Here is a 57671-nt window from a genome sequence, read left to right on the forward strand (position 1 = left end):
ACTTAAGATTTTCAGAATTAAGGTCATTATCAACTAGTTTTCCTTTAAAACTCTTAACTAACATGGACTGTCGGAGGTTATCCGCTTTTAATAAAGAACTTGTAACACTTTCGTACAGTTTATCACAAATTGATATTTTCTGTTCTATATATTTGACAATATCCTTTTGAGTGCTAATATTGGGAAGAGGTATAGGTAATTCTCTAATTTGAGAATAATTGAGTCCTTGCCTTGTGGCTCCAGTCTGAACAGACATTATAATGTCTTGAGCTTTAGGTGAATTAAGATATAAAGATAGATATTTATAGTATACCTTTTGGGGATCTGGACGGAGAATACATACGTGTTGATTTACATTTGCTTCTTTAAAACTTTCCGGAACAAATGCACATCTTCCTATTGAAGCCCCTGTAATATTTAGTAAAACATCAAATGGTTTAACATGCGTACGTTTCATTTTTTCATGTGTTGACAAAGTTATATATGCAGCATCATTGATGTCTAATTTATTTCTATGTACATTTTGGCTTCTTATAAAGATAATACCACTATCTTTATAAACTTTCTTCCCTCCCTTAGGAGTAATCCCACTTCCAATAAAAACTAGTATTTCCTCTAGCTTCTTAACAAATGAAGAATTTGTCCCTAGAAATGCATTTTGTAATACCAATTGCTTGTAAGCGTCTATCTGATCTATTGTAGCCCTTAGCTGTTGTTGACTCTTTTCAAGAGAACTAAATAATTCTTCTAACTTTAGAGTGATTCTGTTTTGTTCATTTAATGAAGGTAACTCTATTATTTGTTCGTAAACATTATCTCTGTTTAATCCGGGGATTGTTGTTGATTTATCAAGCTTTGAAAGGTTTAAAAATTTCAGAATAAAAAAAATGAACTTAAAATTTAAGGACGGTGCTGGCTTAATGTAATAGGTTGTGTCAATTGGCCAACAGTTTTCATTTGAAATGTGCACTGAGCCTACAGAACCTTTTCTCCCGATAATTATCACAGGTCCTTTAACTAAAAAATCATTGTGGTAACCAATTATTCCATTTGAACCAAAAATGGGGTATTTACCATCCTGACGACTATTCTTAGGAAGACTTTTTCCATACTCAAGTATTAAAATATCTCCTAAAGAAACATTTATCCAACCTTCTGGCAAATTATATTTTTCTTGTTGTTCTTTCATTTTAAATCTTTTCCAAAAGATTTGCTTCTAATTATTAACACTCTTATACCAATAGAAAAAAGCTTCCGGATTGGTTTTTTTTAATTTGTTTAACTTATTGTAGGTTGGATCTTCAATCAACCAATCTTTGATTTCCAGCGGATTTTTAAAACGTTCAATTCCCTGATTTTCTTTATTCAACAATGAAGTCAGATAGGCAACTTTAGCTGACGCTGTTATGGCTTCTTCTATTGAAAATCGATCGATAATGAAATTCGTAAAATTCTTAATGCCTAATTGCAAGTGTTTAAACTCATCAGATTTCATATCCCTTTCTGCCAATGTATAACAAGCCAGCCAAGTGTCTTTTAGGACATCGCTAGCATTCATATTTAATTTTCGATAGCCGATTTCTTCCTGCACCACTCTCGAAAAACTTTCTTTGACTACGTTAAGGTCAGTTATTTGGTCGAACAAAAAGCCAATATCATACAACTGTTTAATGATTTCGACAGGACGATTTTTTGAATACAATATGCCTGTGGTTTTCGGAGCGAAAGCCGTGAGCTTATCTCCCAAAATAGCCTCAAACGTTGGCAATACAACTATCGTATCTTTTCCCGACGTGGCTAACCAATTATGATTTATTGGATATTCTTTTGTTTCAGGGTATGGATTGGACGTGTATAATAAATCCAATAGTATCGGTTCTTCATGACCATCTACCTCACTTTTGTAAAATATCTTGAAATGTCCGATAGGTGCATCAGGGGTATGTTTTCGATCGTTGTCATCTTCCCAACGGATAAACATTTCTAATTGGCTAATCGTCTCTAAAATCTTCTTGATTTTATCTCCCGGTTCTTCTGTAATGATGTCAATATCTATCGAGAACCGTTTAGGTGTTTCCGTTGCTAAAAGTAGAGCCGTTCCGCCTTTAAACACAAAGTTCAGATTATTCAATTGCAGTTGCTCCAAAAGTGTTAAAGCGTATATTACCTTTTCAATCAGCTTTAGGTCAATGCGCTTTCCCAACTTATTTCGTAAGTCGGTAATCCATTCAATTGTATATGATTTTGGATCTATCATGTTTTATATTATTGGCACAAATAAAATTATTTTGCCAAACTTATATTTATTAGTTCGTCAATTTCAGCTTCTCTATTTCTTCGGACGGCATATCTACGCATCTTTAACTCATTTAAAGTGTATTTCTGCATTACACTCCGCATAATAAATTCCTTTTCATTTTGTTGTGCCGAGAAAAGTGCTATATCAATCAACATATCCACCAATAACTTTTCCAATGCAGGAATACTAATTTTATCTTTTTCTATCAAAGGAGACTCCGAAACCATATTCTTCACAATAAGAACTTCATCTTGATTATGAATATAACGGTCAAATATTTCCTCATCAGGATTAAAAAAAACGTTTTTATTGATTTCTGTCAGAAAAGTAAATATAGATTCAGACGCATCTTTTTCTACTTCTATAACAACATAATGTTTAAATGGCTGGTGACGCATAAAATCATTCAACCACACCGTATCCCAAATGCAAAAGGTGATGTAAGGAAATTCACGTTTTACCTTATTAAATACTCTCTTTAAATTGTTTGAAATATTGGGTTGAAAAGGGATGTGGCTATCCATCTCATAAATACCTCTGGAAGGAGCATTGATAATTCCCTCTTTTTTTAGTTTAGACAGATACATATTGATCGTGTTATCAGACCAGGATGGAAAATCCTTTTTTATTGATCCCACAAGCTTTTGCTTGGAAAGTCTTTCACTTTCTTCAAAATAACGACTAATATGTTTTTCTAACGTTTCTGCCAAAATTCTTATTTATAGTAAATGTAGTATTAATTTATATAAGTTTGGCATAAAAAATAATTTTTGTCAAACTTATATCTAATTAGAGGTAATGAGATAAAGTATAGACAATTTTAGACATGACGATGTAAATTATGTGTTAGTGTTAGTTTCTGGTGCTTGCAAAATGCCTCTGACAGGATTTGTTTTCCTTTCTAACTGTAATAAACAGAGTGTTAAGTTGCACAGCAAGTCATATATCCTTACATTGTAAGGATAAGACATCTAATTATGAAAGCGATAGGGTATATGCGTTTAAGTTCGAAGGATCAGTCGAGATACTCCTTAGATGTGCAGGAAGCTGCCATAAATGCCTATTGCGCTAAATACGAACTGGAACTAATAGCTCTTTTCAAAGACAATGGTCAGCGAAGTTCTACTTTCAGCCGGTTGGATTTTCAGGCACTCGAAATATTCATAAAACGGTATAAAGGACTGGTGCAATATATGGTCGTTATGGAACACGATCGTTTTAGTAGAGATCTTTCCGAAGCTCTTTTAAAGATAAAGAAATTTGAGAGCCAGTATGGTGTTAAAGTTGTTTCTGTGGACGAACCTCTTGATATTGATCCGACAGATCCAACGGTATTCATTAGCCGTGCATTCCGGTATGCCACTGCAAATGCAGAACTTTTAAATATCCGTGCCAGAACCATCCGGGGGATAAAGAGAGCACATCTGGAAGGACGATTTGTGAATAAAGCGCCTTATGGTTATAGCAATAGCAGAGATCTTCTCGGTAAAGGTATTCTTGTTGTAAATCATCAGGAAGCAGAAATCGTTCAACAAATTTTCCGGTACTACTTATCCGGTATATCGCTGAGAGAAATCACAACTATAATGAATCGGGAAGGCTTTCCGCTTAAAGGTCATAATGCAGTGACGCGAATACTGGATAACGCTTTATATGCAGGTCTGATGAAAGTGATCGATGAAGACGGAAAGGTAAAGTATGTAAAAGCCCTTCACGAGCGTATCGTAAGCGAAGCCGATTATTGGCTTGTGCAAGAAATCAGAAATCGTAAAAAGCCATCAAAATTAAAGCTGGATAAAGATTATCTTTTAAAAGGGCTATTGAAATGTAGTTGTGGAAAATATATGACGGCAGGGTGGAGCAAAGGGAAGAGTAAGTACTATTTGTATTACAAGTGCATCAATCATGTGTCAGTTAATATTCCAGGAAAAAGAATTCACGAGCAGTTTAGATTGGTATTGGAGCATCTAAAGCTAACAAAAGAGCAATTGATTCTTCTTCATAAGAAAGCAGCTGTAAGAATTGATAAACTGTTGAAAGATGAAAAACAACAGATAAGAGGCAGGCAAAAAATGCTTCAGGAATTGGATGCTAAAATGGAATCACTTGAAGAACATTTGATTGAAGGAACACTTAATAAGATTACATTCAAGAAATGGTCTGAACAATATAATGCTGAACATAGCCGGATAAAAGATATTATTCAAGCTACTGAGGAATATATTGCCAATCAGCTACAGTTTATGAAAAAATACATGAGTGGTATACATACCGTTCAGGATATAATAGCGTGTCAAAACGATGAACCACTAGCGAGGCAGATGATTTTGAAATTTGTTTTCAGATATGGCTTGCAATATGAAGACGACCGACTAAGAACTTATAAAATCTGTCCGGCACTTTCTCATAATTGTATGGAATTGACGAATAGGGGATTGTTAAGGGTGGATGAGGTGGAAACCGCAACGAAAGCGAATCATGAGCACCTCTTAAATTTTATAACGGAGCAGTTAGTTTGTTTATCTTCAGATTATTAGTGTAAATTCTGTATCATTAGGGAGGAGTTCAATTCCCGTCACAAAAGAAATATTCATGTACAGAAATAGAAAGTTAAAAATCATTAACTAATTGATAATCAATATTTTGTATTTTTGATACCTGAATGAGTTTTGAACACCTTAAAATGCAGTAAATCAGTATTTTATGTTTTGTGGATAAAAATGATCATTTTTGGGAAGTTTTTTAGTTCTTTAATTTTTGAACTCTGTAACTGATTGGTAATCAAATAAAAAACCCGCCTTTTGGGCGGGTTTGAACATTCCGTTCAATGCTTTTTTGTGAAGCATTTTCATTTCGTACTCAAGGCGGGACTTGAACCCGCACGAACATTACTGTTCACTGGATTTTAAGTCCAGCGTGTCTACCAATTCCACCACTCGAGCATTAATAAGGTAGTTGAGCGAAAAACGGGGTTCGAACCCGCGACCTCAACCTTGGCAAGGTTGCGCTCTACCAACTGAGCTATTTTCGCATTTTATTTTCTTTAAGAACTTCGCTATACTTGTTCTGTATTGCGGATGCAAATTTAGTACATAAATCTAATTATACAAGTCTTTTCCTGAAAAAAAATAAAATATTTTTTTAATGTATTGATAACCTTTAGGTTAATGTCGTAATTATTTTTTCGTCAGCATCCGTTTGATCTCATTCAGCTTCATCAGCGCCTCAACCGGTGTTAACGTATTAATATCCGTATTTAAGATTTCATCCTTGATTTCCTCCAGTAACGGATCGTCCAGACTAAAAATACTCAGCTGCATTTCGTCTTTTTCCGATTTAACTCCGGCCAATGCTTCACTCGAATGATCCTTTTCCAGCTTCTTCAGTAGCTTCTGTGCTTTCTGAATCACCGTTTGCGGCATACCGGCCATTTTGGCTACGTGAATACCAAAACTATGCGCGCTACCGCCTTTTACAAGCTTACGGATAAAAAGTACGTTGTCCTTTAATTCCTTTACCGAAACGTTGTAATTCTGAATACCGTCAAAAATCACTTCCATTTCATTTAATTCGTGGTAATGTGTGGCAAACAATGTTTTCGGTTTTGCCGGATGTTCATGTAAATATTCCGCAATCGCCCAGGCAATCGAAATACCGTCATACGTACTGGTTCCGCGCCCGATTTCGTCCAGTAAAACCAAACTTCTATTGGAAATATTGTTCAAAATAGAAGCTGTTTCGTTCATCTCAACCATAAAAGTCGATTCCCCCATCGAAATATTATCGGAAGCGCCCACACGGGTAAAGATTTTATCCACAATTCCCATTCGGACACTTTCTGCCGGAACAAAACTTCCCATCTGAGCCAATAAGACAATTAATGCCGTTTGACGTAAAATAGCCGATTTACCCGACATATTCGGCCCGGTAATCATAATGATCTGCTCACTTACGTTGTCCAAAAAGACATCATTTGCTATATAGGGTACACCTATCGGAAGTTGTTTTTCAATAACCGGGTGACGCCCGTTTTTAATGTCTAATTCAAAAGATTCATCAATAACCGGTTGGATATAATTGTTCTCAATGGCAAGTTGCGCAAAAGAAACAAGGCAATCCAGTTGTGCAATCAGATTGGCGTTTAATTGTACCGCTTTGATATAGGTAGAAACCCATAAAACCAATTGCTCGAACAATTCCAGTTCCAATTTGTAAATCTTCTCCTCGGCGCCTAAAATCTTACCTTCATATTCTTTTAGCTCCTCGGTAATATAACGTTCGGCACTTACCAAAGTCTGTTTACGGATCCATTCGGACGGCACTTTGTCTTTATGTGTATTTCGTACTTCGATATAATAACCGAAAACATTATTAAAAGAGACTTTTAACGACGGAATTCCCGTTTTTTCGCTTTCGCGGACTTCCAATGCTTCGAGATATTCTTTTCCTGAAAAAGCAATCTTTCGCAATTCATCAAGCTCTTCGTGAATTCCGGTTGCAATAGCATTTCCTTTGTTGATGGCTACCGGTGCTTCGGGATTAAGTGTAAATTTGATTTTTTCGCGTAATACATCACAGGAATGTAACTTCTCACCAATGTTTTTTACGGAAATATTGGAACTTTCCTGAGCCAATGTTTTGATCGGAATAATGGCATCAAGGGAATTACACAGGTAAATCAACTCACGCGGACTCACTTTTCCGGTGGCTACTTTTGAGATCAGACGTTCCAGATCGGATATTTGTTTGATCTGATATTGCACGTGCTGTAATTCTTCCTGATTGTCCTTAAAATAAGCCACAACCTGATGACGCTCTTTAACGCGATCAGCATCCTTTAACGGAAGTGCCAGCCAACGTTTTAATAAACGGCTTCCCATTGGAGAAAGCGTTCTGTCAATTACATCAAGTAATGTTACCGCATTCGGATTGGTGCTGTGGTACAATTCCAGATTGCGGATTGTAAAACGATCCATCCAAACATAAGCATCTTCTGCAATACGATGGATAGACGTGATGTGTTGTATTTTGTTATGCTGTGTTTCGGATAAATAATATAAAATCGCACCGGAGGCAATTAATCCTTCCGGAAGCTCTTCAATACCAAAACCTTTTAACGAATTGGTTTGAAAATGATTGGTTAGTGTTTCAAAAGCATAATCTTCCTTAAAAATCCAGTCTTCCAGAAAAAAAGAATTGAAATGTTCTCCGAAAGTGTCTTTAAACTGACCTTTATTGTTTTTCTGAACTAAGATTTCACTCGGACTGAAATTCTGGAGTAACTTATCAATATATTCCGCATTTCCCTGCGAGGTTAAGAATTCACCGGTGGAAACATCCAAAAAGGAGACGCCTAGTGCTTTTTTACCGAAGTGTATTGATGCCAGGAAATTGTTGGATTTGGAATGTAATACTTCGTCATTTAAAGCAACACCGGGTGTAACCAGTTCCGTAACACCACGCTTTACAATGGTTTTGGTCATTTTCGGATCTTCCAACTGATCGCAAATGGCTACACGAAGACCTGCTTTTACTAGTTTAGGCAAGTAAGTGTTTAGAGAATGATGAGGAAAACCGGCCAATGCTGTTTCAGAATCCGATCCGGCTCCGCGTTTGGTTAAGGTAATGCCCAGAATTTGGGAAGCCCGAACTGCATCATCACCAAAAGTTTCGTAAAAATCGCCCACACGGAACAATAAACAGGCATCCGGATATTTGCGCTTGATTTCATTGTATTGCTTCATTAAAGGGGTTTCCTTCGGTGTTTTTTCTTTTGTTGACAAGGCTTTTCGATTTTATGTTTTGTAAAAAGCGAAAGTAAGGATTTTTTAGAAAACGTAAAGAGGACAATCAGAACTTAATGTTTCCTCACAAGCCTGTTGACTATCCGATTTTATGATTAATTTTGCCGTTCAGATTTATAATGTAAAATGAGAAAACTAGCGAACAGCGAACTGGAAAGAAAAAATATATCGGAATTTAAAGAGGCTGATAAGACACCGGTAATTATCATATTGGATGATATCAGAAGTCTGCACAATATCGGATCGGTTTTTAGAACGGCGGATGCTTTCCTGATCGAAAAGATTTACTTGTGTGGTATTACGGCAACGCCTCCTAATAAAGAAATTCATAAAACGGCTTTGGGTGCGACCGATACGGTTGTATGGGAATATGCTAAAGATGTAGTGGAAGTGATTGGAAAATTGAAGGAAGACAATGTTTCGGTTTTTGCGATCGAACAGGTGGAACATTCGGTTTTATTGCAGGATTTTACTCCTGTTAAAGATACCCGATATGCGTTGGTTTTCGGAAATGAAGTAAAAGGCGTATCGCAACAGGCCATCAATTTATGCGAAGGAACAATTGAAATTCCGCAATTGGGAACCAAACATTCGCTGAATATCTCAGTAAGTGCCGGAATTGTAATCTGGGATATGTTCCGTAAAATGCAGTTGGAAGCCTAAGCTTTCATTTTGTCTGAAATCTGATCCAGAATACGCAGATAATCTTCCTGATTTTCTACAAAATCATAATCGGATACATCAATAATTAATACGTTGAGGTTGCTTTGCGATTTAATATAATCCAGGTAACCTCTGTTTATTTTGTCCAGGTATTCGGCCGGAATTTCCTGTTCATACGAACGACCTCTTTTCCGGATATTTTCTAAAAGACGCGGCGTGTTTTGGTACAGATAGACATAAAGTCCCGGTTTGGGCATTTCTTTGTAAATGATGTCAAACATCGTTTTATACAGTCGGAACTCATCTTCGCCTAATGTTACTTTGGCAAAAATTAAGGATTTGAAGATATGGTAATCGGCTACAATAAAATCTTTGAATAAGTCAAATTGAGACAAGTCATCGGACAATTGTAAATAACGATCGGCAAGGAAGGACATTTCTAACGGAAAAGCATAACGGGCCTGATCTTTGTAAAACTTCGGAAGAAAAGGATTATCGGCAAAACCTTCTAATATTAGTTTAGCATTAAAATCTTCTGAAATTTGAGTCGCCAAAGTGGTTTTTCCGGCACCGATGTTACCCTCAATAGCGATATAATTAAAATGATGCAGCTCGAAATTTTCAAGAGGCGACGGAATCGGACCAACGACGGTACATTTACTGTCGTCGGAAGTGGAAGCAATTAATTCTGCAATGCTTTTCTTTAAAATCGGATGTATCCAATCCAGTCGCAAATCATGTAGCGGTTGTAAAACAAATAAACGATGCTGCATTTGCGGATGCGGAACCTGTAAATCGGTCGTGGAAATCACCGTTTCATTAAAGGTAATAATGTCAATATCGATCGTTCGCGCCTGATATCCTTCCTGTGAAGTTCGAATCCTGCCTAAGTTTTTTTCGATCAACAGTATCTTTTCGAGAACGATTTCGGCACTGCGATAAGTGTGGAGTAATAAAGCGCAATTATAAAAAGCATCACTCTCAAAACCCCATGAAGGCGTTTCGTATAGTTGGGATACACGAATAACGGTTCCTATGTTTTTATGAATCAGGTTGATGGCATTTTGAATGTTCTCGAAACGATTTCCCTGGTTACTTCCTAATGATATTACTACTTGATTTTGACTGCGCATATGGCAAAATAACTAAAAGAATTTTAGAATTGAAGTATATTTGTGGGAAGTGTTGATAAATTGTTTTGTAACAATTATCCAAAAAAGCCTACTTATTATATAAAAGCAAAAGAAATGAGATTTATAGGAAACGTACTGGCCACTATTGTGGGATTATTTGTGTTTTTTATGTTGCTGTTTTTCGGAATTGTCCTGATCGGGATGGTTTTCGGAGGCGATAGTGACAAAGTAAAAATAAAAGACAACTCGGTTATCGAACTGGATTTGTCGAAAGTAAAACAAGACTACGGCGGGAAATTCAATTTTACCGATTTTAATTATTTCGAAGCCAAAAACGATGGAGTGGTAGATGTGTTGAATGCAATTGAAGCGGCTAAAAGTGATGATAAAATCAAAGGAATTTCGATTGTAAATAATACCTCTATGATCGGAATTGCACAACGTAAAGCCGTTCGTGACAAACTGGAAGAGTTTAAAAAATCAGGGAAATTTGTTGTAGCGTATTCGAATGCGTATTCACAGGGAGAATACTATATGGATTCGGTTGCCGATACGTTATATGTAAACCCGGTTGGAGAACTAGACTTTAAAGGACTTGCTACGGAAATATTGTTCTTTAAAGATTTTCAGGACAAAACCGGAGTAAAAATGGAAGTGATCCGCCACGGAAAATACAAAAGTGCTGTAGAACCGTTTTTAGAAAATGAAATGAGTCCGGCTAACCGCGAACAGATGACAGTATTGCTAAACTCAATCTGGTCTACTGTAGTGGATGATATTTCAAAAAGCCGTAAAATTCCGGTGGATAGCCTGAATGCAATTGCAAATAATCTGGGAGCACGAACTCCGGAAATGGCTAAAGCTAAAAAACTGATCGACAAAATCGGATATGAAGATGAATATCATAACGGTATTCGTAAAGCGTTGAAAGTTGAGAAAGACGAAGAATATAATAAAGTAAGTATTCTGGATTATGCTCGCGATGTTGCAAATACCAATGCGGATTATACAACTAAAGACAGAATTGCAATTATCTATGCACAAGGCGAGATCTTGTCGGGTGAAGGTGATGTAACTTATATAGGTGAAGGTTCAATGCGTCGTTCACTAGAAGATGCCCGTAATGATGAAAACGTAAAAGCGATCGTTTTAAGAATTGACAGTCCGGGTGGTAGTGCGTTGACTTCTGAATTGATTTGGAGAGAGATTGAATTGACTAAAAAGAAAAAACCGGTGATTGTGTCGATGGGTAATCTGGCGGCATCGGGTGGTTATTATATCGCTTGTAATGCCAATACGATTTTTGCAGAGCCGAATACGATAACAGGATCAATCGGAGTTTTCGGAACATTGCCGAACTTTAGTCCGTTAGCTAAAAAAATCGGAATTAATGCCGAGCAGGTAAGAACACATCAAAATGCTTCCGGTTATAGTGTTTTTGAACCGTTGGATGAAAATTATAAAAATGTGGTACTGGAAGGCGTAGAGCATATCTATAATACGTTTGTAAGTCGTGTGGCTACCGGAAGAAAAATGACATTTGCCCAGGTTGATAGTATTGCGCAAGGTCGTGTTTGGGCCGGTAAAGATGCTGTGAAAATCGGTCTAGTTGATAAGTTGGGTGGTTTGGATGCAGCGATTAAACATGCGGCTTCAGTAGCTAAAATAAAGGAATACAAAACGGAAACGTATCCGGAGTATAACAAAACATTTGAAGATATGTTGCGCGGTCTTACCGGTGGTGTATCAATGTTCCAAAGTCGTGAAGCGTTGATCAAGGAGCAAATCGGAGAAGAAGGTTATCAGGTAATCGAACAAATCCGCAGAGCAAAACAACAAAGAGGCGTTCAGGCTTTAATGCCGTTCCAGCTTAACATTCAATAGTTGCCCGAATTGTAGAGAAATGCTACAAATCAAAACGTTGAAGGTTTTGGAAAGCAAATAAAAAACGGTCGTTTATCGGCTTTAAACAACAAACCAACTTATTTTCTGTTATCAGAGAATAAGTTGGTTTAATTTTTGTAGTAAATTCGTAAGATAAATATTTCGAGTTATGTTAAAGAAAATCCTAAAAGGTTTCGGTATTTTTTTACTGTTATCGATAATCACGCTGGCTGCTGTTCCGTTTTTATTTAAGGATAAAATTAAGGAACTGGTTGCGAAAGCCATTAATGAAAATGTAGATGCAAAGGTAGCTTTTGAAGATGTCGATCTGAGTCTGTTTAAAAGCTTTCCGAACGCGAATGTTACGATCGATAAGATCAGTATCATCAATAAAGCACCGTTTGAAGGGGATACACTTTTTTATTCCGGTGAAGTAAATCTGAAAATGTCAATTAAAGAGCTGTTTAAAAAAGACGGCGAAGCTATGAAAATTGACGGATTTTACTCAAAAGACGGAATTGTTAATATCATTTTTAATAAAGACGGAATCGGGAATTTTGATATCGCACTAAAAGATCAGGCGGAAGATAAACCATCCGATAGCAAACCGTTTGCATTAAATCTGAAGAAATACGAAATCGAAAACTTACGCTTTACGTATTTTGATGAGAAGTCGAAAATCAAAATGGTAGTCGATAGCCTGAACCATGAAGGAACAGGGAATTTTGCAGCTCAAAAGCTGGATTTGGTTACAAAGTCTTCTGCAAAATTGTCGTTAGACATGGATAAGATGAACTATATGAAAAATGTATCGTTGAATCTGGATGCGGTTTTGGGAATCGATTTAGATAAACAACAGTATACGTTTAAGGAGAATAAGGCGCTTATTAACCAGTTGCCGTTGGAATTTGACGGATTCATCCAAATGGTAGAAAAAGGACAGGTTTTTGACCTGAAATTTAAAACACCGACATCTTCATTTAAAAACTTTTTAGGGTTAGTTCCGGAAGCCTATGCGGGTAACTTGAATACGGTAAAAACAACCGGAGATTTTAAAGTCGACGGAACAGTGAAAGGAGTGTTAACAGATACTACAATACCGAAGTTTAATATTGAGATTGCGTCAAACAACGCGTCGTTCCAATATCCGGACTTGCCGAAATCGGTACAGGATATTGTGATTGATACGCATATTGTAAACGAAACCGGATTGATGAACGATACATATGTGAATCTTGATAAATTGTCGTTCCGAATTGATAAGGATGTTTTTAATGCAAAAGCGAATATTAAAAATATTGCTCAAAATGCTTTGGTGAATGCGGAGTTAAAAGGAATTGTCAATCTGGCGAATGTAACAAAAGCCTATCCGGTTAAACTGGAGCAACCATTATCGGGAATCCTAAAAGCAGATGTTGTTACGAAGTTTGATATGAAATCAGTAGAAACCAGTCAGTATCAAAATATCCAGAATGCGGGTAATATTAGTCTGACCGGATTTAACTACGCCGGACCGGAATTAGCAAAACCGATTCAAATCAAACAAGCTACGGTTGCGTTTAATCCGAATCAGATTCGCTTAAATCAATTGGATGCGGTAACCGGAAAATCAGATATTAAAGTAACCGGAACACTGGATAATTTCTATGGATTTGTGTTTAAAAAACAAGTGCTAAAAGGAAATTTCGATATGAATTCGAATCAGTTGCTGGTGTCAGATTTTATGACGCCGACGAAACCGGAAGCAACTCAGGCTAAAGCAGCTGCGCCTAAAGAAGCGGTAAAAATCCCTGCCTTTTTGGATTGTAGTATCACGGCAAAAGCAAATACAGTGGTGTATGATAACCTGACGTTAAAAGCGGTTTCAGGTAAGATGATTATTAAAGATGAAGCCGTAAAACTGGAGAATGTAAAAACCAATATGTTTGACGGACAAATTGGAGTAGATGGTATGGTGTCGACGAAAGGAGCAGTGCCGAAGTTTGATATGAATCTGGGCTTAAATGCGGTTGATATTTCGAAGTCGTTTACACAATTGGATATGTTGAAATCGATTGCGCCGATTGCAGGTGTGATCAACGGAAAATTAAATTCAACAATCAAATTGTCGGGTAACCTTGATGCTAAAGAAATGACACCGGATTTAAAAACGATTTCGGGAGATTTGTTAGGACAGTTATTGTCGACGTCAATTAATGCGAAAAACTCGAATTTGTTGAATGCATTGGATGGAAATTTGAAATTTATTGATTTGGATAAATTAAATCTGAATAACCTGAAAGCACATTTGTCTTTTGATAACGGAAAAGTGAATGTGAAGCCGTTTGATATCAAATATCAGGATATTAAAGTGACGGTTGGCGGACAACATGGATTTGATCAGTCAATGAATTATAATCTGAAATTTGATGTGCCGGCGAAATACTTAGGGGCGGATGTGAGTAAATTGTTGGCTAAATTATCGCCTTCGGATGTTAATAAACTGGAAAGTGTGCCGATTAATGCAGTATTGACCGGAAATTTTAAAAATCCTAAAGTTACTACAGATTTGAATCAGGCAGTTACCAATATCTCGAATCAGTTGATTCAACAGCAAAAAGATAAGCTGATTAATCAGGGAACGGGCGCTTTGGAAAACTTGTTGGGTGGCGGTAAAAAGAATACCGGAACCGGGACAACAACGACGACCGATACAACAAAAACAAAACCGAAAGACGATATTAAAAATGCAGCAACAAATGCTATAAAAGGACTCTTCGGGAAAAAGAAAAAAGAGGAATAAAAAAAAGACCTGACTTGTGTCAGGTCTTTTTTTATAATGTTATTTTAACAACATAGCCTTCAAAGGTTCGGACATTGAAAACGGTTCCGTCTTCAAAAATCAGATATTGTCCTTTGACTCCGGTTAATCGACCGTTGAAAACCGGTGTTTTGTCCAGACTTAGGCTGTTTACTTTTTTAGGATACTGTAAAACGGGATAATCCAGATGGTATAATTTTTCCGGATTTTCGGCAAAATAGGGTTTTACTTCATTAGGTAAAAGAGGTTCCAGTTTGTTGCGTTCGGCTAGAATATCGATTGACGGAACTTCATTCTGTAGCATTTTACGCCAGTTTGTTTTATCTGAAAAATGATCTTTCAGAGCAACTTCCGTAATTCCGGCGAGGTAGCGATTCGGAACTTCTACGATCGGAACGGCTTCAATGGCGCCCTGATCAATCCATCGTGTCGGAACCTGAGTTTTACGGGTAACGCCTACTTTTACTTCACTTGATAAAGCCAGGTATACAATATGAGGCTGTAACTGGACTTTTTTCTCGTATTCCAAATCACGGTCTTCAATGTCCAGATGGGCAGTGCTGAGTTCCGGTTTCATAATCCAATCACCCGCCGATGCACTCGACATAAAACAGTCATAACAAAAGCCTTGTCTGAAAATCTTTTTTTTCTTACCGCAGTTCAGACACTGATAGCCCTGAAAAGCAATTTCCATTTCTTTATTTAGTAATTGGTTGATATTCAAAAAGCTGTTTTCAAAAACAAGGTAATATTGAATCGGACTTCCGATTTCCGTTTGCATTTTCGTCAGTACGCCATCGTATTGCATTTTCTAAATTTCGGATTTAAGAGTTAGGATTTGCAGTGAAACCGAGTGTTTCCTACTGTTTTTTTACTATTTTTGGTAATGATGTAAAAGTACAAACTTTGGTTTGAATAATTCCAAAACAAATCTTTTTAACCGGAATATTATAGAATATGGCCTTAACAATAATTAATTCAATTGCTTCCTGGATACTGAAAAAACGAATTCATCAAATGGAATTGTTCCTGAAATATCCGAATGAAGTTCAGGAGGAGCTGTTGTTTAGTTTATTGCGAACAGCAGAACCGACTATTGTAGGGCATAAATATGGTTTCTCATCAATAAGAAGTTATAAAACATTTACCGAGCGCGTTCCGGTGTCGACTTATGAGGAGTTGGAGCCGTTAATAGAAAGAACACGTAAAGGTGAACAAAATGTATTTTGGAATACACCTATAAAATGGTTTGCCAAATCCAGCGGAACTACAAACGCGAAAAGTAAATTTATTCCGGTAAGTAATGAAGCGCTGGAAGATTGTCATTATAAGGCAAGTAAAGACCTGCTTTGTTTGTATTTAAATAATAATGAAAACTCACAATTGTTTACCGGGAAAAGTCTTCGTTTGGGCGGAAGTAAACAGCTGTATGAAGATAATAATACCTTTTTCGGAGATTTATCAGCAATCCTGATTGATAATATGCCGTTTTGGGCGGAATTCAGTAGTACGCCGAGTAATAAAGTGTCGCTGATGAGTGAATGGGAATCGAAAATTCAGGCGATTATTCATGAAACGGTTATGGAAAATGTGACCAGTTTTGCAGGGGTACCTTCCTGGATGTTGGTATTGCTAAACCGGGTTCTGGAAGAAACGGGGAAAAATAATCTTATAGAGCTTTGGCCTAACGTTGAGGTGTATTTTCACGGAGGTGTTAGTTTTGAGCCGTACCGCGAACAATATAAACGATTATTGCCGAAAGAAGATTTTCGTTATTATGAAATTTACAATGCATCGGAAGGCTTCTTTGCGATTCAGGATTTGAATAATTCCAATGATCTGTTGCTGATGCTGGATTATGGAATCTTTTATGAGTTTATCCCGATGGATACATTCGGAACTCCGGATCAAAAGGTAATTCGTTTGTCGGAAGTGCAGTTGAATAAAAACTACGCTGTCGTGATTACAACGAATTCCGGATTGTGGCGTTACCTTATTGGAGATACGGTGCGTTTTACTTCTTTAAATCCGTATCGCATTAAAGTGACCGGAAGAACCAAGCACCATATCAATGTATTCGGAGAGGAATTAATGGTTGAAAATACGGATAGAGCTATTTCGAAAGCTTGTCAGGAGACCAATTCTGAAGTAATTGATTATACTGTGGCGCCGGTTTTTATGAAGGGACGTGAAAAAGGAGCGCATGAGTGGATGATTGAGTTTCGTAGAAAACCGGACAATATCGAATTGTTTCGTCAGAAGTTAGATGAAGCATTACAAGGGTTAAATTCGGATTATGAAGCGAAACGTTACAATAATATGACACTCAATCCGTTAGTGTTGAATGTGGCACGTCCTAATCTTTTCTATGATTGGTTAAAAGAACAAGATAAATTGGGCGGACAACATAAAATTCCGAGATTGTCAAATAGCAGAGAATACCTGGACAGACTCAAAGCCTTACAATACATTCAAATGGATTAATTATGGTAAAAAGATTTATTGCTTTTATGATGGTGGGAGCAATTTTTGCTTCCTGCGGACCGAAGCGCTTAGGGTGCGGACCGCGACGATGTGAAACGGATGTCAAAAAGATAGAGCACAAACCGGATAAAATAATTCAAAAAGCTAACAAAACGGCATAAAAAAACCTCGCAATTGCGAGGTTTTAAAATTCTTAGAAGGTTCTAATTATTTTTTTGCAGCGTCAGCAGCAGGAGCAGCAGCAGCGTCAGTAGCTGGAGCAGCCTCAGTAGCTGGAGCAGCTTCAGTAGCAGCAGCAGCTGTATCAACAGTAGCAGCAGCAGCGTCTACAGCCTCTTCAGCAGGAGCAGCAACTTCTTCAGTTACAGGCTCTTCAGTTTTAGTTTCTTTACAAGAAACGAAAGAAACACTCATCATAGCTACTAATGCTAAGCTTAAAACAACTTTTTTCATCTTACTAAATTATAAAGGTTAATTATTAATTCGGAGCAAAGATATAAAATTTTTGATACGTAATAATATTTACCAAAATATTTTTTACTCCCGATTCACGTTTTTTTTTTGAAAAAAAGGTAGTCCACTTGCAAAAGGCCTGATTTTCCTGGGTTTTTGAGTGTAACTACCTGATTTTTAATATTTTGTTTTAGGTGCTGTAATGGTTTATTTTTTCTTGTTTTGAACGATTTTCATCTCGTCAACAAGGTGTTTTGCACCCGCATATTTGTCAATAATGAACAAAACATAGCGAATATCGACCATAATATTGCGGCAAATCGCAGGATCGTAGTGAATATCACTCATAGTTCCTTCCCAAACACGGTCAAAATTTAACCCGATAAGGTTTCCTTCAGCATCTAAAGCAGGGCTTCCGGAATTACCTCCTGTGGTGTGGTTGGTACCGATAAAACATACCGGCATACGACCTTTTTCTGCATACGGACCAAAATCTTTAGTGTTGTATAATGAAATTAACTTCGCAGGAACGTCAAATTCGTAATCACCCGGAATGTATTTTTCCATTACACCCTCAAGATAAGTCATCGGTTCGTAGATCACTGCATCACTCGGATTGTATCCTTTTACTTTACCGTAAGTAACACGTAGCGTACTGTTAGCATCCGGGAATAATCGACTGTTCGGGAATAATTCCAGAATAGCTTTCATATAGGTACGTTGTAAAGCGATGTTTTTAAGGTTTAATTCATCGTATTTCGGAGCTACGTTTTTGTTGTAACTGTCGGCCATAGTTTTTACCAACTGATATCCTTTATCCTGGTTGATTTTTTCGAGTACCGTTTTTGCGTCTCCGTTTAATAAATCTTTTATTCCGTTATAGCTGGTTAATTTCGATTTACCGTATATTTCCTCGGTAAGTTTTTTAGTGTCTGCATTCACTAAACTAGCCGGTAAAAACTGTTTTGGAGATTTGGTAGCGTATAAAGCAATTAATTGTTCGAAAACTTTTTCATCAACACCAGCGTTGAAATCTTTATATAAGTCTTCAAAACCGGTAACCATATTGTTTTTACGATCGTTGAAGGCTTGCTCACCTTTAGCATTGTAAAGCTGTTCCAATTGGTATAAACGGTATCCTACACTTAATAATTCGGTATTTCGAAGAACAACCTCCATATAGTAGTCACGACTTAATGCATAAGGCGCAATTTCATCGTATGTCTTTTTGAAATCGGCTAATAAAGTACCGTATTCCGATTGTTTTCCGGATTTAGAAACTTTATCCTGAAATTCCTGCTCAAACTTTTGTTTGATTGCTATAGCGTTGGATTTTTTTAAACCTTTAGTCTCACCGATCCATTTTTTCCAGTAGTTGGCAATGCTTGCATATTTAGAAGCATACTGTATTTTGATCGCATTGTCTTTACGCATAAAACCATCCTGAACTTTTAAGGCAGCATCACGTACTTCGATTTTAGCCGGATTAAGATCGTTTACAATTTGTGCTACTGCATACGACGGAAGGTATTCCTGAGTACGTCCCGGATAACCCATTACCATTGTGAAATCGTTTTCTTTAACTCCTTTTATAGAAACCGGGAAGAAATGCTTCGGTTTGTAAGGTACATTGTCTTTTGAATAAGCTGCCGGACGATTGTTTTTGTCGGCATAAATACGGAATAAAGAGAAATCACCGGTATGACGTGGCCAAACCCAGTTATCAGTATCCGATCCGAATTTTCCGATTGATGATGGCGGAGCACCAACCAAACGAACATCTTTATAGGTTTCCGTTACAAATAATATATATTGATTTCCGTCATAGAACGTACGGATTTTGTTTTCCTGGTAAGATTCTTTCGGTAATGTTCTGCTTAAAATACCGATGTTTTCCTGAATTTTTTTCTGTTTGTCGGCCTCACTCGTAAGGGCGGCAACACCTTCTAATACTTTATTGGTTACATCTTCTATTTTAACAATAAAAGTAACCTCAAGATCTTTGTTCGGTAATTCATCCTCTTGTTTCATTGCCCAAAACCCATTTGTCAGGTAGTCATGATCAATAGTAGAGTGGGATTGGATTTCACCGTATCCGCAATGGTGGTTGGTTAATAATAAACCTTTTGAAGAGATCACTTCTGATGTACAGCCACCGTTAAAATGAGGAACGGCATCTTTTAAACTTGATTTGTTGACATCATAAATATCGGCTGCCGATATTTTCATCCCTAAGTTTTTCATCTCTTTTTCGTTCATTCCTTTTAAAAGAGAAGGAATCCACATTCCGCCCTGTTGTGCGTAAACGGGTAAAACGAACAATACGACAAGTAGTCTTAAAAGCTTCATCTGTTTGTTTTTTTATTTGTGTTTGGTTATTGGATTATGCAACAATGTATTTCATTATTTTACGGTTATGTAACGTAAAATTCTGGGCAAGATACAATTTTTGAGCCTTTTCGTTATGGTTTTCGACTTCCAGATAAAGCACTTTTAACTTTAATTTAAGAGCTTCTTCTTTAATAAACTGAATCGCCTGTTTTCCGATTCCTTTACCACGTGCTTTTTCAGAGAGGTATAATTCATCCAAAAAAGCATAACGTCCTTTGTATTCGAAACTGAATATAAAAGTGACAATAACATAGCCTATCAGTATAGCGTCGGAATAAATAAGCCAGGCCTTTCCCAGATTATCATTACGTAAAAATTCTTCGAAAAGATTTTTAGACGTTTCAATATCAATCGGGTAATTGTCAATTGCATAAAAATCCTGCATCATCGTAACGATATCAGGAATATGCTGTTGTTCTAAGGGTTTAAACTGGGTACTCATTTTTTATATGGTTTACAATGCTGTTGGTCGCATTTTGATTCATTTGTACAAACGTGCTACAGATGTGGCCTTTTTCATATCGGATATCATCGTTTTGAATCAGATTGGAAAAAGCTTCATTAAGTTCTTTCTGATTGGAAATCGAGATACAGCCTTCCATGTTGACTAGTGCTATAGCTTCTGCAAAATGGGAGAAATTCGGACCGATAACAATCGGGATGCCAAATGTAGCCGGTTCCAGAATATTGTGTACACCGGGTTTTCCAAAACCACCGCCCACATAAGCGATGTCGGCATAACTGTAAATTTTGGTTAGAATGCCTATCGTATCGATAATAAAAACGGTATAGGAACTTAAGTCGGTAGCCTGTTCTTTTTCGGAATATAAAACCACTTTGCGGGTAATGCTTTTCTTTAATTCCTGAATCTGATCGGGTTTTATGTTGTGTGGCGCAATGATAAATTTGACATTGTCAGTACATTGATTGATATAGTTCACCAGTAGGCTTTCATCTTTTGGCCATGAACTGCCGATTACGATTGTGGTGGTTTCGTTTTTGAAATTTTCAATATAATCCAAAGTGTTGTCCCGTTCCAAAATCGCAGCCACTCTGTCAAAACGGGTATCACCGGTTATTTTTACATTCGTAAAGCCAATGCTGTGCAATAGTTGTTTGGATTTTTCATTTTGTACAAAAAAGTAACGGAAACTTTTCAAAGCATTCCGGTAAAAAGAACCGTACCATTTAAAAAAGGACTGCTTTTCGCGGAAGATGCCGGAAACAAGATACGTAGGGATCTGTTGTTGATGTAGTAAATCCAGATAATTAGGCCAGTATTCGTATTTGATAAAAAAGGCCAGATCCGGATGTACGCTTGCTATAAAACGTTTAGCGTTTTTACGGGTGTCCAACGGTAAATAAACGGTTACATCGGCTATCGGATTGTTCTTTCGAACTTCATATCCGGAGGGAGAAAAAAAAGTCAATACGATTTTATGGGTCGGATAGTGTGCTTTGATTTTTTCCATCACCGGTAAGCCTTGCTCGTATTCGCCTAATGACGCCGAGTGGAACCAAATTGTTTTATCGGTAGGGTGTATAGCCGATTCCAATGTTGAGAAAACGGTTTTTCGACCTTCGGTAAAAAGCTTGATTTTCGGACTTATCAATGCAATTAACCGGATCAGGAAACCGGCTATGCGAACCAGTAAATCATATAAAAAAAACATAGGCGAAAATTTGTGACGCTAAATTACGTTTCTTTACGTTAATTTGATTGGTGTAAACTCATTAAATGAGTATTTTTGCTTGTTTTAATTCACTTTACAAGGGATATCCCTGACGGTCACAAAGCAATTCAGAAAATATATGAAAAAAATACAAATGGTTGATCTTAAGGGTCAATACGAACAAATAAAAGAGGTGGTGAACCAATCAATCCAGGAAGTGCTGGATACAACGGCATTTATAAACGGTCCGCAGGTTCATCAGTTTCAAAAAGCATTGGAAGCGTATCTGGATGTTAAACACGTTATTCCGTGTGCCAATGGTACCGATGCTTTACAAATTGCCATGATGGGGTTGGGTTTACAACCGGGTGATGAAGTAATTACAGCTGATTTTACTTTTGCCGCTACGGTAGAAGTTATCGCCTTACTACAGTTAACACCGGTTTTGGTGGATGTCGATGCTGCTACTTTTAATATTTCGGTTGAAGCGATTAAAAAAGCAATCACACCAAAAACAAAAGCAATCGTTCCGGTACATATGTTCGGACAAGCAGCCAATATGGAGGAAATTATGGCTTTGGCTACTGAACATAATTTATATGTAATTGAAGACAATGCACAGGCTATCGGAGCGGATTACCTATATGCTGACGGTACAAAAAAGAAAGTTGGAACTATCGGGCATGTGGCGTCAACTTCTTTCTTCCCGTCTAAAAACTTAGGCTGTTATGGTGATGGTGGTGCTATCTTTACAAATGATGATGAACTGGCCTATAAATTACGCGGAATTGTAAACCACGGAATGTATGTGCGATATCACCATGATGTAGTAGGAGTGAATTCCCGTTTGGATAGTATTCAGGCCGCAGTTTTAAATACGAAGTTGCCGAAATTGGACGAATATAACGACGCCCGACAGTTGGCGGCTGAAAAGTATGATGCTGCTTTTGCCGGACATGCAAATATTATTACACCTTTGGTTAAAGGAGAAAAAGGAAGTCATGTATTTCATCAATATACACTGCGAATTTTAAATGCCGACAGAAATGCGTTGATGCAACATCTGATCGATAAAGGAATTCCGTGTGCAATTTATTACCCGATTCCGTTACACAGTCAGAAAGCATATGCCGATAGCCGTTATAATGAAGCGGATTTTCCGGTAACAAATGAATTGGTAAATGAAGTGATTTCGTTACCGATGCATACAGAACTGGATGATGAGCAGATTAAATTTATTACTGACAGCGTATTGGAGTTTTTAAAATAAACCATTTCGCGTATATTCGTACTTTATTCGATAATAAATGAAAGTAGTAGTTACCGGAGGTTTAGGTTTTATAGGATCACATACGGTAGTGGAATTGCACCGCCGGGGTTTTGAAGTTATAATTGTCGATAACTTGTCGAATTCATCTGTGGATGTTTTAACGGGAATCGAAAAAATAACCGGAAGCAAACCGATATTCGAGCAAATTGATTTACGCGATAAAGCGGTTGTTAGTGCTTTTTTTAAACGCTATGACGATATTGCAGGCGTAATTCATTTTGCGGCATCGAAAGCGGTTGGTGAAAGTGTGGAAAATCCATTGCTGTATTACGAAAACAATATTGCTTCATTGGTGTATTTATTACAGGAGTTGCAGAAGAAAAAAGAAGCCCGTTTTATTTTTAGTTCATCGTGTACGGTTTATGGTCAGGCAGAAAAAATGCCGATCACGGAATGTGCATCTGTACAACCGGCCATGTCGCCCTACGGAAATACCAAACGGGTAGGAGAGGAAATTATCACTGATGTAGCGAAAGTATCGGGAATCAATGCGATTTTATTGCGCTATTTTAATCCGATAGGAGCACATGAAACAGCTGAAATAGGAGAATTACCGGTTGGCGTTCCGCAGAATCTGGTTCCTTTTATTACGCAAACGGCAATCGGTATCCGACCGGAATTATCGGTTTATGGGAATGATTACCCAACGATCGACGGAACTTGTATACGGGATTATATCCATGTGGTTGATCTGGCAAAAGCACACGTAGTCGCTTTGCAAAGATTACTGGATAATAAAAACGAAAGTAAAGTAGAGATTTTTAATGTCGGAACCGGAAAAGGAAGTACGGTGTTAGAAGTGATTCGTACTTTTGAAAAAGTTAGCGGTAAGCCGCTTCCTTATAAGATTGTCGGTAGACGTGAAGGTGATATTATCGAAGCCTATGCCAATACGGATAAAGCGAATACCGTTTTAGGATGGAAAGCAGAATCAACATTAGAAGAGGCGCTGACATCTGCCTGGAAATGGGAACAGAAAGTCCGAAACATATAAAATAAAAAAATCCCGGTTTGTAGCCGGGATTTTTAATTTATCGAATCGGTTGATTTAAAATTAAATCAAGGTATAAATTCACTTTGTCTTTTAACTCTTTACGAGGTGTGATAAAATCAAGGAAACCGTGCTCTAAAACGAATTCTGAAGTCTGGAATCCTTCCGGAAGATCTTTTCCGGTTGTATCTTTAACAACACGTGGTCCGGCAAAACCGATTAAAGCGCCCGGCTCAGCAATATTGATATCACCTAACATAGCGTAAGATGCAGTAGTTCCTCCTGTTGTAGGATCTGTACATAATGAAATGTAAGGGATTTTAGCATCAGCCAATTGCGCTAGTTTAGCAGAAGTTTTAGCTAACTGCATTAATGAATAAGCCGCTTCCATCATACGAGCACCACCTGATTTGGAGATCATGATAAAAGGAACTTTGTGCTTGATAGAATAATCGATAGCACGAGCAATTTTCTCACCTACAACTGCTCCCATTGATCCTCCGATAAAAGCAAAATCCATAGAAGCAACAACAAGGTCTTTTCCTTTTGATTTTCCTACGGCTGTTCTAACAGCATCTTTTAATTTGGTTTTATCGATAGCATCTTTTAAACGATCACTATATTTTTTTGTATCTACGAATTTAAGCGGATCCTTAGAAGTCATATTCGTATCCAGTTCTTTGAATTCGTTGTTGTCGAACAAGATTTCAAAGTACTCTTTACTACCAATTCTAACGTGATATCCGTCTTCCGGGCTAACCCAAAGATTTTTTGCTAATTCTTCAGAATCAATGATCTTTCCTGTAGGCGATTTGTACCAAAGTCCTTTCGGTACATCTTTTTTATCTTCAGTTGCGGTTTGAATCCCTTTTGCTGTTCTTTTAAACCAAGCCATAGTTTTTAATTTGAATTAATCCGAATGTTAATACGATTATAGTGTATTAACGTTATTCAGGTCTTTAAACGCCTGTTCCAGACGTGTGTTAAACGTAATTTCTCCTTCGCGAACCCATTTTCTCGGGTCATAGTGTTTTTTATTCGGAACATCGGCTCCTTCCGGATTTCCGATCTGTGTTCTTAAATAGTCAATTTTTGAAATCATATAGTCACGAACTCCTTCAGTAAAAGCAAACTGAAGATCAGTGTCGATATTCATTTTGATTACACCGTATGAGATTGCTTCTCTGATCTCTTCTAATGTGGATCCTGAACCGCCGTGGAATACAAAATCAACAGGGTTGTTTCCGGTGTTGAATTTGTTTTGAACATACTCCTGAGAGTTTTTCAAAATCTTCGGAGTCAGTTTTACATTTCCCGGTTTGTAAACACCGTGAACGTTTCCGAAAGCGGCAGCAATAGTAAAACGAGGACTGATTTTCATTAATTCCTCATAAGCATAAGCTACTTCTTCCGGTTGTGTGTATAGTTTAGAACTGTCTACATCCGAATTGTCTACACCGTCTTCTTCTCCTCCGGTAATACCCAATTCGATTTCCAGTGTCATTCCCATTTTACTCATACGCTCCAAATATTTTTTGGAGATTTCCAGATTCTCCTCGATCGGCTCTTCTGAAAGGTCGATCATATGCGAACTGAATAACGGTTTTCCGGTTTGTTTAAAATGTTCTTCGCTGGCATCCAATAAACCGTCAATCCACGGTAACAGGTTTTTAGCACAATGGTCTGTGTGTAAAATTACTGTAGCACCATAGGCTTCTGCCAGGGTATGAATATGTTTTGCTCCGGCAATAGCACCTAATATAGCCGATTTTTGTCCTTCGTTGGAAAGTCCTTTTCCTGCATTAAAAGAAGCGCCACCATTGGAAAACTGGATAATAACAGGAGCATTTAACTTAGCTGCTGTTTCCATTACACCGTTAATAGTACTGGACCCGGTTACATTCACTGCGGGTAAGGCAAAGCCTTTTTCTTTTGCATAATTGAAAATTTCCTGAACTTGATCGCCGGTTGCTACACCTGGTTTTATATTATGAGCCATTGTGTTGTTGTTTTGATTTATTTCGACAAAAATAATAATTTCTAAAATTAGAAAGGATAATTAATTCCAATATTTAAGACAGCACGGTTCGGTACAATGTCACGGAACCATCTTTCTTTCATCTCTTTGGCCGGATTATAGGTCTTGAAACCGACATCCAGACGGATTACAAAGAAGTTTAAATCATATCGGAAACCGATTCCGGTACCCAATGCAATATCCTGTAACGATTTAAAACCTTCAAAAACGCTTTCTTCATCGGTTACGTTATCAAATACGTTCCAGATATTTCCGGCATCGGCAAAAAAAGCACCGTTTAGTTTGTTGAAAATGTTAAAACGATATTCAGCACTTAAAGCAATTTTAAAGTTGGCTTCGTTAAAGTCATTTAAACCACCGCTTCGTCCGGGACCTAAACTATAGGATTGCCACGCACGGTTGTCGTTTGATCCTCCGCCAAAGTAACTTCGCGAAAACGGAATCGAATTGGAATTGCCATACGGAATCGCCAGTCCGGTAAAGGCACGCGCAGCGATAACTTGTTTGCCGCCTAAATCCCAGTTTTTGATAAAATCAACTTCACCTTTCAGATATTGTGAGTATTCTACATTAAAGAATTTTTTACGGCCGTAAATGTCCTCTTCCTGTTTCTCCAGTTTTGAAATCAGACTCAACATATTTCCTGCCGATTCCAACTTTGTTTTAAAAGTATAAAAATCGTTATCGTTAATATTGGTACGACTTGATTTTGTATAAGTAACATTTGTTGCCAGAATCAGGTTATTCTCCGTAAGTCGGATTCTTCTTTCCTCAATACTGCGAATCGCAAAGTAGTCACCGTCATTTTGAGTAAGACTGGTTTGACCGCCTAATACTTCATTAGTGAAATTAGTCGTTCCGTCCGGAATGGTCAGATTTCCTTCAGCATCCATATTACCCGGATTGGTGTTGTAAACATGAGCAAGGCTATTCAGACGATCGTATGAGGAATGATATACGCTGAAATAATTGCCCGGATTTACGTTGCGGACATATTGCAGGTTCACCAGATCCAAACGGATATTGGTGTTTCGCTTCGGATTCCAGTTATAATTGAGGATTCCGGTAAAGCTTTCTTTGTCCAGACCGATATTTTGCTGGCGCGAAAGACCGATACTCATTTGGGTGGTCGGAAGCGTATTTTTCGGAATGATTTTATCGGTATTTAACGGGAAAAAGATTCTCGGAAAAGATAGCTTAACATCGGCTCCGTATTCGGAAATGTTAAAAAATACGTTATTCGGATTAGCTAAATCACGAGACGAGCCGATATTCCCTCTTAAAGCGATTTCTAAAATTTCGGCACCTCTGAAAAGGTTACGTATCGAAACGGCTGCACTCCCCAGAATACCAAAATCCTGAATGTTGGAGTGCATAAAATCGGCAGTAGCATTAAAGGTGAATTTTTTACGTGGCGATAAAATGATATTGGCTATCAGGGATGTCCCGGTTGAATCATTTTTGTCTTCTTCATATTCAATATTCGGATAATTAAAGACACGTAAATTACTCAGTGAACGGGAAGTTAACTGACGTCTGAAATCACTGAACTTACTGCCTTTGGTGATGAAAACAGCATCGGTTAAGGCTTTCGGTTTGTATTTTAGCTTGTCTGAACTGTAAATGTTAAAGTTGTTATAGCTTACACTGTCAGCTACTTTTTGTTTGCTTTTGTTATGTGTGTTTCCGGTAAAGATGTTAACCTCACTGATTGTGTATAATTTAAAAGGAACTTTTACCAGCGAATCCCCTTTTTTAATTGTTCGGTCATCAATCAGAATGTCTACATGGGCTTTGTGATTGGTTGCAACGGTATCCACATCATATTCGATATTGGTTTCCTGGAAATAATAAGCACCGTTGTTTCGGAAATGAGTTGCAATCCGCTTGCGTTCATCAATAAAATCCTGTGAATTGTATTGTTTATTTTTAACGATAAGCGATTGGTTTTTGGTTCGCTGAAATAACGAATCCAACGCTTCGGTTTTGATCGAAGTGCTTATACTGTCAATAATATACGGGGTGCCGAGTTTGATGTCGTAGCTTACTTTTCCGCGTTTGTCTGCTAAAGTGTCAATTTTATAGGTAATCTTGTTATTGAAATAACCGGCGTTAAAATAGTAAGATAATAATCGGTTTCTGGATTTTTGTACTTTGGTAGAATCGATAATAACAGGCGGTTCACCGGTTTTTTTCAGAAAGGTACTGGCACCGGAAACAAAAAAAGATTGTCCTAAACGTTGCACTTGCTTTTCCGATAACAGGTCGGCCAGAAATTTATGGCGTTTCGGATTTTTTTCGAGCCATAATTGATAGTCGGCTTCCGGACTTTTTCGAGCCAGATTATACATCTGAAGACGAAGACGGTATCCTAAAATGGAACTGTTCGGTTTCTGGTAAAGCTGATTTAAAATGGTCTCGCTTTTTTCTTTTTTGCCGTCGACCATTACCGTATTCTCAATTAAAAGGTGTTGCCCTTCAGGTACTCTTTTAACAAGAGAACAGGAATATAAAATTGCACCTAATAGAAGAAATAGTGCTATTTTTGATAAATTATTTTTCAAACCGATTACAATAGTAAGTCAAAAATACATTTTTTTATGGTTAGTAAGAACCAAATCAAATTAATAACGAGTTTACAGCAAAAAAAATATAGAAAACAGCATAAATTGTTCTTTGCTGAAGGTATAAAGGTAATTCAAGAATTGTTGAATTCCAATTTTGAACTGTACCATTTGTTTACGGTTGAACCTGTTTTTGATACGCTTCCGTCTGGTAAAGTAACCGCAATTACCGAACAGGAACTCAAAAAAATAAGTGCACTTACTACGCCGAACACTTGTTTGGCTTTGTTTTATATTCCCGAAGAAAAGCCGATAACGGAAGAAGGACTTATTCTGGCACTGGATGATATTCGCGATCCGGGAAATCTGGGAACGATTTTACGATTGAGCGACTGGTTTGGAATTACCCATATTGTTTGTACAAACGAAACCGTTGATATCTATAACCCGAAAGTGGTTCAGGCTACAATGGGATCGATTACAAGAGTTAATGTGGTTTATACGGATTTGATTGCTTTTCTGGATCAAACAAAACTCCCGGTTTTCGGAACGTTTATGGACGGAGCCAATCTGTATGAGCAAAAACTCCCTGAAAACGGAATTATCGTTATGGGAAATGAAGCCAATGGTATTTCGGAAGCGATAGAAAAGAAGACTACGGAACGACTTTCGATACCGCGTTTCGGTAATTTACAACAAACGGAAAGTTTGAATGTGGCTACTGCTACCGCAATTATTCTTAGCGAATTTAAAAGAGGAACTTTTAGTGGAAAGTAAAGTTGATAAAGATACCACGTGTTTTCATCGACTCTACATTTCCGGTCCACGGACTGTTCGGGTTGTTGTCACGAATTAATTCGTCATTTAAACCGAATACGCCACGTATGGACGGCGAAAATTTAAAATACTCCAGATAAAAGTCGATACCTAATCCCAATTCGTAATTAGTCGACCACCGTGTCATACGAAATCGATAGGCGTAGTTGTCATCTGTAGCATCATGGTTACTTCCTAAATTCAATGATTTAGAAAATCCGCCTACTACATAAGGACGTACATTTCCGAAACGTTGCGAAGAGAATTTTAAAAGTAACGGAAAATGAATGTAAGTCGATTTTACCTCTCTTAATTGTTCTACAGGACGGGTCAGACTCGGATCGTGGAAGGTCAGATCACGCTGCGTATAGTATAATCCGGGTTCAAAACGAAGATCCAAATGTTCCATAATACGAAGATTTCCAACCAAACCTACGTTAAATCCGGTTGAACCTTTTACTTCAATATCAACGCCGGGTTTGATATAGTCAAACTTAAAATCATAACTGCTAAAACCTAAAAAATAACCCCAGTGCACACGTTGTTTATCAAAATTCTCCAGGTTGATCACCGGATTTTTACTAAACATGGATTGTGCAAAGCTGTTTAATGACAGGAATAGTAAGGAAATAAGGATGACTTTTCTCATATTACTTTTTTGAAGCTGAATAAATCGTTGCGGCTCCGAATGTCTGAGGAGCGTGTTTCACATCTATAAACCCAACTTTTCGTAAAATATTGTTTAACGCTTCACCATGAGGGAAAACAGATGCGGATTCCGACAGGTAGGAATAGGCTACTTTGTCTTTAGAAAACAACTTCCCGATCAACGGTAAGATATTTTTAGTGTAGAAATAATAACCTTGTTTAAAAGGGAATCGGGTTGGAACCGAGGTTTCTAAGATAACAAAAACACCGTTTGGTTTTAGTACGCGCAAGATTTCAGATAATCCTTTTTCAAGAGTCTCAAAATTACGAACACCGAAAGCGACGGTTATAGCATCAAAATAATTATTCTCATACGGAATGTTTTCTGAATCGCCTAATACCATTTGGATCTTATCGGTAAGATTTAAATGAGTGATTTTCTTTTTTCCGATTTCCAGCATTCCGGAAGAAATATCCAATCCGATAATTTGAGTAGCGCTGGTTTTAGTCATTAATATAGCTAAATCACCGGTTCCGGTTGCAATGTCCAATACGGTTTGCGGTTTTTTATCGGAAACTATTTTTAAAACTTTATTACGCCATTTAATATCAATACCAAAAGAAATAACACGATTCAGGTTGTCGTATTTTCCGGAAATCGTATCAAACATTTGGGTTACTTGTTCTTTTTTTCCTAGTTCGGAATCTTTATAAGGCGTGACGTTTTTTGACATTCTTTAAGAAATTTAGAGCAAAGATAATAGAAAAGCACCGTATATGAAAAGAAAGGGTTTTGTTATTGGCAATATTTGGTTAGAAGAGGGTCACCAAATTTGGTGAGATAAAAAATACAAAGATTTGGCGATTGTCTGACGTTGTATTTATTGGGAAATTTACACTATACAAATTAATAGGCTATGTTATCAAAACTATTTTTTTCGGAATTGAAATGGATGCTATTGGTACTGGTTGTTACATTGGTTCTGGTAGAAAGCATCAACAGCGGATTAAATTTTAATCCTGCTGAATATGGGGTACCGCAAACGTTCTTTGGGTTAAATTTGTTTTTGGAAATTTTAGTTTTTTTTGTCTTTAGTACTTTTGTGGTATTTGGTATTAAAGGCTTTTTTGAGATGTATTCTCAACGATTTGCTAATGTCATTATTTTTATCTCCGGATTGTTACTGACAGTAGCAATTTTTATTTTATGTTATCAGGTGCTTTCACTTGAATAATTCCCAAAAAATACGATAACAATAGCTTTTATAAAACATCCTGAAGTAATATCAGGATGTTTTTTTATACGTCAAAAAACTAAAATCAAAAGCATGTTTTTCATCTTTTGGATGAAATTCCTCGAATGTTAGTTGCCATTGATCCGGGTTGATTTCCGGAAAAAAAGCATCTGCATGCGGACTGGTTTGCACGCGTGTCAATTCGATAGTATCGGCAATTGGTAAAGATTGTTTGTAGATTTCTCCGCCGCCAATGATAAAGATAGACTCATTCTGCGGACTTATTTTAATGGCTTCTTCAAGTGAACCGGCAATCAGAACGCCGTCCGGAACGGAATAGTCTTTCTGACGGGTGATAACCACGTGCGTCCGGTTAGGAAGAAGTTTGGGTAAGCTTTCAAATGTTTTCCGTCCCATTATGATATAATGACCGGTGGTGAGCTGGCGGAAACGTTTAAAATCATCCGGTAAATGCCAGATCATTTGATTGTCTTTTCCTAATGCATTGTTTTCTGCCGCAGCAGCGATAATGGTAATCATGTTATTGTGTAGCGTTGTTCTGTTTGTCAATGTCTTTTTGTAGTTGTTCCAATTTACGCTCCTGTTGTAACATCAGTTTGTCTATCTGAGCACGTTCCCATTTTTTATTCATAAAACTGTCGGTAATAAACACACGAATAAAATGCAATACAAACAAGAAAAACCATACGGTAATAACCCATAAATACCAGTTCATTTCAGGTTTGATATTCAGTAGTTTATTCGCAACAATACAGAAGATGCTTCCCAGGAAAAACAAGACAAAATGAAAATAGAGGCGCTTTTTTTGTTTTAAGCGCTGTCTTGCATATTCATATAATTCGTGTTGGTTTATTTCCATATGAATAGTTTTTATGGAAATAAAGATAAGTAATTTCTTTTAAAATTATATAGAAACAACTCCTTTAATATGCGGATGCGGATCGTAATCGACTAAAGTAAAGTCCTCAAATTTGAAATCAAAAATGTTTTTAATTTCAGGATTCAAGATCATTTTAGGGAGTTTATGCGGTTCGCGGGTAAGTTGTAATTGTACCTGCTCGATATGGTTGTTGTAAATATGTACATCACCGAAAGTGTGAATAAAATCACCGGGTTGCAGATCGCAAACCTGTGCGATCATCATAGTAAACAGCGCATAGGATGCAATGTTAAACGGAACACCTAAAAAGACGTCAGCGCTACGTTGGTATAGCTGACAAGATAATTTTCCGTCGGATACATAAAACTGGAAAAAAGCATGGCAGGGTGGAAGAGCTGCTTTTCCGTCGGCAACATTGTCGGCAAATGACTTGGAAGTGTCTGGAAGTACACTTGGATTCCAGGCCGAAACCAACATCCTTCTGCTGTTTGGATTATTTTTTAAAGTATCAATCAGTTCTGTAATTTGATCAATTTCTTCATTGTTCCAGTTGCGCCACTGATGACCGTAAATTGGACCTAAATTTCCGTTTTCATCCGCCCATTCGTCCCAAATTTTTACGCCGTTTTCGTTTAAGTAGGCAATATTGGTATCACCATTTAAAAACCAAAGTAACTCATGAATAATCGATTTCAGATGTAGTTTTTTAGTAGTAACCAATGGGAACCCTTCACTTAAGTCAAAACGCATCTGATAACCGAAAACACTTTTGGTTCCGGTTCCGGTACGATCACCTTTCTGACTTCCGTTGTCTAAAACGTGCTTTACTAAATCTAAATATTGTTTCATGATGGGAGGCGGGATTGTAAATTAAGATTCTTTTTTTGAAATTTCGTCACGTATTTTAGCCGCTTTTTCATAGTCTTCATTCTGAACGGCACTTTCTAATAAATCGTATAACTCAGCAAGACTGTATTGTGAATAGGTTTCACCGGTAACATCTTCGTTATCGGTCAGACCAAACGTTTCAGGACTGCTTAAAGGATCGTCACCTTCTTCTTTTTTAGTGTCTTCCAGCGGACTTACTTTTAAGTAAATACCGGCTTTGTCCAGTATGTTTTTATAAGTAAATATCGGAGCGTTAAAACGGAGTGCCAATGCAATAGCATCGGAAGTACGAGCGTCAATAATTTCTTCAATTCGATCTCTTTCACAGATAATACTGGAAAAAAATACGCCGTCTACGAGTTTGTGAATAATAACCTGTTTGACAACGATGTCAAATCGGTCGGCAAAATTTTTAAATAAATCGTGGGTTAATGGACGCGGAGGTTTGATCTCTTTTTCAAGAGCGATGGCAATCGATTGCGCTTCAAAAGCTCCTATTACGATCGGTAATTTGCGTTCGCCGTCTACTTCATTTAAAATCAAGGCGTAAGCGCCGTTTTGCGTTTGACTGTATGAAATTCCTTTTATCGTTAATTTTACTAAACTCATCTGGAGGTTGCTACATTATTGCTTTTGGAACTGTTACGTTCTTTTAACTTCGCCTGTTTACAGTATTGGCGTAAATTTGAAAATTACGCATACGGTAAAAAGGTTTGCAAAGTAAACCTAAAATTTCCGCTTTTAAAAATAAAAAAAAAACGGGCTTACTAACAAAGATACTAAATCTTTAGATTAGAAAGCCCGTTTGATTCGGTTGTTTGAAAATTAAGAATTATGTGCTTTAAATTCTTTTAATTTTTCAACTAATTTCGGTACTACATCGAAAGCATCACCAACTACTCCGTAATCTGCAACTTTAAAGAAAGGTGCGTCAGCGTCAGGGTTGATTACTACTTTTACTTTAGAAGAGTTGATTCCGGCAATATGCTGAATCGCTCCTGAAATACCTACTGCAATATATAAGTTGGCAGCTACCGGTTTTCCGGTTTGTCCTACGTGCTCACTGTGAGGTCTCCATCCTAAATCAGATACTGGTTTTGAACAAGCTGTAGCAGCACCTAAAACACTTGCTAAATCTTCGATCATACCCCAGTTTTCAGGACCTTTTAATCCACGTCCGGCAGAAACTACAATTTCAGCATCGGCAATGGTTACTTTTCCGCTTACTTTCTCTACGTTTTCAACTTTGATTGAGAAATCAGCATCATTTAATGACGGTGCAAAATCTTCTTCTGTTAATGAAGAAGCAGATTCGGCTAATCCGAATGAGTTTTTCGCTAATCCGATTACTTTTACATCGGTAGTGATTTCAGTGATATTGAAAGCTTTGTTAGAAAAAGCATTTCGTTTTACTGTGAACGGAGAAGTGCTTTCCGGTAATGCTACTACGTTAGAAGCATATCCCGCATTTAAGCCTACTGCTACAAGCGGAGCCAGGTATAAACTGTCGGTTGTAGAAGATAGAACGATAATTTTGGTTCCTTCTTTCTGAGCCGCTTGTTTGATAACGTCAGCGTATGCTTTAGCGTTAAAAGCAGCTAATTTATCGTTGTTTACTTTTAAAACTTTGTCTACTCCGTATTTTGAAAGCGGGCTAACATCACCTGCGTTAACAGTAACGGCAGTAACGGTTGTTCCCATTTTTTCAGCCACTTTCTTAGCATAAGAAGCTAACTCGAAAGCTACTTTTTTAAATTTTCCTTCTGCTGATTCAGCGTATATTAAAATTGACATGATCTTCTTTGTTTAAAGTTTAAAGGTGAAAAATTAGATAACTTTTGCTTCGTTATGTAAAAGGTTGATTAGTTCATCCAGATTGTCCGGGCTTACTAATTTAACCGCCGATTTCGGAGCCGGTTTTTCAAATTTAACCGCTTTTGTATTGTTATCAGATGCAACTGGTTCCAAAACAGTTAAAGCTTTGGTTCTTGCTGTCATGATTCCTCTCATGTTCGGGATTCTTAAATCTTTCTCCTCAACGATACCTTTTTGTCCGCCCACTACTAATGGAAGGCTTGCACTTAAAGTTTCTTTTCCGCCGTCAATTTCTCTTACCGCTTTGACACTGGTTCCGTTTACTTCAAGACCGATACAAGAGTTGATAAAATCAAATCCGGCTAAAGCAGCCAGCATTCCCGGTACCATTCCACCGTTATAGTCTAATGATTCTTTTCCGGCAATAACTAAATCGTAGTTCCCGTTTTTAACCACTTCAGCCAATTGCTTAGCTACGAAAAAACCGTCTGTTGGCGCTGCGTTTACACGAATTGCCTCGTCAGCTCCGATTGCTAATGCCTTACGTAATGTCGCTTCTGCATCAGGTCCGCCAACGTTAACCACTGTTACGTTTGCTCCTTGTTGTTCTTTAAACCATATCGCTCTGGTTAAACCAAACTCGTCATTAGGATTAATTACGAATTGTACACCGTTTGTGTCAAATTCTGAATCGCCATTAACAAAGTTAATTTTTGAAGTAGTATCAGGCACATGACTGATGCAAACTAATATTTTCATTTTAATTAAAGTTAAAGTTGATTAATTTTTGAGCAACGAAAGTAATGATTTTATTTCAATAAATTACTATGCGTGCATAATAAATATCTTTTTTACAATGATTTAAAGGATAAATTCCTAATAATTTAAAAAACATTTGAAATGAAAAACTTTTTTGCGAAATCAAAACTTTTTCGTCTTTAGTAGAAAGAATGTTATAATTGCTAGTTTGTAGCGGCTAAGTAATTTAAAATTTTTACTTTTGCGAATTGAATAAATAAGGAAAACCAAATTACATGAGAACGATACAGTTTAGAGAAGCGGTTTGTGAAGCGATGAGCGAAGAAATGCGTCGCGACGAATCGGTATATTTAATGGGAGAAGAAGTAGCCGAATATAACGGTGCTTATAAGGCTTCCAAAGGAATGCTGGATGAATTCGGTCCGAAAAGAGTTATTGATACTCCTATCGCAGAATTAGGTTTTGCCGGTATCGCAGTTGGTTCTGCCATGAACGGTAACCGTCCTATCGTAGAATTTATGACGTTTAACTTTTCATTGGTTGGAATCGATCAGATCATCAACAACGCAGCAAAAATGCGTCAGATGTCTGCCGGACAATTCTCAATGCCTATCGTATTCCGTGGTCCTACAGCTTCTGCCGGACAGTTAGCGGCAACACACTCTCAGGCTTTTGAAAACTGGTTTGCAAATACACCGGGACTTAAAGTTGTAGTACCGTCAAATCCATATGATGCAAAAGGATTATTAAAATCAGCTATCCGTGATAACGATCCGGTTATCTTTATGGAATCCGAACAAATGTACGGTGATAAAGGGGAAGTGCCGGAAGGGGAATATACTATTCCGTTAGGTGTTGCTGAAATTAAACGTGAAGGAACCGATGTAACTATTGTTTCATTCGGAAAAATTATAAAAGAAGCGTATATCGCTGCTGATGAATTAGCGAAAGAAGGTATCTCTTGTGAGGTGATCGACTTAAGAACGGTTCGTCCGATGGATTATGATGCAATCCTGAAATCGGTTAAAAAAACCAACCGTCTTGTAGTATTGGAAGAAGCTTGGCCGTTTGGTAGTGTAGCTTCAGAAATTACTTATATGGTTCAGGAAAAAGCATTCGATTATCTGGATGCTCCTATTCAACGAATTACTACTGCAGATACTCCTGCGCCGTATTCTCCGGTGCTTTTAAAAGAATGGTTGCCTAATGCAGGCGATGTTGTAAAAGCAGTGAAGAAAGTTACTTATAAATAAGAAAATATACTCTATATTTGAAGCTTCATCGATTAAACAGATGAAGCTTTTTTTTTGCTTATGAGGAAATTATATTACACCCTATATTTAATACTTATTTTTTCAGTTGGTATCAAGGCGCAGACAAAAGTAACCGGTACGGTTTACGATGAAATGAATGAGCCAATGCCGTTTGCAAGCGTTTTCTTTAAAGGAACGACAATAGGTGTAACAACAAATGAAAACGGAAAATTTACACTGACATCAGAAACAAATCAGAAAGTGTTGGTGGCATCTTTTGTCGGATATAATAATCAGGAAATTCAATTGAAACAGGAGGTAACTGAAAATTTAAAAATAAGACTGACTATCGGACAAGAACTACAGGAAGTGCTTATTGTTAGTAAGCCTAAAAAACACTTGTCTAAAAAAGAAAATCCGGCATATCGTATTCTTCAGGGAATCTGGGCTAATAAAAAGAAAAACGGACTTAAACTGGCTAAAGCTTACGATTATGAACGCTACTCTTCCGTAAGTCTTGGACTAAGTAATCTGGATAGTGTTTTCCTGAGAAAAATTGTCGGTAATGCCTATGATTCTGTTGCTGCGATTGTAAAAGAAGAAAGACGTCAGAATAAATTTATTGTACCGGTATACATGAAAGAAACTAACGAACATGTATATGGGAATAATCTGCTGAATAAGGAAAGAATCGATATGGAAGCCGAACGAAATACCGGGTTAAATCAACGCGGATTTATTTTCGATCGGATCAGTAATACCTTTACCACAATCGATGTGTATGATGATGATATTCAAATTTTGAATAAAGCTTTTGTCAGCCCGATTTCAACAAGAGGTTACGGGGTATATGAATACTTATTAAAAGATAGTATCGTTGAAGGCGGTAAAAAAACATACCATATTTATTTCTTCCCTCGGGAATCGGCCGATTTGGTTTTTGAAGGTAGTTTTAAAGTAACGGATAAAACGTTTGCGCTGACCGAAATTTCGATGCGTACCAATAAGAATATCAACTTAAGTTTGGTGCGTAATCTGTATTTTGAAAAATACTTCGAAACATTAAATGATACCATGTATCTGCCGACACGGGATTACTACGAAGGTGATTTTACACTGTTTACAAAGAATGATGATGAAAAAGGTTTCTATGTAAAAAAGAACCTCGTGTATAGTGATTATGTATTGAATCAGCCCAAAGAGGATGCTTTCTACGATGGCAAGATTGTACAGATCAGAGGCGATCAGTTTGAAAAAGAAGATCAGTACTGGAAATCATTGCGGGCTTCCGAAAATAAAACAGAAGAAACCCGAAAGGTAATTCAGGATCTGAAATCGAATAAAAAGGTTAGGAGCGTTACCGATATTATTACCGTATTGTCAACCGGTTATGTCGGAGTATTTGATGGTATTCAGGCCGGATTTTTATGGCAGCTCATCTCCAATAATAATGTGGAAGGACTTCGACTCAGAGCCGGTTTCCGAACGTATAAAACAGATAACGACCGTTTCAGGGCAATGGTTTACGGTGCTTACGGAACAAAAGACCAGAAGTTTAAATATGGAGCAGAAGCAAAATATTTATTGAGCTTTAAACCGCGTATCGTTGTCGGTGCATCGCATTTGGATGATAACCTGCAATTGGGCGGAAAACTGATCGAAACGGATGAGTTGTTACCGAAGAACCTGAATACAAACGTAATCATCGGACGTGGTGAAAACTATTTCCTGTCACGCGTGAGAAGAACTTCGGTTAATTTTGATTTTGCATTTAATAATAATGTACACTTAAATGTTTCTTCCGTTCGCCAACATATCAAAGCGGCGGATCCGACGCATTTCTCAATTGATTATGCTTCCCCGGATACCGGATTGGTTCAAAGTGAATTGGTAGATTATACAAGTAATATATCGTTAATCCTTACGCCGGGACGTTATGTTTACGGTTTTGGTGTTGACCAAAAACTGGGAACAACCTTATATCCTACAATTATATTAAAATACATTCGAGGGAATAAAGGGGTATTTGGAGGTGATTTCGATTACAACAAGATTCAGATGTCGGTTAATAAACCGCTATTCCTGAGTAATTTCGGAATACTAAAAACCAATATCGAATTCGGAAAAGTATTTGACGCCGTTCCGTTACCGTTATTAAATCCGATCAGTGCCGATCAAACCTTCTCGGTTGTGCCGAATTCATTCTCATTATTGAACTATTACGATTTTGTAACCGATACCTATTTGTCAGCACATTTCGAACATCATTTCAACGGATTGATTATGAATCGTATTCCGCTGATCAAAAAACTAAAATGGAGAAGTTTGATTTTCTACCGATTTGCTTACGGTAGTATTTCGCAGAAAAATATTGATATGAACCGATCATTTCTTGCTTATCAGGCTCCGTCAGACAAAGTGTATAGCGAATATGGTTTCGGATTTGAAAATATCGGATACGGAAACTTCAGACCCTTCCGTGTTGATTTTATCTGGAGAACCGATTTTACAGCAATCAACGGAAAACAATCTCCCGGCTTCGGTGTTCGTTTCGGATTTATCCCGGAATTCTAATCGTCTAAAGCGATATTTTAAGGCAAAGCTTTTCAAAAGCAGTTCATTAAATGGAATTAAACTTGTGAAAAATCAATTTTATTATACCTTTGCAGTCGCTTAATTTAGAACAAAAAGTATAAAAATGAGTACACTTAATATTGAATCATTCGATGCGTTTATCGAAATCCCAAGAGGAAGCAGAAATAAATACGAATACGACTTTGAACAAAAGAGAATCCGTTTTGACAGAATGTTATATTCTGCCATGTTTTACCCGGCAGATTACGGATTTATTCCTGAAACTTTAGCTTTGGACGGAGATCCGCTTGATGTTTTGGTATTATTCACGGAGCCATCTGTTCCGGGATGTTTGGTTGAGGTAAAACCAATCGCTGTTTTTAAAATGGCGGATGATAAAGGACCGGATGAGAAAATCGTTTGTGTACCGGTATCGGATCCGATCATGAACAAATTAAACGATATCACGGATATTAATGTTCATACTGTACAGGAAATTGAACATTTCTTCCAGGTATATAAAGATCTTGAAAATAAAAAAGTGGATGTGCAAGGTTGGGGTGATGTGAAAGAAGCACACGCTATGATCGAAGAATGCGCAAAACGATTCCAGGAATTGGATCAGGCTAAAAAAGATAGCTATTCCATTAAATTATAATTCAAAAGCCCTATTCTAAATAGGGCTTTTTTTATGGAATTTATGTAACTTTATCACAGTAAAACACAAGCAGATTGTCATATTCAGGCTTGTGTTTTATTGTTTAAGGACTATAGATTATAAACGTTATTCGAACAGGTATGGCAAACAGAAGAAACTTTATTAAGACAACAGCTATCGCCTCGGTTGCCGTAGCGTTGAATGCTTTTGGAAAAAAAGAAGAACCGGATACTGCTTTTGCGACAACGGGAAAAGTAAAAAAACCGATTGTATTGTCAACCTGGAGTTTTGGTATACCGGCCAATGCAGCTGCCTGGGAAATTCTGAAAAATAAAGGAAGAGCGCTTGATGCGGTTGAAGCCGGAGTACGGATTCCTGAAGCCGATCCGAAAGAAAGAAGTGTCGGTTATGGCGGACGTCCGGATCGGGACGGACGCGTGACGCTGGATGCCTGTATTATGGACGAATTTTCTAATATCGGTTCGGTTGCCTGTCTGGAACATATCAAACATCCGATTACCGTAGCAAGAGCTGTAATGGAAAAAACACCGCATGTGATGTTAGTTGGAGAAGGTGCATTGCAGTTTGCACTATTACAGGGGCATAAAAAGGAAAATCTGTTGACGGAAACTTCAGAAAAAGAATGGCGGGAATGGCTGCAAAACAGCGATTATAAACCGGTTGTAAATATCGAAAATCATGATACGATCGGAATGATTGCGTTGGATATGCAAGGCAATCTTTCCGGAGCTTGTACAACAAGTGGAATGGCGTATAAAATGCATGGACGGGTTGGCGATTCTCCGATTATCGGAGCCGGATTGTATGTGGATAATGAAATCGGTGCTGCTACTGCGACCGGACATGGGGAAGAAGTTATCCGTATCGCCGGTTGTCATTTGGTAGTGGAATTGATGCGTCAGGGAAGATCACCGCAAAAAGCCTGTGAGGAAGCGGTGGATAGAATTGTAAAGCTGACAAAAAACAGAAATAAAAATTTAAAAGATATTCAGGTCGGATTTATTGCGCTTAATAAAAAAGGAGAACATGGTGCTTATTGTGTTCAGAGTGGTTTTAGCTATGCGAAATACGATGAAACCGGAAATGTTTTACTGGATGCTAATTACTTTTTAAAATAAGATGAAACAACTGGAAATAGCCTGCTTTAATCTGGAATCGGCAATAATTGCAGAACAAGGCGGAGCGAATAGAATTGAACTGTGTAAAGAGCAACACTTAGGAGGAACTACACCTGATATTGAAACGGTTCGGGAAGCACGCGATCGGTTAACAATTGATTTATATGTAATGATTCGTCCGCGTGGCGGCGATTTTTGTTATAACGAAAAAGAGCTGGAGCAGATGAAAGCGGATATTATAGAAATGAAGTCGCTTGGTGTAACCGGTTTTGTTTTCGGAATCCTGAATCAAAAAGATGAAGTTGATAAAAGCATAAATACCGAACTGGTTCGTTTGGCCGCTCCGTTACCATGTACTTTTCATAGAGCTTTTGATGAAATTGCAGATTTGGAAAAGGGAATTGATGACTTAGTGGCTTGCGGCTTTACGACTATCCTGACATCCGGTGGTTATGCAAATGTAGACGAAGGTGAACGAACACTAATGGAACTGGTTGCCTATGCCGGAAAACGAATTATAATTATGCCCGGAGGCGGCTTGCGATCTGCTAATAGCTATAGGATTGCAACGCGAACGAATGCCGCATTTTATCATTCTTCAGCGATAACGGATGCTACAGGAATTGCATCACTTGAAGAGGTTAAAGCATTAAGAAAAAACCTGTCCGATTTTTAAAACGGACAGGTTTGTTTTTTAAAATAAACCGTTAATCTCGGCGTCTATTCGGTTGATAATGTTTCCTAAATCTTCCGGATTGTCTACGAAATTGATATTGTCTACATCAATGATCAATAATTTGCCTTTCGTGTAGGTCTGAATCCAGGCTTCATAACGTTCGTTCAGTCGGCTTAAATAATCAATAGAGATTGTATTTTCATATTCCCGTCCTCTTTTGTGAATCTGAGAAACCAGATTCGGAATTGAGCTGCGTAAGTAAATCAATAAATCCGGAGGAGCAACTAAACCTTCCATTAATTCAAAAAGGGAAGTATAATTACTGAAGTCACGATTCGTCATTAAACCCATTGCATGTAAATTGGGGGCAAAAATATGGGCATCTTCATATATGGTTCTGTCCTGTATAATCTTTTTTCCGCTTTGGCGAATTTGAAGCACTTGTCGGAAACGACTATTCAGGAAGTAAATTTGCAGGTTAAAAGACCAACGATCCATCTGATGGTAAAAATCATCTAAGTAAGGATTGTCCACTACATCTTCAAAATGCGGTTCCCACTTAAAATGTTTTGCCAAAAGGCGGGTTAATGTTGTTTTTCCGGCACCAATGTTTCCTGCTACAGCTATATGCATTATGGTAAATTAATTTTATAATTTCTGATTTCGTTATTGGTAAAAGTAGCTAAAATTTGCTCTTTATAATAAAAACTTTTGATGCTTTTTTCGGGGAGTTGGATATTTATCGTAACGGCATTTTCTAAGTCATAAAGAAACAAGCGGTTGTCTTTTTGAAAAAGAATTCGGGTAGGCGAAATAAATTGCAGATTGTCAAATGCGGGTAACTGCCCCAGATAGCTTATTTTTCCGAAAATACTGGAAACATAGCAATTATTACGGATGTCAACCCAGTAAAAATAATTGTAATCCGATTGATACTGCTGTATGGCATCTTTGATCGGGGTTGAAATCGGACTAAAAGTGTTTTTAAATATGTCGTATAAACCCAGTTTTTGTGAATTCAGATCAAACAGCCACAAGCGATTCTGAGAAGCAAGACTAACAGCCTGCGGAAATAACTCCGGATTGGTTTCAGAAAAATTGATCTTCTGTGTTTCGTTTAATTGATTGTCTAATAATACGACAGCATTAAATACTTTATAATAAAGAACGATTTGTAACGGATTTTGGAGGTCAACCTGACGAATGGCTCCGAAAGCAAGATTGCGATATTGGAATTGCTGATTGCGGTTTGTTTTCCGAAATTCATTTTCTTTGATGGTATAAGTACTGCCAAACGGATCATTGCCGATAAAGAAGTCGCCTTCCATTTGTTCCGACGAAAGAAAAACCGGACTGATGTCTTTGGTTTGGGAACAGATGTGAAGACTGACCAACAAACAGAGGGAAAAAACAATTTTTTGCATCATGCTGCAAATTACAAATAAACCTTTTATAAAGTAAAGAGTCCTATGTAAAATTGATCTTGCTTTGTAACAAAAAGCAGATTTAAAAGTCTTATTCAAAAAAGCCAAACAAAAACAACAAGATGAAAAAAACAATACTAACAGGGATAGCATTTTTAGGTTTTGCTATCACCGCTATGGCCCAGGGTTTTCAAGGAATGGCCGTCTATGAATCCAAAACCACAGCTCCTGAGTTTAAGATGGAAGGGAATGGAATTACACCTGAAATGCAGAAAATGATTCAGGAACGTATGAGAAAAATGCTGGAAAAAACATTTGTGCTGAATTTCGATAAATCGACTTCCATTTATAAAGAGGAAGAAAAGCTGGATGCGCCCGGACAACAGGGACCTGGCGGAAGAATGATGAATTCGATGATGGGAGCCGGAGGAACGTTTTTTAAAAATATAAAAGATAAAACCTATACCGTAGATAAAGAATTTATGGGTAAAGAGTTTTTGATCAACGATTCTTTAGCGAAACTGGAATGGAAACTGGAAGGTGAAACTAAAAAAATCGGGGATTACAATTGTTTTAAAGCCACAGCAATAAAACCGGTAAGCCAATCGGATTTCCGTAATTTCAGAAGAAAAAAAGAGGGCGCTAAAAAAGAAGAGGCTAAAAAAGAGAAAACAACCAATTTTATGGATGATTTCGAAATGCCGAAAGAAATTACAATAACAGCGTGGTATACACCGGATATTCCGGTAAGTCAGGGACCGGAAAGTTATTGGGGATTACCGGGGCTAATCCTGGAAGTTAACGATGGTCGTACGGTGATTGTATGTTCTAAAGTGGTAATGAATTCGAAAGACAAAGTAGAGATAAAAGCTTCTAAAAACGGTAAAGTCGTTAAACAAAAAGAATACGATGAAATCGTGGTGAAAAAAATGGAAGAAATGCGTGAAATGAACGGCGGACAAGGTCCGGGTCGTATGCAAATGCGAATGGGCCGTTAATCACTAACCAATAAGTTTATAGCCTCTGCCTCTTACATTGATGATTTGAATGGAAGGGTCGGAGGCTAATTTTTTACGCAGTTTTGAAATAAAAACATCCATACTCCGACCGTTAAAAAAATCATCTTTACCCCATATGTGGAGTAATGCAGCCGATTTGTCAAGAATTTCATTTCGGTTTTCCAACAGCAGTTTTAAGACCAATGCTTCCCGATGAGTCAAAGAATAAACCGTCTCCTTATGGGATAAGATTTGTTTGTTGAAATTAAAATCGTAAGAACCGATACGATTTTGATCTTCCGTAGTATGTTGAGCTATACGTCCCAATAGAGCATGAATCCGAACGATCAACTCTTCCATGCTAAACGGCTTTTTTATGTAGTCGTTTCCGCCGTGATTAAATCCGTCTACCACATCCTGAACCTGCGATTTTGCACTTAAAAAAAGCAACGGTATCGTTTTATCTGTTTTTCGGATTTCCTGAGCCAGTGTAAAACCATCTTTTTTAGGCATCATAATGTCCAAAACAACAGCATCGGGCCTTTCGTTTATAAACGCTCGGTATGCATCTTCACCATTTATGCAATGCGTTACTTTAAAATCACGGGTTTCCAGACTTTCCTTGATAATCAGACCCAGTGTTTCTTCGTCTTCAGCCAGTAATAAATTGATTTTACTCATGTGGAATTGTGATTTTAAATGTGGTTATTTCATCCGAAATCAGTTCAAGTGTTCCGCCGTGTTTTAGAATAATATTACGGGCATAATACAATCCGATTCCGAAACCTTTTTGATCATGTCGGTTGTTACTGGGAATCCGGTAAAACTTATCGAAAATTTTCGCGCGTTGGGATTTGTCTATCCCGGAGCCGTTGTCACTAACGGTAATGCTGGTTTTTCCGCTTTCTTCCGTAAGTGTTAATATGATTTGATCACCACCGTATTTAATAGCATTGTCAATCAGATTGGTGATCACATTTTCAAAATGAAAAACATCAACATAAATTAGAATTTCCGGATTCGTCGTCTTTAGAGAAATACTCTTTTCGGTTTTGATCTGTATCTTTTCAAGTATGTTTTGAGTTAATTCATTTAAGTTGACCGATTCCCGTCGCAATTGTAATTGATCACTTTCTAAAAAGGAAGTTTCCAAAATTTTCTCTACAATCTGATGTAGTTTCGCTAAATGCTGATTGGATATTGCCAGGTATTTCTTTGTTTTCTCCGGCTCATTCTCGGTGTTGAATTTTTCTATTCCTTCAAGTGCACTGGTTACAACGGCAATCGGCGTTTTGAGCTCGTGTGATACATTACTGATAAAATCATTTTTAATAATAGCGAGCTGTTTTTGTTGGCGGATAATATACAGCAGATAGAAAAGAGAAAAAACAATACACAATGATAAAATCAAGGATAAGAGTATACCGGCAAGACCTTCTTTTAGGGTTTTAAAAAAAATATCAGGGAAAAATAATTCCAGTTTACCGTCCTGTGGTAAATAAGTTGATTTAGAAGCTGTAGTAAAACTATATTTTTTATCTCCGGGATTTTGATATTCCGATACCGTCCGATGATTTCGTGTGTATAATAATGCGTAATCCATATCAAGTTGCTTACGGCTAAACTCACGATCGAGATAGTTCGCAATTTTGGGTAAGTCAATACTGTCCTGACGTACGGCAATAATGATTTTTTGGGCTAATACCTGTATGTTTTTGATCTCCGAAACGGATGGGTTGGGTTCGTCGGAGGAATATTTAATAAGGACTTTTTTGTGTTTCGGTTTGGAGGAATCAGCCTGGACCTTTGTCCGGTATACGCGTATGTTTTTTACATCACCGGGAACAGGTAAATCAGATGGATCAGGCAAATTTATCGTATCGCGATAAGTAATATTCGATTTGGCTTTTTCACTGTAATAACTGTCAATACCATTATCTAAAGCGATCTGAATTGTATTGATCAAATTTTGTTTATTCGTCCGGTAGCTGGTAATATTCCAATAGATTTGAATCCCTACAGTGATAAGAATTGTAAAGGTGATCCAGTAAACGATATGGTTCCGGAAAAATGATTTCATGATTCAAAAGTAATAACTGCCGGGATATCTTTTTTAGCGTTAACACACGTTAACATTCATTACGTTCCTGTTAAAGCTTGCTCAAATACATTTGTATCAGGAAATTAATAAAAAAACACGATGAAAAAAAGTATTTTATGGGGAGCACTTCTTTTGTGGAGCATTGGAAGCGTTCAGGCACAGCAGCAATTTAGCGGTAAAGCGGTTTATGAATCCAAACGTGATATGTCGAAGCTAAAAGTGGAAGGCAATAGTATGACACCGGAAATACAGCAGCGAATTCTCGAGCAAATGAAAAAGAATATGGAGAAAACCTTTGTGCTGGATTTTGATAAAACAACTTCGCTTTATAAGGAAGAAGAGAAACTGGAAAGTCCGTTGGCCGATGCCGGATCGGGTGTTCGGGTGCGCGTTTCTACCAGAGGGGGAAATTTGTATAAAAATGTAAAAGAGAAACGCTATGTCGATGAAAATGAAATATTCGGAAAAGAATTTTTGATTAAGGATGCGTTGACCGATTGGAAGTGGGAAATGAGTTCCGAAACGAAAATGATTGGCGATTATACCTGTTATAAAGCGACAGCGATTCGGAATAAAATAGCAGAACCGAAGCCTAAAGATAAAAAATCGGTTTTAAATCTTGAAGAAACAGAACCGAAGGAAGTTCGTGTTACAGCTTGGTATACGCCGGATATTCCGGTAAGTCAGGGACCGGATGATTATTGGGGATTGCCGGGATTAATTCTCGAGGTAAGCGACGGGAATACGACTATTTTGTGCTCTAAAATTGTGCTGAATCCAAAAGAAAAAACACAAATTAAAGAACCTACAAAAGGAAAAGTAGTAACGCAAAATGAATATGATACGATACTGCGTAAAAAAGCAGAAGAGACTTTTGAAGTGTCGAAAAATGAAAAAGGGAAAACGGTTATTCGAATCGGCGGATAATATTGAAATAATAATGCATTGTTTTCGTAACAAAAAATAAAAAAAAACGTCTATAAAGATTGAACCAAATTCATTTTTTGAAGTCTTAGAATAGTATAAACTCAAAAGGAAAGTAAAATCAGTATAATGAAGAAATATTTACACCTACTATTTTGTCTGTTGTCATTGGCCGGTTATGCCCAGAATATCCGCTATGAAGGCGTTATTAAAGATACTTTGGGAGCACCGTTGGAAATGGCTAATATCATGGCGATCAATAAAGAAACAAAAGCCATGGATGCCTATGCGATCACAAATGATGCGGGAAAGTTTCAGATGTCTTTAAAAGCCAATACTAATTATACGATTAAAGCCAGTTACGTAGGCTATTCGGCTTATGAAGCCGATCTGAAAACGGGGGCAACGAATATGAGTAAAACGATAAGCCTGCATGAAGGGATTGATTTACAAGGCGTGCAGATTGTAAAAGAAATGCCGGTTACCATAAAAGGCGATACCATTGTCTATAATGCCGATTCGTTTAAAAACGGAACAGAACGGAAATTAGGCGATGTGCTGAAAAAACTACCGGGTGTTGAGGTGAATGCCGATGGTGAAATTGAGGTAGAAGGTAAAAAAGTCCAGAAAGTAATGGTGGAAGGAAAAGACTTTTTTGACGGTGATACTAAAATTGCGACAAAAAATATACCGGCTGATGCTTTGGATAAGATTCAGGTATTGCGGAATTATAATGAAGTGTCCAATTTAAAAGGACTGGAAAACAACGAAGAGAATGTAGCGCTGAACATCAAATTAAAAGAAGGAAAGAAAAATTTCTGGTTTGGGGAAATGATGGCCGGAATTGGTGTCGGACATGAGGAAGATCGCCATATTGTGAATCCGAAATTGTTTTATTACAATCCGAAGTACAGCGTTAATGTAATCGGTAATCTGAATAATATAGGAGAATTGCCGTTAACGATGCAGGACTATTTTAAGTTTTCAGGCGGATTTAAAAACATGATGCGAAAAGGCGGAACGTCATTTAATGTTTCTTCAAACGACCTGGCCATTTTAGGACTTCGTAATAATCGGGCAAAAGAAATCGATACCAAATTCGGAGCGGCAAACTTTAGTTATAACCCATCCAAAGCGTGGACACTTAGCGGATTCGGAATTTTCTCCGCCAGTAAAACCGATTTGGAAACGAATTCCAGAACGGTGCGAACGGATAACTTACCGGACGGAACTACGGCAACGATTACTGAAGAACGCCAGGATCTGACACGCCAGAAAACCAATTTGGGGCTGTTTAAACTAAGTTCAAGTTATGTGCCGTCGGATAAAGTGCATTTTGATTACGATGCTTTTATTAAGGTATCCGATCAAAAAGAAACCAATAGTGTTTATTCGAGTTTATTGGATGATATTTATACCAATAAAAAGCAAAAACCGTTTTCAATAAGTCAAAACCTGAATTACTATTATACTTTAAATAATAAGAATGTTTTTGCTTTTGAAATGCAACATTTGTATCAGGAAGAAGATCCTTTTTATAATGCAAATCTGCAATTACAACCGTTTCAGTTACCGGGATATGTGATCGGACAAAATCGTAATGATCTGACGCAAAACCGTTTTGTGAAAACAAATAAATTAGATGCGAAGTTTGATTATTACTATATGGTAACGCCAAAAAGTAATATCAATGTAACGATAGGAAATACGTATTCCAATCAGAATTTTAATTCTCATATTTTCCAGATTCTGGATAACGGTAATACAAATGACCTGAACGATCCGCAGAACAATAATAATGTGGATTATACATTTAACGATGTGTTTTTGGGATTGCATTATAAATTTATAACCGGGAAGTTTACGTTTAATCCGGGATTCAGTCTGCATAACTATACGATGAATAACGAACAGTTGCAAACCGAGTTTAAAAACAATTTTGTACGCGTGTTACCGGATTTTTATGCGCTGTATCAAATTAAAAAATCAGAAACGCTGACGTATAATTTCTCCCTGACGAATAACTTTACGGACATCGCCAAATTAGCGGAAGGTTATGTGTTTTCCAATTATAACAGTTTATTCAGTGGTAATCGTACATTGGAAAGCTCGTTGTCGCAAGTACATAGTTTGCGTTATTTTAAATACAACATGTTTAACTTTGAAAATATTTTTGCCAATATTACCTATACCCGACAAACAGATGCGATTAAATCGAAAGCCCTTTTTGACGGTGTAAATCAGGTGTCGTCTTCAGTGAATATGAATTCGGCTTTTGCAGATGAAAGTTTTACGGCCAATGCAAATTACGGGCGTTCTTTTCTTCGCTATTATAAAGCATCGATCGGCGGAAATTTCAGTTGGAGTAAAAACAACAATATCCGGGTATTTCAGAATAACGTAGAAGAAACCCAGACAACCGATTCGTATACGCAGAATTATAACGTGAAATTTTCAACCAATTTCAAGAAATTACCGAATATTGAGTTGGGCTACGGATTCACCAAAAACGATTTCTTTAGTGATACCTTCTTTGTCGATAGTCCTTCGGTAACATTGGAGTATTATTTTCTTGATGCTTTTTCATTTACATCGGATTATACTTTTTATCACAACCGAAATAAAGCCAATACAATCGATAACGAATATGATTTTTTGAATGCAAGTCTGACTTATCAAAAAAAGGATAGTAAATGGGAATACAAAGTTTCAGCGACGAACCTTTTGAATACAACATCATTAAATGATAGTAGTTTTAATCAGTTAGGCGGTTCCAGTAGCTTTTCACAATATCTGGTACAACCGCGATATATTATATTCTCTTTAAAATACAATCTATAAAAACGAATCGTTATTAAAAAGAAACAGCCTGCAATTGCAGGCTGTTTTGTTATATAAGGCTCCGATTATAAGCCGAAAGCTTCTTTGATAGCGTCTACGTAATCCAGTTTCTCCCAGGTAAACAATTCTACAGTAACGGTTTTTTCTTTTCCGCCCGGAGCAATAAAGGTTTTAGTTACCGTTTCCGGTGTTCTTCCCATGTGTCCGTAAGCAGCAGTTTCGCTGTAAATAGGATTTCTTAATTTTAAACGTTGTTCGATAAAGTAAGGACGCATGTCGAAGATGCTCTCTACTTTTTTCGCAATTTCACCGTCAGTCAGATTTACCTTTGACGTACCGTAAGTATTAATGTAAATACCCATTGGTTTTGCTACACCGATTGCATAAGAAACCTGAACCAGAATTTCATCGGCAATACCGGCAGCTACCAGGTTTTTAGCGATATGACGGGTAGCATAAGCCGCACTACGGTCTACTTTACTCGGATCTTTTCCGGAGAAAGCACCACCACCGTGAGCTCCTTTTCCGCCATAAGTATCTACAATGATTTTTCTTCCCGTTAATCCGGTGTCACCGTGAGGTCCTCCGATAACGAATTTTCCGGTCGGGTTAATGTGGTACTCGATTCTTTCGTTGAATAGATGTGCATATTGAGGATTCTTTGCAATGATACGCGGAATCAAAATTTCGATAATATCTTTTTTGATTTTTGCTAACATCGTTGCTTCTTCATCAAAATCATCATGTTGTGTAGAAATTACAATAGCATCAATACGCACCGGTTTGTTGTTATTGTCGTATTCTAACGTTACCTGAGACTTAGCATCGGGGCGTAAATATGTGATTTCGTTATTCTCTCTTCGCAATGCAGAAAGTTCCTGTAATAATTTGTGCGAAAGATTTAAAGCCAATGGCATATAATCTTCGGTTTCGTTTGTTGCATAACCAAACATCATTCCCTGGTCACCGGCACCCTGATCTTCCTTGTTAGATCGGTCAACACCCTGGTTGATATCTTGTGATTGTTCGTGAATAGCTGATAAAACGCCACAAGAGTTGGCTTCGAACATATATTCACTTTTGGTATAACCGATTTTTTTGATCACCTCACGGGCAATCTGCTGTACATCCAGGTAAATTTTAGATTTTACTTCACCGGCAAGAATTACCTGTCCGGTAGTAACTAATGTTTCACATGCTACTTTCGATTCCGGATCGAAAGCTAAAAAATTATCAATTAATGCATCAGAAATTTGATCGGCAATCTTATCCGGATGTCCCTCACTTACTGATTCTGACGTAAATAAATAAGCCATAAGTTTAATTTTTATAATTAAGCGAGGAAAAAATATTGCAGGAAATGCCTAAAGAAGTAAGTACTGCTTTAGCATTTTTTTAATACCGATTGTTGGAATCGGTAAGAGGTTGCAATCAGTTCAAATTTTTCCTCTTGAAATTTTTGTTTGCAAATTTATGAAAGACTTCGTTCTTAATAAAGAAAAAAAGCAAAAAAAAATAACAGGATTGGTAAAAAATGTGAAAACGAAAATTTTGCAATTACGTAATTGTTAGGTTCTGTGATAGAATTCTTGTGTTGAACGCATTATAACTCTTAAAAAAATAATACTCTTAAAAAATGAAGTATAATGAATAACGGTAAAATAGTAAAGCTACTCTTCTTGTGAGGACAGTTTTTTTATGCATTGTTGTAAAAATGGTTTATAATCACTGACAAACAGTTCTAAATATTGATTGATTGACGGTAAAAGGGAAATTTTGGTGAATTAATTTAAATTTAGTCTAAATGAAAATAAAATTATTTTTTACAGTTACATTGCTTTTTTCAATAGTGGTCAATGCACAAACATCCGGGACAAGAATTCTTTTTGAAGATGATTTTGAGTCTTATGATGACTTTGCTTTACCTGATGGTAGTACAATGAAGATTGGGGACTGGATAGTTCACGATAAAGATGGATTAATGAGCTATACGGGTACCGATGGAATAATGTGGGAGGGCAGAGGAGAGCCCATGGGCTTTATGATTTTTAATCCGACGGCAGCCGGAGTTGCTCATCTGACTACAAATCCCACAAGGAATTTTGATCCCAAATCCGGTGAAAAATATGCCGGTTCATGGCGAGGTATTCCGTCAGAATTTAATCCTTATTTGAAATTTAGTGACGACTGGTTAATAAGCCCCGAAATCACACTGGGAGCCTCGGGTAATGAAGTCAGCTTTTGGGTAAAATCACTTTCAGATGCCTACGGATTAGAAAGTTATACTGTAGCAGTGTATCCGGAGGGAGTTCCTGTGTTCTCCTGGCAAAATCCATATGGTTATGACGTGATTGCGGGTAGCTATGAACAACCGCTACTAGCTCCGTTTAATGATTGGGAACAAAAAACATTTAATCTAGATGCCTATGCGAATCAAACAATCAGAGTTGCTATTAATTGTTTATCAAGTGAGAAGCTTTTCTTTATGGTGGATGATTTTAAAGTGACAACTGCTGATGAAGGCGCGTTGGGAACAACTGATTTCTTCGCTGAAAATTTCTCAATATTTCCGAATCCGGCGAATGAGGTGTTAAATATTGCTGCTAAAAAAGAAATGATAATAAACAGCCTTCAGATTACGGATTTGTCCGGGCGAATCGTAAAATCGGTAACCCTGCAAAAACTAACGGAATTTCAGGTCAATATTATGGATTTAAAGGCCGGAATGTATTTTGTTTCAATAGATACAAACGAGGGTATAGTAACCTCTCGATTTCTGAAAAAATAACTATTTTTATAAGCTTGAAAAGGTGAAAAAAGGAAAGGAAATAAAAACAAATGAGAAGACTGTTTTCCATCACTTAATTCTAAATACGTAGTATTTAGGGAACTGCGTAGGAAAAATAAAAATGTTAAAATTTGTTTTTTGGTTTGGTTATTCCAAAATAAGTTTTCAACTTTGCCCCATCAAATAGAAAATAGAGATGAAATCAATTAAGCGAAATATGTGTATTATGATGTGGAAAAGTTCCGCAGGGGATACCATTGCTTAATTTTGAAATTTCAAATTTAAAATATAGTACTAAAGCCCCTGCCAAAAGCAGGGGCTTTTTTTATTTAAAAAAAACAAAACAGTAAGAATCAGAAAATAGGAATTAAAAAAATGAAAGCAACAGCAAGCGTAAAGATGATTATGAAACGAATGATGTGTATGTCGATGTACGCAACCCATTGCTATTGCCAAAAGCGAATGACTTAGTCTAGTTTATATAGTTCAAACTGTAAAGTCCTTTTGGTAAAGCGCCAAAAGGACTTTTTTTTTAAATCAAAATCTAACTTAAAATCAATAAAAACATGAGCACTCAGAAATTTTCAACAAACGCATTGCACGCAGGACATAACGTATCAAATAACGCAGGAACCCGTGCCGTACCAATTTATCAGACAACATCCTATGTCTTTAATAATGCCGAACATGCTGCCAATTTATTCGGACTTACTGAGGCAGGATATATCTATACCCGCTTGAATAATCCAACTAACGATATTCTGGAACAACGCCTGGCAGCTTTGGAAGGGGGTATCGGAGCAGTAGTAACAGCATCGGGAACAGCAGCCATCGCTACAACTCTTTTAGTATTGTTGCGATCCGGCGATCATATTGTAGCCTCCAACAGCTTGTATGGCGGAACATATAATTTATTAAATGTGACTTTACCGCGATTGGGAATTACCACAACATTTGTGGATCCGTCTGATCCGGAAAACTTCACAAAAGCAGCGAAAGAAAATACAAGAGTATTCTTTGTGGAAAGTCTTGGAAATCCAAAGCTGGATGTACTGGATTTAAAAGCGATTTCAAAGCAGGCGCAAAAATTTAAGGTACCTTTTATTGTGGACAACACTGTAGCAACACCTTATTTACTGAATCCGATTGAACACGGAGCGAATATTGTAATTCACTCGCTAACAAAATACATTTCCGGAAACGGTACCTCACTGGGAGGAGCCATTATTGATGCCGGTAATTTTGATTGGAGCAATGGTAAATTCCCTGAATTTACAGAACCTTCAACAGGATACCATGGATTGATTTATCACCAGGCATTAGGAAATGCGGCTTTTATTGCCAAAGTCAGAATCGAAGGATTACGGGATTTTGGAGCAGCATTAAGTCCGTTCAACGCCTTTCAGATTATTCAGGGATTAGAAACACTGGATATCCGGGTGAAAAAACACAGCGAGAATGCATTGGCATTAGCACAATGGCTGGAACAACAGGAAGAAGTTGCCTGGGTAAATTATCCGGGATTACCATCCAGTCGCTATTATGAATTAGCCAAACAGTATTTACCTAAAGGACAAAACGGAGTAGTAACCTTCGGATTAAAAGGAGGATTTGATGCCGCACGACAAGTAGCTGATGAAACGGAATTGTTCTCGTTGTTAGCCAATATTGGAGATTCAAAATCTTTAATTATTCACCCGACGAGTACCACACATCAGCAATTAACGGATGAACAACAAATTACAACTGGTGTAACCAAAGATTTGATCCGTTTATCAGTCGGTTTAGAAGATCTGGAAGATTTAAAAGCCGACTTAAAACAAGCATTTGAAAAAGTTAAATTAAAAAGAAAAGTAACGTCATGAGTACCAAAATAGTAAACGTATTAGGATTTGTTGAAAACAACGATCAGTTTGTTGTTAAAACAGAGAACTTCAAAGTAAGAATAAGTAATAATGTAGTCCTGGGTGACCAAAACGGACCAAGCCCGGTTGAGTTTTTACTCGCTGGTTTTGCCGGAAGCATAAATGCGGTAGGACACATAGTGGCCAGAGAGCTTAAACTGGATCTTAAAGCACTTCAGGTAGAAATATCAGGTGAACTGGAAACCAGTAAAATCGCAGGAATGGACACCAATAGCAGACCGGGATTAAAATGCATAGAAGTAGTTGTAAAACCAACTACCGATGCACCGCTGGTATTGCTAAAACAATGGATAGATACCGTAAAAGACAGATGCCCGCTAAGAGACAGCTTACTGAATACTTCTTCAGTATTGCTAACACTGGTAAAAGAATACAACCAGTCGCAGGTGTCTTAACGGAATGATCCGAAACCAAAAAAAGAAAATTAAGTTGTTTTGTTTGTTTACTGCCTCTACCCGTCTGCAAATGGTAGAGGCAGTTTTAAAAAAGTAAAGATGAGTACATTATATAAAATCGATCTGTTTGATTTTGCACTGGAAAATACCGTGGTGAAAAGATGGATTCCGTTGTATTATCAATATTTCGGATTGCCAATAGGTACAGCACCGGTTGTTCTGGTGAATCACGCATTAACAGGCAATTCACAGGTGACCGGAGAGAAGGGATGGTGGAAAAGCCTGATTGGTCCGGGTGCTGTTATTGATACCGATTATTATACCGTACTGGCTTTCAATATACCGGGAAATGGCTATGAACAAAATCCGGATGAGCTGATTCCTAACTACACGGACTTTACAACAAAAGATATTGCCAGAATTTTTTGGGAAGGATTGGAATATTTAGGCATTCAAAAACTATTCGCTGTGATCGGAGGAAGTCTTGGCGGAGGAATTGCATGGGAAATGGCCTTTTTAAAACCAACGCAAATAAGAAACCTGATACCGGTTGCCACCGATTGGAAGGCCACCGATTGGTTAATTGCTAATGTTCTCGTACAGGATAAAATACTCAACAATTCTGAAAACCCGATTCACGACGCACGGCTACATGCCATGTTACTCTATCGGACACCGCTTTCCTTAAACCGGAAATTTAATCGGGAACAAGATAAAATCAGAGAAGAATATCTTGTGGAAGGTTGGTTACTGCATCATGGGGAGAAATTAAAAAACCGATTCCGGTTAGCATCGTATAAGCTGATGAATCATTTATTGAAAACCATAGGGGAATCAACTAATTGCGGTAGCTTTTTACGGTTTGCAAAAGAAACCGATGCCGCCATTCATTTGGTAGCTGTAGATAGCGATTATTTTTTTACAGCCGATCAAAACCGGGAAACATACGAAATTCTGAAACGAGTGAAAAATAACGTTTACTATCACGAAATTCAATCCATACACGGGCATGATGCCTTTCTGATTGAATTTGAACAATTAAATGGAATACTCCGTGACATATTTATAACAACTAAGCAAAAAGTAAAATGAAGATATTAAAATTTGGAGGAAAATCACTGGCTTACAACGGTGGTTTTGATAAAGTACTCCGCATTATCCAGGACAAAATAGAGAACAAGGAAAAAATAGCAGTGGTAGTTTCGGCCATCGGAAACGCAACCAACGAACTGGAACAAATTCTGGAAGCTGCCTCAAAAAACAAATCCTATACCGAACAACTGGAAACGTTTAAAAAGGAACAACAGGGCAATTCAAAAGTCGATTTGTCGGATGAATTTTCTCTGTTGGACAAATTATTTGAAGGTGTCTCCCTTTTAGGAGATTATAGTCCGAAAATTAAAGACAGCGTACTGGCACAAGGAGAAGTGATTGCCGCGAAAGTAGTAACGGAAGCCTTACAGCAAAAAGGGCTAAATGCTAACTTTTCTGATGCAAGATTACTGATAAAGACCGATACGAAATTCGGAAATGCCCAACCGCTGGAACAAACATCCCGAAAAAATATACTCAATCACTTCAAACAACATAACGGAACCACAATAAATGTCATCACAGGATTCATCGGATCGAATGTAAATGACGAAACCACAACACTGGGCCGTAACGGAAGCAATTATACCGCCTCATTAATTGCAAACTACCTCGAAGCTGAGGAATTACAAAATTATACCCATGTAGATGGTATTTATACCGCTAACCCGGATCTGGTAAAAGATGCCAAAAAAATTGACCGACTGTCATTTAATGAAGCAAATGAACTGGCCAACTTCGGAGCGACAATACTACACGCTAAAACCATTGTACCGCTTATTGAGAAAAATATCCCGCTTCGGGTACTAAATACGTTTAATCATACTAATAAAGGAACACTAATTACTGCTGTATCGGATAACGAAGGAATCAAAACACTCTCTGTAATGGATAATGTCGCTTTGATCAATCTCGAAGGAAGAGGATTGCTGGGAAGAACAGGAATCGATGCCCGAATATTCAGAGTTATGGCTGAAAATGATATCAGTGTGAGCATTATTTCTCAGGGATCGTCTGAAAGAGGTATCGGAATTGTAGTCGCTGCGGATAAAGCAACCAAAGCAATCGTCGGACTCGAAAGAGAATTTGAAAACGATTTTTACAATAAGGATGTCAGTAAGATTTCAGCTACGGATGATGTTGCGGTGATTTCAATTATCGGTCAGGATTTGAGTACGTTCCATAAACCGTACACGGCTTTAATCCGAAATAAAATCGTTCCGATATTGTTTAATAATACTGTGACCGGAAAGAATGTAAGCCTTGTCGTTCAGAAATCACAAACCCATAAGGCATTAAATGTAATCCACGGAG

At 37.5% G+C, this 57671-nt stretch carries 49 protein-coding genes and 2 tRNA genes (2 of these 51 only partly in view); 23 read left to right on the top strand and 28 right to left on the bottom strand.

Annotated features, from left to right (window positions below):
- The 3 genes in view from NOX80_RS06100 to NOX80_RS06110 are tightly spaced (at most 27 nt apart) and all read right to left on the bottom strand, a layout consistent with a single transcriptional unit that may run on beyond the window.
- A protein-coding gene (locus NOX80_RS06100) for a restriction endonuclease subunit S (protein WP_256552423.1) crosses the window boundary here: on the bottom strand, positions 1–1189 show its 5' portion. It extends 296 nt beyond the left edge of the window; the window shows 1189 of its 1485 coding nt (coding positions 1–1189); the start codon lies at positions 1187–1189; the stop codon falls past the left edge of the window.
- 27 nt (positions 1190–1216) lie between these two features.
- Complete coding sequence (locus NOX80_RS06105) at positions 1217–2257, bottom strand: nucleotidyl transferase AbiEii/AbiGii toxin family protein (protein WP_256552424.1); 1041 nt, start codon at positions 2255–2257, stop codon at positions 1217–1219.
- Between the two features lie 26 nt (positions 2258–2283).
- Positions 2284–3009, bottom strand: a complete 726-nt coding sequence (locus NOX80_RS06110; RefSeq protein ID WP_256552425.1) for a DUF6577 family protein — start codon at positions 3007–3009, stop codon at positions 2284–2286.
- Positions 3010–3276: 267 nt separating this feature from the next.
- Here NOX80_RS06110 and NOX80_RS06115 point away from each other — a divergent pair, with 267 nt between their 5' ends.
- Complete coding sequence (locus tag NOX80_RS06115) at positions 3277–4836, top strand: recombinase family protein (RefSeq protein WP_256552426.1); 1560 nt, start codon at positions 3277–3279, stop codon at positions 4834–4836.
- 319 nt (positions 4837–5155) lie between these two features.
- Here the strand turns inward: NOX80_RS06115 and NOX80_RS06120 are convergent.
- The 3 genes from NOX80_RS06120 to mutS all read right to left on the bottom strand — a co-directional run bounded on the left by NOX80_RS06120 (position 5156) and on the right by mutS (position 8082).
- Positions 5156–5241: transfer RNA gene (locus NOX80_RS06120), tRNA-Leu, on the bottom strand.
- A gap of 16 nt (positions 5242–5257) precedes the next feature.
- Positions 5258–5330, bottom strand: a tRNA-Gly gene (locus NOX80_RS06125).
- Positions 5331–5475: 145 nt separating this feature from the next.
- Positions 5476–8082, bottom strand: a complete 2607-nt coding sequence (gene mutS / locus NOX80_RS06130) for a DNA mismatch repair protein MutS (protein WP_256552427.1) — start codon at positions 8080–8082, stop codon at positions 5476–5478.
- A gap of 147 nt (positions 8083–8229) precedes the next feature.
- Here mutS and NOX80_RS06135 point away from each other — a divergent pair, with 147 nt between their 5' ends.
- Complete coding sequence (locus tag NOX80_RS06135) at positions 8230–8766, top strand: RNA methyltransferase (protein ID WP_256552428.1); 537 nt, start codon at positions 8230–8232, stop codon at positions 8764–8766.
- Here the strand turns inward: NOX80_RS06135 and folK are convergent.
- A complete protein-coding gene (gene folK, locus NOX80_RS06140; protein WP_256552429.1) occupies positions 8763–9899 on the bottom strand; it encodes a 2-amino-4-hydroxy-6-hydroxymethyldihydropteridine diphosphokinase in 1137 nt (378 codons plus the stop codon). The two genes, NOX80_RS06135 and folK, sit on opposite strands and share 4 nt — an antisense overlap.
- Before the next feature lie 114 nt (positions 9900–10013).
- On the opposite strand from folK, the gene sppA reads away from it, so the two are divergent.
- Entirely contained in the window at positions 10014–11783 is a 1770-nt protein-coding gene (gene sppA / locus NOX80_RS06145) for a signal peptide peptidase SppA (RefSeq protein WP_256552430.1), read from the top strand.
- Positions 11784–11952: 169 nt separating this feature from the next.
- Positions 11953–14565, top strand: coding sequence for an AsmA family protein (locus NOX80_RS06150; RefSeq protein WP_256552431.1), 2613 nt, complete (start codon positions 11953–11955; stop codon positions 14563–14565).
- A 31-nt stretch (positions 14566–14596) separates the two neighbouring features.
- On the opposite strand, the gene NOX80_RS06155 is transcribed toward NOX80_RS06150, so the two are convergent.
- On the bottom strand, positions 14597–15391 hold the full coding sequence (locus NOX80_RS06155; protein ID WP_256552432.1) for a DUF2797 domain-containing protein: 795 nt from the start codon (positions 15389–15391) through the stop codon (positions 14597–14599).
- A 149-nt stretch (positions 15392–15540) separates the two neighbouring features.
- On the opposite strand from NOX80_RS06155, the gene NOX80_RS06160 reads away from it, so the two are divergent.
- Both NOX80_RS06160 and NOX80_RS06165 read left to right on the top strand, forming a co-directional pair.
- Positions 15541–17067: a GH3 auxin-responsive promoter family protein gene (locus NOX80_RS06160; protein WP_256552433.1), complete on the top strand. Its 1527-nt coding sequence runs from the start codon at positions 15541–15543 to the stop codon at positions 17065–17067.
- Between the two features lie 2 nt (positions 17068–17069).
- On the top strand, positions 17070–17228 hold the full coding sequence (locus tag NOX80_RS06165; RefSeq protein WP_256552434.1) for a hypothetical protein: 159 nt from the start codon (positions 17070–17072) through the stop codon (positions 17226–17228).
- 46 nt (positions 17229–17274) lie between these two features.
- On the opposite strand, the gene NOX80_RS06170 is transcribed toward NOX80_RS06165, so the two are convergent.
- The 4 genes from NOX80_RS06170 to NOX80_RS06185 form a co-directional block, all read right to left on the bottom strand.
- Positions 17275–17484, bottom strand: a complete 210-nt coding sequence (locus tag NOX80_RS06170; RefSeq protein ID WP_256552435.1) for a hypothetical protein — start codon at positions 17482–17484, stop codon at positions 17275–17277.
- Positions 17485–17727: 243 nt separating this feature from the next.
- Positions 17728–19869: a S46 family peptidase gene (locus NOX80_RS06175; protein WP_256552436.1), complete on the bottom strand. Its 2142-nt coding sequence runs from the start codon at positions 19867–19869 to the stop codon at positions 17728–17730.
- Positions 19870–19903: 34 nt separating this feature from the next.
- Entirely contained in the window at positions 19904–20353 is a 450-nt protein-coding gene (locus tag NOX80_RS06180; RefSeq protein ID WP_256552437.1) for a GNAT family N-acetyltransferase, read from the bottom strand.
- Positions 20337–21584: a 3-deoxy-D-manno-octulosonic acid transferase gene (locus NOX80_RS06185; protein WP_256552438.1), complete on the bottom strand. Its 1248-nt coding sequence runs from the start codon at positions 21582–21584 to the stop codon at positions 20337–20339. Before NOX80_RS06185 ends, NOX80_RS06180 begins: the two co-directional genes overlap by 17 nt.
- Before the next feature lie 139 nt (positions 21585–21723).
- On the opposite strand from NOX80_RS06185, the gene NOX80_RS06190 reads away from it, so the two are divergent.
- Positions 21724–22854, top strand: coding sequence for a DegT/DnrJ/EryC1/StrS family aminotransferase (locus NOX80_RS06190; RefSeq protein WP_256552439.1), 1131 nt, complete (start codon positions 21724–21726; stop codon positions 22852–22854).
- A gap of 37 nt (positions 22855–22891) precedes the next feature.
- Positions 22892–23908 carry a UDP-glucose 4-epimerase GalE gene (gene galE / locus NOX80_RS06195; protein ID WP_256552440.1) on the top strand — a complete coding sequence of 339 codons (1017 nt, stop codon included), beginning with the start codon at positions 22892–22894 and terminating at the stop codon, positions 23906–23908.
- 37 nt (positions 23909–23945) lie between these two features.
- On the opposite strand, the gene accD is transcribed toward galE, so the two are convergent.
- The 3 genes from accD to tamL are packed head-to-tail and all read right to left on the bottom strand — an operon-like array spanning position 23946 to position 28507.
- Positions 23946–24800 (bottom strand): acetyl-CoA carboxylase, carboxyltransferase subunit beta, encoded by an 855-nt coding sequence (accD, locus tag NOX80_RS06200; RefSeq protein WP_256552441.1) that lies wholly within the window; start codon positions 24798–24800, stop codon positions 23946–23948.
- Positions 24801–24836: 36 nt separating this feature from the next.
- A complete protein-coding gene (fbaA, locus tag NOX80_RS06205; protein WP_256552442.1) occupies positions 24837–25904 on the bottom strand; it encodes a class II fructose-bisphosphate aldolase in 1068 nt (355 codons plus the stop codon).
- A gap of 47 nt (positions 25905–25951) precedes the next feature.
- Positions 25952–28507: a translocation and assembly module lipoprotein TamL gene (gene tamL / locus NOX80_RS06210; protein WP_256552443.1), complete on the bottom strand. Its 2556-nt coding sequence runs from the start codon at positions 28505–28507 to the stop codon at positions 25952–25954.
- A 36-nt stretch (positions 28508–28543) separates the two neighbouring features.
- On the opposite strand from tamL, the gene NOX80_RS06215 reads away from it, so the two are divergent.
- Positions 28544–29284 (top strand): TrmH family RNA methyltransferase, encoded by a 741-nt coding sequence (locus NOX80_RS06215; protein ID WP_256552444.1) that lies wholly within the window; start codon positions 28544–28546, stop codon positions 29282–29284.
- Here NOX80_RS06215 and porT read toward each other — a convergent pair.
- Entirely contained in the window at positions 29271–29972 is a 702-nt protein-coding gene (gene porT / locus NOX80_RS06220) for a type IX secretion/gliding motility protein PorT/SprT (protein WP_256552445.1), read from the bottom strand. The two genes, NOX80_RS06215 and porT, sit on opposite strands and share 14 nt — an antisense overlap.
- A 1-nt stretch (position 29973) precedes the next feature.
- Positions 29974–30705 carry a bifunctional demethylmenaquinone methyltransferase/2-methoxy-6-polyprenyl-1,4-benzoquinol methylase UbiE gene (gene ubiE / locus NOX80_RS06225; RefSeq protein WP_256552446.1) on the bottom strand — a complete coding sequence of 244 codons (732 nt, stop codon included), beginning with the start codon at positions 30703–30705 and terminating at the stop codon, positions 29974–29976.
- A 183-nt stretch (positions 30706–30888) separates the two neighbouring features.
- On the opposite strand from ubiE, the gene NOX80_RS06230 reads away from it, so the two are divergent.
- A complete protein-coding gene (locus NOX80_RS06230) occupies positions 30889–31206 on the top strand; it encodes a hypothetical protein (RefSeq protein ID WP_256552447.1) in 318 nt (105 codons plus the stop codon).
- 51 nt (positions 31207–31257) lie between these two features.
- Here the strand turns inward: NOX80_RS06230 and NOX80_RS06235 are convergent, their stop codons facing one another.
- The 6 genes from NOX80_RS06235 to NOX80_RS06260 form a co-directional block, all read right to left on the bottom strand.
- On the bottom strand, positions 31258–31746 hold the full coding sequence (locus NOX80_RS06235) for a dihydrofolate reductase (protein WP_256552448.1): 489 nt from the start codon (positions 31744–31746) through the stop codon (positions 31258–31260).
- 1 nt (position 31747) lies between these two features.
- Positions 31748–32086, bottom strand: a complete 339-nt coding sequence (locus NOX80_RS06240; protein ID WP_256552449.1) for a 2TM domain-containing protein — start codon at positions 32084–32086, stop codon at positions 31748–31750.
- A gap of 45 nt (positions 32087–32131) precedes the next feature.
- A complete protein-coding gene (locus NOX80_RS06245; RefSeq protein ID WP_256552450.1) occupies positions 32132–32956 on the bottom strand; it encodes a thymidylate synthase in 825 nt (274 codons plus the stop codon).
- Between the two features lie 21 nt (positions 32957–32977).
- Complete coding sequence (locus NOX80_RS06250) at positions 32978–33604, bottom strand: bifunctional nuclease family protein (protein WP_256552451.1); 627 nt, start codon at positions 33602–33604, stop codon at positions 32978–32980.
- 216 nt (positions 33605–33820) lie between these two features.
- Positions 33821–34789 (bottom strand): electron transfer flavoprotein subunit alpha/FixB family protein, encoded by a 969-nt coding sequence (locus NOX80_RS06255; RefSeq protein WP_256552452.1) that lies wholly within the window; start codon positions 34787–34789, stop codon positions 33821–33823.
- A gap of 33 nt (positions 34790–34822) precedes the next feature.
- Positions 34823–35569 (bottom strand): electron transfer flavoprotein subunit beta/FixA family protein, encoded by a 747-nt coding sequence (locus NOX80_RS06260; protein WP_256552453.1) that lies wholly within the window; start codon positions 35567–35569, stop codon positions 34823–34825.
- Between the two features lie 275 nt (positions 35570–35844).
- Here NOX80_RS06260 and NOX80_RS06265 point away from each other — a divergent pair, with 275 nt between their 5' ends.
- The 5 genes from NOX80_RS06265 (at position 35845) to NOX80_RS06285 (ending at position 41869) form a co-directional block, all read left to right on the top strand.
- Positions 35845–36822 carry a pyruvate dehydrogenase complex E1 component subunit beta gene (locus NOX80_RS06265; RefSeq protein WP_256552454.1) on the top strand — a complete coding sequence of 326 codons (978 nt, stop codon included), beginning with the start codon at positions 35845–35847 and terminating at the stop codon, positions 36820–36822.
- 60 nt (positions 36823–36882) lie between these two features.
- Positions 36883–39396 carry a DUF5686 and carboxypeptidase-like regulatory domain-containing protein gene (locus NOX80_RS06270; RefSeq protein WP_256552455.1) on the top strand — a complete coding sequence of 838 codons (2514 nt, stop codon included), beginning with the start codon at positions 36883–36885 and terminating at the stop codon, positions 39394–39396.
- A 124-nt stretch (positions 39397–39520) separates the two neighbouring features.
- Entirely contained in the window at positions 39521–40054 is a 534-nt protein-coding gene (locus NOX80_RS06275; RefSeq protein WP_256552456.1) for an inorganic diphosphatase, read from the top strand.
- 140 nt (positions 40055–40194) lie between these two features.
- Entirely contained in the window at positions 40195–41193 is a 999-nt protein-coding gene (locus NOX80_RS06280) for an isoaspartyl peptidase/L-asparaginase family protein (RefSeq protein WP_256552457.1), read from the top strand.
- Position 41194: 1 nt separating this feature from the next.
- Entirely contained in the window at positions 41195–41869 is a 675-nt protein-coding gene (locus NOX80_RS06285) for a copper homeostasis protein CutC (protein ID WP_256552458.1), read from the top strand.
- Between the two features lie 18 nt (positions 41870–41887).
- Here the strand turns inward: NOX80_RS06285 and NOX80_RS06290 are convergent, their stop codons facing one another.
- On the bottom strand, positions 41888–42502 hold the full coding sequence (locus tag NOX80_RS06290) for a deoxynucleoside kinase (RefSeq protein ID WP_256552459.1): 615 nt from the start codon (positions 42500–42502) through the stop codon (positions 41888–41890).
- Complete coding sequence (locus NOX80_RS06295) at positions 42502–43296, bottom strand: hypothetical protein (RefSeq protein ID WP_256552460.1); 795 nt, start codon at positions 43294–43296, stop codon at positions 42502–42504. Before NOX80_RS06295 ends, NOX80_RS06290 begins: the two co-directional genes overlap by 1 nt.
- Before the next feature lie 119 nt (positions 43297–43415).
- Here NOX80_RS06295 and NOX80_RS06300 point away from each other — a divergent pair, with 119 nt between their 5' ends.
- On the top strand, positions 43416–44291 hold the full coding sequence (locus NOX80_RS06300) for a GLPGLI family protein (RefSeq protein ID WP_256552461.1): 876 nt from the start codon (positions 43416–43418) through the stop codon (positions 44289–44291).
- 3 nt (positions 44292–44294) lie between these two features.
- Here NOX80_RS06300 and NOX80_RS06305 read toward each other — a convergent pair whose 3' ends face one another.
- Positions 44295–44972 (bottom strand): response regulator transcription factor, encoded by a 678-nt coding sequence (locus NOX80_RS06305; protein ID WP_256552462.1) that lies wholly within the window; start codon positions 44970–44972, stop codon positions 44295–44297.
- Positions 44965–46371 carry a sensor histidine kinase gene (locus NOX80_RS06310; protein ID WP_256552463.1) on the bottom strand — a complete coding sequence of 469 codons (1407 nt, stop codon included), beginning with the start codon at positions 46369–46371 and terminating at the stop codon, positions 44965–44967. The genes NOX80_RS06305 and NOX80_RS06310 overlap by 8 nt, the downstream gene beginning before the upstream one ends.
- Before the next feature lie 120 nt (positions 46372–46491).
- On the opposite strand from NOX80_RS06310, the gene NOX80_RS06315 reads away from it, so the two are divergent.
- Together NOX80_RS06315 and NOX80_RS06320 are read left to right on the top strand one after the other, a co-directional pair.
- Complete coding sequence (locus NOX80_RS06315) at positions 46492–47319, top strand: GLPGLI family protein (RefSeq protein WP_256552464.1); 828 nt, start codon at positions 46492–46494, stop codon at positions 47317–47319.
- A 126-nt stretch (positions 47320–47445) separates the two neighbouring features.
- A complete protein-coding gene (locus NOX80_RS06320) occupies positions 47446–50157 on the top strand; it encodes a TonB-dependent receptor (protein WP_256552465.1) in 2712 nt (903 codons plus the stop codon).
- Positions 50158–50222: 65 nt separating this feature from the next.
- Here the strand turns inward: NOX80_RS06320 and metK are convergent, their stop codons facing one another.
- Entirely contained in the window at positions 50223–51473 is a 1251-nt protein-coding gene (gene metK, locus NOX80_RS06325; protein ID WP_256552466.1) for a methionine adenosyltransferase, read from the bottom strand.
- A gap of 488 nt (positions 51474–51961) precedes the next feature.
- On the opposite strand from metK, the gene NOX80_RS06330 reads away from it, so the two are divergent.
- The 5 genes from NOX80_RS06330 to thrA form a co-directional block, all read left to right on the top strand.
- On the top strand, positions 51962–52945 hold the full coding sequence (locus tag NOX80_RS06330; protein ID WP_256552467.1) for a T9SS-dependent choice-of-anchor J family protein: 984 nt from the start codon (positions 51962–51964) through the stop codon (positions 52943–52945).
- Between the two features lie 566 nt (positions 52946–53511).
- On the top strand, positions 53512–54810 hold the full coding sequence (locus NOX80_RS06335) for an O-acetylhomoserine aminocarboxypropyltransferase/cysteine synthase family protein (RefSeq protein WP_256552468.1): 1299 nt from the start codon (positions 53512–53514) through the stop codon (positions 54808–54810).
- A complete protein-coding gene (locus NOX80_RS06340) occupies positions 54807–55265 on the top strand; it encodes an OsmC family protein (protein WP_256552469.1) in 459 nt (152 codons plus the stop codon). The genes NOX80_RS06335 and NOX80_RS06340 overlap by 4 nt, the downstream gene beginning before the upstream one ends.
- Before the next feature lie 99 nt (positions 55266–55364).
- Positions 55365–56357 carry an alpha/beta fold hydrolase gene (locus NOX80_RS06345; protein WP_256552470.1) on the top strand — a complete coding sequence of 331 codons (993 nt, stop codon included), beginning with the start codon at positions 55365–55367 and terminating at the stop codon, positions 56355–56357.
- Positions 56354–57671, top strand: the 5' portion of a protein-coding gene (gene thrA, locus NOX80_RS06350) for a bifunctional aspartate kinase/homoserine dehydrogenase I (RefSeq protein WP_256552471.1). 1094 nt of this gene lie beyond the right edge of the window; only the first 1318 of its 2412 coding nucleotides appear in the window; its start codon is at positions 56354–56356; the stop codon falls past the right edge of the window. Before NOX80_RS06345 ends, thrA begins: the two co-directional genes overlap by 4 nt.

It is taken from the genome of Flavobacterium cerinum, assembly GCF_024496085.1.
In the GTDB taxonomy this organism is placed as follows: Bacteria; Bacteroidota; Bacteroidia; order Flavobacteriales; family Flavobacteriaceae; genus Flavobacterium; species Flavobacterium cerinum_A.

Bases quoted from the DNA above. Each gene is read 5' to 3' on its own strand.
- folK (WP_256552429.1), bottom strand. From the start codon at position 9,899: ATGCGCAGTCAAAATCAAGTAGTAATATCATTAGGAAGTAACCAGGGA.
- fbaA (WP_256552442.1), bottom strand. From the start codon at position 25,904: ATGGCTCATAATATAAAACCAGGTGTAGCAACCGGCGATCAAGTTCAG.
- NOX80_RS06175 (WP_256552436.1), bottom strand. From the start codon at position 19,869: ATGAAGCTTTTAAGACTACTTGTCGTATTGTTCGTTTTACCCGTTTAC.
- NOX80_RS06290 (WP_256552459.1), bottom strand. From the start codon at position 42,502: ATGCATATAGCTGTAGCAGGAAACATTGGTGCCGGAAAAACAACATTA.
- NOX80_RS06150 (WP_256552431.1), top strand. From the start codon at position 11,953: ATGTTAAAGAAAATCCTAAAAGGTTTCGGTATTTTTTTACTGTTATCG.
- sppA (WP_256552430.1), top strand. From the start codon at position 10,014: ATGAGATTTATAGGAAACGTACTGGCCACTATTGTGGGATTATTTGTG.
- NOX80_RS06155 (WP_256552432.1), bottom strand. From the start codon at position 15,391: ATGCAATACGATGGCGTACTGACGAAAATGCAAACGGAAATCGGAAGT.
- metK (WP_256552466.1), bottom strand. From the start codon at position 51,473: ATGGCTTATTTATTTACGTCAGAATCAGTAAGTGAGGGACATCCGGAT.
- NOX80_RS06190 (WP_256552439.1), top strand. From the start codon at position 21,724: ATGAAAAAAATACAAATGGTTGATCTTAAGGGTCAATACGAACAAATA.
- NOX80_RS06265 (WP_256552454.1), top strand. From the start codon at position 35,845: ATGAGAACGATACAGTTTAGAGAAGCGGTTTGTGAAGCGATGAGCGAA.
- NOX80_RS06115 (WP_256552426.1), top strand. From the start codon at position 3,277: ATGAAAGCGATAGGGTATATGCGTTTAAGTTCGAAGGATCAGTCGAGA.
- galE (WP_256552440.1), top strand. From the start codon at position 22,892: ATGAAAGTAGTAGTTACCGGAGGTTTAGGTTTTATAGGATCACATACG.
- NOX80_RS06315 (WP_256552464.1), top strand. From the start codon at position 46,492: ATGAAAAAAAGTATTTTATGGGGAGCACTTCTTTTGTGGAGCATTGGA.
- NOX80_RS06345 (WP_256552470.1), top strand. From the start codon at position 55,365: ATGAGTACATTATATAAAATCGATCTGTTTGATTTTGCACTGGAAAAT.
- NOX80_RS06250 (WP_256552451.1), bottom strand. From the start codon at position 33,604: ATGAGTTTAGTAAAATTAACGATAAAAGGAATTTCATACAGTCAAACG.
- NOX80_RS06270 (WP_256552455.1), top strand. From the start codon at position 36,883: ATGAGGAAATTATATTACACCCTATATTTAATACTTATTTTTTCAGTT.
- accD (WP_256552441.1), bottom strand. From the start codon at position 24,800: ATGGCTTGGTTTAAAAGAACAGCAAAAGGGATTCAAACCGCAACTGAA.
- NOX80_RS06330 (WP_256552467.1), top strand. From the start codon at position 51,962: ATGAAAATAAAATTATTTTTTACAGTTACATTGCTTTTTTCAATAGTG.
- NOX80_RS06340 (WP_256552469.1), top strand. From the start codon at position 54,807: ATGAGTACCAAAATAGTAAACGTATTAGGATTTGTTGAAAACAACGAT.
- NOX80_RS06300 (WP_256552461.1), top strand. From the start codon at position 43,416: ATGAAAAAAACAATACTAACAGGGATAGCATTTTTAGGTTTTGCTATC.
- NOX80_RS06295 (WP_256552460.1), bottom strand. From the start codon at position 43,296: ATGATGCAAAAAATTGTTTTTTCCCTCTGTTTGTTGGTCAGTCTTCAC.
- ubiE (WP_256552446.1), bottom strand. From the start codon at position 30,705: ATGTCAAAAAACGTCACGCCTTATAAAGATTCCGAACTAGGAAAAAAA.
- NOX80_RS06135 (WP_256552428.1), top strand. From the start codon at position 8,230: ATGAGAAAACTAGCGAACAGCGAACTGGAAAGAAAAAATATATCGGAA.
- NOX80_RS06255 (WP_256552452.1), bottom strand. From the start codon at position 34,789: ATGTCAATTTTAATATACGCTGAATCAGCAGAAGGAAAATTTAAAAAA.
- NOX80_RS06280 (WP_256552457.1), top strand. From the start codon at position 40,195: ATGGCAAACAGAAGAAACTTTATTAAGACAACAGCTATCGCCTCGGTT.
- NOX80_RS06160 (WP_256552433.1), top strand. From the start codon at position 15,541: ATGGCCTTAACAATAATTAATTCAATTGCTTCCTGGATACTGAAAAAA.
- NOX80_RS06285 (WP_256552458.1), top strand. From the start codon at position 41,195: ATGAAACAACTGGAAATAGCCTGCTTTAATCTGGAATCGGCAATAATT.
- NOX80_RS06305 (WP_256552462.1), bottom strand. From the start codon at position 44,972: ATGAGTAAAATCAATTTATTACTGGCTGAAGACGAAGAAACACTGGGT.
- NOX80_RS06105 (WP_256552424.1), bottom strand. From the start codon at position 2,257: ATGATAGATCCAAAATCATATACAATTGAATGGATTACCGACTTACGA.
- NOX80_RS06180 (WP_256552437.1), bottom strand. From the start codon at position 20,353: ATGAGTACCCAGTTTAAACCCTTAGAACAACAGCATATTCCTGATATC.
- NOX80_RS06260 (WP_256552453.1), bottom strand. From the start codon at position 35,569: ATGAAAATATTAGTTTGCATCAGTCATGTGCCTGATACTACTTCAAAA.
- NOX80_RS06230 (WP_256552447.1), top strand. From the start codon at position 30,889: ATGTTATCAAAACTATTTTTTTCGGAATTGAAATGGATGCTATTGGTA.
- NOX80_RS06320 (WP_256552465.1), top strand. From the start codon at position 47,446: ATGAAGAAATATTTACACCTACTATTTTGTCTGTTGTCATTGGCCGGT.
- NOX80_RS06245 (WP_256552450.1), bottom strand. From the start codon at position 32,956: ATGAAACAATATTTAGATTTAGTAAAGCACGTTTTAGACAACGGAAGT.
- NOX80_RS06335 (WP_256552468.1), top strand. From the start codon at position 53,512: ATGAGCACTCAGAAATTTTCAACAAACGCATTGCACGCAGGACATAAC.
- NOX80_RS06170 (WP_256552435.1), bottom strand. From the start codon at position 17,484: ATGATGAGTGTTTCTTTCGTTTCTTGTAAAGAAACTAAAACTGAAGAG.
- NOX80_RS06275 (WP_256552456.1), top strand. From the start codon at position 39,521: ATGAGTACACTTAATATTGAATCATTCGATGCGTTTATCGAAATCCCA.
- NOX80_RS06165 (WP_256552434.1), top strand. From the start codon at position 17,070: ATGGTAAAAAGATTTATTGCTTTTATGATGGTGGGAGCAATTTTTGCT.
- NOX80_RS06215 (WP_256552444.1), top strand. From the start codon at position 28,544: ATGGTTAGTAAGAACCAAATCAAATTAATAACGAGTTTACAGCAAAAA.
- NOX80_RS06240 (WP_256552449.1), bottom strand. From the start codon at position 32,086: ATGGAAATAAACCAACACGAATTATATGAATATGCAAGACAGCGCTTA.
- NOX80_RS06310 (WP_256552463.1), bottom strand. From the start codon at position 46,371: ATGAAATCATTTTTCCGGAACCATATCGTTTACTGGATCACCTTTACA.
- NOX80_RS06235 (WP_256552448.1), bottom strand. From the start codon at position 31,746: ATGATTACCATTATCGCTGCTGCGGCAGAAAACAATGCATTAGGAAAA.
- porT (WP_256552445.1), bottom strand. From the start codon at position 29,972: ATGAGAAAAGTCATCCTTATTTCCTTACTATTCCTGTCATTAAACAGC.
- NOX80_RS06185 (WP_256552438.1), bottom strand. From the start codon at position 21,584: ATGTTTTTTTTATATGATTTACTGGTTCGCATAGCCGGTTTCCTGATC.